Genomic DNA, 43,809 nt, shown 5'->3' on the forward strand with positions numbered 1-43,809 from the left:
GCAAGGAGAAAATGGTCATCCGTATCGCGCTCGCCCGCAAGCTGCTCGTCATTCTCAATGCAAAAGCACGCGACGCGCGCAGCGAGTTCGCAAATGCAACTTGACACCTCAGATAGTCGCTCATCCGTTTCGGCGCTGCGCGCCGATCCACCTTCCCTCACAAGGGGGGAAGGGAAGTCCAGACCTCTGGCAACGCTTCCTTTCTTCGGCTAGCTTCCGAAAATTCCTTGGCGGAGGATGAACCTTTTTGGACCGATCAGCGACAGAGCCACGAGGAGCCAGGCGGCTCGACCGGCCATGAACGCGGCGACGGAAACCGATCGCGCGCTTGTAGACCGGGTCGCGAAGGGCGACCGGGCTGCCGTGCGGCTCCTGTTCATGCGTCACCACGCGCGGATCTACCGCTTCGTGGCGCGCCAGACGGGATCGGAAATGATGGCCGACGATATCGCAAATGAGGTCTTCCTCGAACTGTGGCGGCAGGCGCCGGGCTTCGAAGGCCGCTCCGAAGTCTCGACCTGGCTGCTCGGCATCGCCCGTTTCAAGGCGTTGTCCCTGCTGCGCAAGAAGAAGGAAGACTGGATCGACGATGACGACGCGGCGCAGGTGCCCGACAGCGCCGACACGCCGGAGGTCGTCACTATGAAGGAGGACAAGGCCGCCGCCTTGCGCCGCTTCGTCGATGCCTTGCCGGAAGAACACCGCACGGTGATCGATCTTGCCTATTACCATGGACAGTCGGTGACCGAGATCGGCGAGGTGCTCAGCATCCCGGTCGCGACGGTGAAGACCAGGATGTTCTACGCCCGCAAGAAGCTCGGCGAGGCGCTCAAGGCCGCCGGTTACGACAGGGGGTGGCCATGAGCGCCGCTGAAAAGATGTCGCGCCGCGACGAGATGGAGACGCTGCTGCCGTTCTACCTGAACGGCTCGCTGGAAGGCGCCGAGCTCGAGGCCGTCGAGGAATGGCTTGCGTCCGATCCGGCGGCGATGGCAGCCCTTGGCGAAGCCGAGGCCGAATTTTCCGGCACCGCCGCCGCCAACGAGGCGATCCGCCCGCCGGCCGATGCGCTCTCCCGCTTCGCCAGGGCGCTCGACGCCGAGGCCGGCCCGGCGCGCGCGAGTGCCGGCCAATCGTGGCTGACGAAGATCTTCGGCCGCGTCACGGCAATGCCTGCCGGCGTCGCCTGGGCTGCGGCCGCGGCGCTGCTGGCGCTGGTCGTGGTGCAGTCCTTCGAGCAGCCGGGCGGCAAGGGCAATGACTTCGAGATCGCGGGCGCCGAGGATGACCTGGCGAAGCTCCCCTTCGCCCTGGTGAAGTTCAAGCCGGATGCCAAAATGTCGGACATCGCCGCCTTCCTCGGCCAGAACGGGCTGAAGGTCGCGGGAGGGCCGACCGCCGACGGCGTGTTTCACGTGACGATCCCGGCCAGCACCGCGACCGAATACGACAAGCTTGTCGGCCTTATTGCCGCCCAGCCTTTCGCGGATGCTGTGGTGCAGGGAAGGAAACCGGTCGATGGCGGCTAAGGCGGTCATTCTTCATGCGGCGCTCCTTGCGGCGGCATTTGTCGCCGCGCCCGCCCTTGCGCAGACCAACGACCCGAGCCTTTCGCAAAAACAGGTCGACTGCCTCAACCGCACGACCGCGGCCGGCGCCGATTGCGACAAGAACGGCGGCGACAAGAACGGCGGCGACAAGTCGGGCACAGGCAGCGCCGCCGTGTTCCTGCCGGCGCTGATCGTCGACCTGTTCCCGAACCCGCCGGCCAGCCCTGCACCGGCAAACCCGTCGAACGGAGCAGCGCAGACTGGCGGCCCGACGAACACGCCCCCACCCGCTCCAGCGCCAAGCGGACCTGTCACACCCCCTGCCGGGCTCAATCTCGCAGCGCCGCCGCGTGCGGTCAGCGGCGAGTTCGTGCCCGACGAGGTGCTGGTCACGGTCGCTGGCGATGCCGGCGCCGTGCAGCAGATCGCCAATTTCTTCGGCCTGCAGGTGCGGTCTGAGCGCCAGTCGCGGCTGCTCGGCACCACGCTGGTGCGCTACGGCATTCCCGACGGGCGACCGGTCGGCGTGGTCCTGGCGCAGCTTGCCGCCGACGGCCGCACGCAACGGCGCGAGCCTAACCACATCTATTCGCTGCAGCAGGCCGCCGGCATCGTGAACTATGCCTTCGACCGCATCGCGCTCGATGCCAGGAACGCGAGCGGCGAGAATGTCCGCGTCGCCGTCATCGATACCGGCATCGACGCCACCAATCCGGCGCTGAAGGGCGTGATCGCCAATCAGTTCGACGCCATGCCGAACGTGCCTATCGAGAAGCGCGACCACGGCACCTCGGTCGACGGGCTGATCGCAGGCATCGGCGCGCTGGAAGGCATGGCGCCGGGCGCCAGGATCTATCATGCGCGCGCTTTCGAGGGCGGCAAATCCACAATGGACGTCATCCTTTCGGCGCTCGACTGGGCGGCCGAGCAGGATGTGCGCATCATCAATATGAGTTTCGTCGGCCCCAAGAACGACCTGCTCGGCACCGCCTGCCGCAATGCGCGCGCGCTCGGCATGGTGCTGGTGGCGGCGGCCGGCAACAACGGGCCGAAGGCGCCCTATGGCTATCCCGCCGCCTTCGACGGCGTGATCGCGGTCACCGCCACCGACGCCAAGGACGGGCTGATGCCGCAAGCCAATCGCGGCGCCTACGTCTTCATCTCCGCGCCGGGCGTGGAGATGGTGGCGCCGAGCGGTGCCGGCTCGGATGTGGTGACCGGCACCTCATTCGCCGCCGCGATCGTCAGCGGCGCCATTGCCAATCTGATCCACGCCGCGCCCGACCGCTCGGCCGACGATATCGAGAAGGCGCTCGCCGCCACGGCCAAGGATCTCGGCCCGAAAGGGCGGGACAATGATTTCGGCTATGGGTTGCTGGATATAAAGGCGGCTGGAGCGGCGAAGGAATAATCGCGCCCTACCAGGCTATGCGGGATTCGGGTCAGGCCGCGTCGAAAATGGTGGCTGCCGAGAACCGGAGCGGAGCGTACTAAAGTACGTGAGCACCGGAAGCACAGGCTGCCGCCATTTGGAGGCCGGCCTCACCCGAATAGCGCATAGGCTAAGGCGCCCCGGCAACCGATCCCCTCACCACCAGATCAACCGGCCAGACCTCGCCGCGAGCCCTCTCTTCGAGCCCCGATATGCGCGCGGCCAAACGCTCGGCGACGCGCGCTCCCGCAAGCCGGATCGAGGAGCGCGTCGTCGACAGCGGCACCGGGAAATTTTCCGGCCGCAGCCAGGGGAAGACGTCGTCATGGGCGACCAGCGACAGATCGCCCGGAATGGTGAGGCCGAGATCGCGCACGGCGCGCACGACGCCCAGCGCCATGATGAGACTGGAGCAGACGATCGCCGTCGGCGCCTCGCTCTCTTCGAGCAGGCGGCGGGCGGCGCGGTAGCCGTTTTCCTCGGTCATGGTCGCCGAGCAGATGTGGCGCTCGCCGAGCGCCAGGCCGCTCGCGACAAGCGCCCGGCGCACGCCGCGCTCGCGGTGGATGGCGAAAGTCTCGCGGTCGTCGCCGTTGATCAGCGCCAGCCGCTGGTGGCCGAGCTGGACGAGCAGCCTGGCCGCCTCGTGGAAGGCGCCCTCATTGTCGATGTCGAGATAGGGATAGTCGAACTCGAACCCCTCGCTGCGGCCATGGACGATGAAGGGGATGCCCAGCGTGTTGACCAGCGCCAGGCGTCGGTCGGCGGGGCGGGGCGAGGAGATGTAGACGGCGTCGACCTGCCGGTTGGCGACGATACGGCGATAGGTGGTTTCCTGGTCGTCGGCATCGGCCGGCGAGAGCACGAGGTCGAGCTCGTGCGAGCGGGCATAGTCGCCGAGGCCGGAAAGGAACTCGACGAAATGCGGATCGATGTCGACGGCATTGCCGGTCGGCAGCACATAGCCGATCATGCCCGACTTGCCGGTGGCCAGCCGCCGTGCGCTGGGGTTCGGGCGATAGCCGTGGCGCTTGGCGGCATCCATCACGCGCCGCCGCGTTTCCTCGTTGACCTCCGGGTAGCCGTTGAGCGCCCGGCTCACCGTGGTCTGGGAGAGCGACAGCATATGCGAGAGTTGCTTGAGGTTCATCGGAGGCCTCCAGCCTCAAAGCGCTTTAAATTTGAATCGATCCGATGATTGCTGGCGATGGCGTCAGACATAATGACTTTAGTGACGGCTCAATGCAGTTTGAAGTAAAAATTGCTGCTGCAGCGCCAAAAAAGCATGCTGCAGCGCACTTTCTGGCTGACCAGGAGGAATTTTAAATCGATTAGTACTGCAACCCTCTTGACTTCCGGTTAATTCAATGGCGAGATCGAAAAAGCCAAAGCGCTTTGGAAGGCTCTCCGGAAGGTTGCGGTTGCCTTTTCGCTGAGTCACAGTTCTGCGGGCGTCGGCGGACGAGATGGAGGTTTCGTCCGAACTGTTTGACCACTGGGAGGAATTGCGATGAAGAAAATGCTTCTCTTGGGCGCCGCTTTCGCCGCGCTCGCTTTCAGCCTGCCGGCGCAAGCCGAATTGAAGTTCAAGCCGGGCGAGGACCCGCGCTTCCACTGGGCGAACTACGACGAGCTCAAGAAAGTCGACCTCAAGGGCGAGACGCTGACCATCTTCGGGCCGTGGCGCGGCGAGGACGAGGGCCTGGTGCGCACCGTGCTCGAATATTTCCAGGAAGCCACCGGCGCCGAGATCAAATACTCCTCGTCCGAGAATTACGAACAACAGATCGTCATCGACACCCAGGCCGGCAGCCCGCCCAACATCGCCGTGCTGCCGCAGCCCGGCCTCATCCAGGACCTGGCCTCCAAGGGCCTGCTCACCCCGCTCGGCGACGACACCGCCAAATGGGTGAAGGACAATTACGGCGCCGGCCAGTCATGGGTCGATCTCGGCACCTTCAAGGACAAGGACGGCAAGCCCGGCTTCTTCGCCTTCCCCTACAAGGCCGACGTGAAATCGCTGGTCTGGTATTCGCCGGACAATTTCGAGGAAGCCGGCTACAAGGTGCCGAAGACGCAGGAAGAACTCGCCGACCTCGAGAAGAAGATCATCGCCGATGGCGGCAAGCCCTGGTGCATCGGGCTTGGCTCGGGCGGCGCCACCGGCTGGCCGGCGACCGACTGGGTCGAGGACATCATGCTCAGGACCCAGGCGCCCGACGTCTACGACAAGTGGGTGAAGAACGAGATCCCGTTCAACGACCCGGCCGTGGTCAACGCCATCGACATCTTCGGCAAGATCGCTACCGACGACAAGATGGTCGATGGCGGCGCCAAGGCGGTGGCGGCGACCGACTTCCGCGACAGCCCGAAAGGCCTCTTCTCGGTGCCGCCGAAATGCTACATGCACAAGCAGGCATCGTTCATCCCGACCTTCTTCCCGCAGGGCACCAAGATCGGTCAGGACGCCGACTTCTTCTACTATCCGCCCTATGCTTCCAAGCCGGATCTCGGCACGCCCGTGCTCGGCGCCGGCACGCTGGTGATGATCACCAAGGACTCCAAGGGTGCGCGCGCCTTCATCGACTTCCTCAAGATGCCGCTGGCGCATGAGATCTGGATGGCCCAGGGCGGCTTCGTGACGCCCTACAAGTCGGTGAACAAGGAAGCCTATGCCAGCGAGGCGCTGAAGAAGCAGGGCGACATCCTGGCCAACGCCTCGACCTTCCGCTTCGACGGCTCGGACCTGATGCCCGGCAAGATCGGCGCCGGCTCCTTCTGGACCGGCATGATCGACCTGGTCGGCGGCAAGTCCGCCCAGGACGTCGCCACCGACATTCAGAAGAGCTGGGATGCCATCAAGTAAGCCGCCCATAGCGGCGAAGCATCAGACTTGCTGATCCTCCTACTGGATCCGGGCCATGGCCCGGATCCGACCGGCGGCATCCGCCGGAAGCCTTCGCGTCTCGTTTGTTCCGAATAACCGAAAGTCGGTGCATCCGATCGCCAGCATTTGCCTGGCCGGTCATGCGCAGGGAGAGGGACCCATGGCGGCTCAGATTTTCTCGGCCATATTCGTCATCATCGTCGGCGTCGGCGGCTGTGTCGCCTATTTCTGGGGCGCCAACAAACTGCTCGACGTCATCTTCCCATCGCGCGGCGTCTCCGGCACCGCTGCCGTCGACAATCTGCGCCGGCAAGGGCTGGTGCGGCCGTGGCTGTTCGTCGGACCGGCGATGATCATCCTCACCATCTACCTGATCTATCCGGTCGTCGAGACGCTAAGGCTGTCCTTCCTCGACCGCGGCGGCGCGAGCTTCGTCGGCCTCGCCAACTACGAATGGGCGTTCGGCGATCGCGAGTTCCGCAATTCGATCCTCAACAACATCGTCTGGCTCGCCGTGGTGCCTGCTGCATGCACTTTCCTCGGGCTGATCATCGCCGTGCTCACCGACAAGATCTGGTGGGGCACGATCGCCAAGAGCCTGATCTTCCTGCCGCTGGCGATCTCCTTCGTCGGCGCCAGCGTGATCTGGAAGTTCATCTACGAGTATCGCGGCGAAGGCCAGGTCCAGATCGGCCTGCTCAACGCCATCATCCAGTATTTCGGCGGCCAGCCGCAGGTGTGGATATCACTGCCCTTCTGGAACAACTTCTTCCTGATGGTCATCCTGATCTGGATCCAGACCGGCTTTGCCATGGTGATCCTGTCGTCGGCACTGCGCGGCATTCCGGAAGAGACCCTGGAAGCCGCGGTCATCGACGGCGCCAACCCGTTCCAGATCTTCTGGAAGATCATGGTGCCGCAGATCTGGGGCACCATCGCGGTCGTCTGGACCACCATCACCATCCTGGTGCTGAAGGTGTTCGACATCGTGCTGACGATGACCAACGGCCAATGGAACAGCCAGGTGCTCGCCAATCTGATGTTCGACTGGATGTTCCGCGGCGGCGGCGACTTCGGCCGCGGCGCCACGATCGCCATCATCATCATGATCGCCGTCATTCCGATCATGGTCTGGAACATCCGCCAGGCCAACAAAGAGACGGGAGGGCATTGAGATGACCGCCAAGACCGGAAAGTCCTTTGCCAGCCGCTTCGGCGTCCATATCGCCGTGCTCGTCTTCGTGGCGATCTGGACTGTGCCCACGCTCGGCATCCTCGTCTCGTCGCTGCGCGACAAAGACCAGATCATCGCCTCGGGCTGGTGGAATTCCTTCGCCAGTTCCAGCCAGACCGAAGCCGGACGGCTGCCGGCCGCTTCGGCGCAGGCGCAGAAGGACGGCAAATTTGTCATCGAGGGCAACATCTTCGGCGACGGCGCCAAGCGCAATATCAGCGCCTTCGGCGTCAAGTCGTCGGCGCCGACGCAATATGCGGCCGGCACCGCGGCCGATCTCGGCGACGGCGTCAGCCTGCTGATGAATGCCGACGGCAGCTTCGTTCTCTCCTCGCCGAAGGCTTTCGAGGGCGAGCGCGGCCAGCGAGTCTATTTCGCTTCGTCCGCGCCACCGAAATTCACCACCGACAATTACCAGACGGTGCTGTTCTCCGAAGGCATCGGCCGCTCCTTCATGAACTCGCTGACGGTCACCATCCCCTCGACCGTCATCCCGATCCTGATCGCAGCCTTCGCGGCCTACGCGCTGGCCTGGATGCGCTTTCCCGGGCGGGCGCTGCTGATCGCCGTCATCATCGGCCTGCTGGTCGTGCCGCTGCAGATGTCGCTGATCCCGCTCTTGAAGCTCTACAACGGCGTCGGCTCCTTCTTCGGCGTGCCGTCGAAGACCTATCTCGGCATCTGGCTGGCGCATACCGGGTTCGGCCTGCCCTTCGCTATCTACCTGCTCAGGAGCTACATTGCCGGCCTGCCGCGCGAGATCATGGAGTCTGCCCGCATCGACGGCGCCAGCGACTTCGAGATCTTCGTCAAGATCGTGCTGCCGCTGTCGTTCCCGGTGCTTGCCTCCTTCGCCATCTTCCAGTTCCTGTGGGTATGGAACGATCTTCTGGTGGCGATGGTTTTCCTTGGCACGGAGGCCGACCAGATCGTGCTGACGGCCAAGCTCAACGCGCTGCTCGGCTCGCGCGGCGGCGACTGGGAGATCCTGACGACATCGGCCTTCGTGACCATCATCGTGCCGCTGATCGTGTTCTTCTCGCTGCAGCGCTATTTCGTCCGCGGGCTGCTTGCCGGCTCGGTGAAAGGAGGTTGAGAAAATGCAATCGGCTTTGAAGGCGACTTCGAGACCTGACCCCGCGATCGACCGCGACTGGTGGCGGGGCGCGGTGATCTACCAGATCTATCCGCGTTCCTATCAGGACTCGAACGACGACGGCATCGGCGACCTGAAAGGCATTGTGCGGCGACTGCCCTACATCGCCTCGCTCGGCGTCGACGCCATCTGGATCTCGCCCTTCTTCAAATCGCCGATGAAGGATTTCGGCTACGACGTGTCGGACTATTGCGATGTCGACCCGATGTTCGGTACGCTGGCTGATTTCGACGCGCTGGTGGCGGAGGCGCATCGGCTGGGCCTCAAGGTGATGATCGACGAGGTGCTGTCGCACACGGCCGACATCCATCCCTGGTTCAAGGAAAGCCGCTCCAGCCGGACCAATCCGAAGGCGGACTGGTATGTCTGGGCGGACGCAAGGCCGGACGGCACGCCGCCCAACAACTGGCTGTCGATCTTCGGCGGCTCGGCCTGGCAGTGGGACACCAGCCGCCAGCAATACTACATGCACAATTTCCTGGCCGAGCAGCCGGACCTCAACTTCCACAACAGCGAAGTGCAGGACGCGCTGCTCGAGGTCACGCGCTTCTGGCTGGAGCGCGGCGTCGACGGCTTCCGCCTCGACACCATCAATTTCTACTTCTACAGCCTGGGGCTGGAGGACAACCCGCCGCTGCCGCCGGAAGAGCGCAACGACCAGACCGCGCCCGCGGTCAACCCCTACAATTACCAGGACCACATCTACGACAAGAGCCGGCCGGAAAACCTCGACTTCCTCGAGCGTTTCCGCGCGCTGCTCGACGAATATCCGGCGCAGGCCGCCGTCGGCGAGGTCGGCGACTCGCAGCGCGGGCTGGAAGTGGTGGCCGCCTACACGGCGGGCGCAAAACGCGTCCACATGTGCTATTCCTTCGACTTCCTGGCGCCGGAGAAGATCAGCGCCGCCAAGGTGCGCGCGGTGCTGGAGGCGTTCGGCCGGGTCGCCAGCGACGGCTGGTCGTGCTGGGCCTTCTCCAACCACGACGTGATGCGCCCGGCCTCGCGCTGGGCCGCCGACGAGGCCGACCCGACAGCCTATCTCAAGGTGATCTCGGCGCTGTTGATGTCGCTGCGCGGTTCCGTCTGCATCTATCAGGGCGAGGAGCTCGGTCTCGGCGAGGCTGAGCTCACGTTCGAGGACCTGCAGGATCCCTACGGCATCCGCTTCTGGCCCGAGTTCAAGGGCCGCGACGGCTGCCGCACGCCGATGGTGTGGGAAGCGGCGGCCAAGAACGGCGGCTTTTCGGCCGCCAAGCCCTGGCTGCCGGTGCCGGCCAAGCATCTCCCGCAAGCGGTGAACGTGCAGCAGGGCGATCCGAACTCGCTGCTCGAACATTACCGGCGCTTCCTCGCCTTCCGGCGCCAGCACCCCGCGCTGACCAAGGGCGACATCGACTTCATCGAAAGCGACGGCGACACCGTCGCCTTCACGCGGCGCGAAGGCAATGAGCGCATCGCCTGCGTCTTCAACCTCGGCAGCAAGCCCGCCGAGGTCGATCTCGGCAAAGGCTCGCCGCAGCCCTTGCCGGGACATGGCTTTTCGGGACAAGCTGGCACCGGGCCCATCCGCCTCGGCGGCTATGGCGCCTGGTTCGGGCGGATCGACTGAGTCTTGCGACAGACAATCACTGGGAGGAAGAAAACATGGCCGATGTCACGCTGAACCAGGTGAAGAAATCATACGGCAACCTCAACATTCTCCACGGCATCGACCTCGACATCAAATCGGGCGAGTTCATCGTCTTCGTCGGGCCGTCGGGCTGCGGCAAGTCGACCTTGCTGAGGTCGATCGCCGGCCTGGAGGAGATCACTTCGGGCGTGCTCCAGATCGATGGCGAGGTGGTGAATGACGTGCCGCCGTCGAAGCGCGGCATCGCCATGGTGTTCCAGTCCTATGCGCTCTATCCGCATATGACGGTCTACGACAACATGGCCTTCTCGATGAAGATCGGCAAGGAAAGCAAGGCCGAGATCGACAAGCGCGTGCGCCAGGCGGCCGACATCCTGCAGCTCACCAAATATCTCGACCGCCTGCCCAAGGCGATGTCGGGCGGCCAGCGCCAGCGCGTCGCCATCGGCCGCGCCATCGTGCGCAATCCGAAAGTGTTCCTGTTCGACGAACCGCTGTCGAACCTCGATGCCGCGTTGCGCGTCGCCACCCGCATCGAGATCGCCAAGCTCAAGGAATCGATGCCGAACACCACGATGATCTACGTCACGCACGACCAGGTCGAGGCGATGACGCTGGCGGACCGCATCGTGGTGTTGAAGGAAGGTGTCGTCGAGCAGGTCGGCACGCCGATGGAGCTCTACAAGCGGCCGGGCAATCTGTTCGTCGCCCAGTTCATCGGCTCGCCGGCGATGAACATCCTGCCGGCGAAGATCGAGAAGGCCGGCAACCCGACCGTGGTCAGCCATGTCGGCGACCGCAAGGCGACCGTGCCGATCGCAACGCCGGCCTCGGCGCATGGTGCCGCGGTGAGCTTCGGGGTCAGGCCGGAGGATCTCGCGATCGCCACCGGCGCGGACTACCTGTTCGAAGGCAAGGTGGATTACATCGAGCAGCTCGGCGAGGTGCAGCTCGTCTATGTCGATATCGGCCGCGCCGACCTGCCGCTGGTGGCCAAGCTGCCGGGCAATGTCGAGGTCAAGCGCGGCGAGACCTTGCGGCTCAACGCCAGCGCGGGCGACCTGCACATCTTCGACGCGGACGGCCACTCCTTCACGCTGCATCGCGCCGAGGCGAAGGCGGCCTGAGGACGGCGTCCTTCAGCTCCGGCAAATAAAAAAGGGCGGCGGGCTGAGCCCGCCGCCCTTTTTTCAACTGCCTGCGGCTACGCAATTCCGGACGGAAAACCTGGAATTGCTCTAGCGGCCGAAGAGGTTGCGGTCGCTGCCTTGCGGGGCCGACTTCTGCGCATCATTCGACGAGTTCAGCAGCTTGTAGACCGGCGAGTCGGTGCCGGTCGACGAGGTGCGGGTCGTGTCGACGGCGGGAGCCGGCTGGTTGACGCCGCTGTTGCCATAGTTGTCGCTGCTCGCGAAAGCGGCGCTGGAAAGGGCCAAAACGGCCGCAGTGGCAAGAACAATCTTCTTCATTTCAATTACTCCTGAATTCTTAATCTGATGCATGCCTTTTCCCAAAACCGCTGCACACTTTTGGGCGACATGCATTGGAGACGGCGGGAGGCCCCGCCGTCTGTCTCCTGTCGAACCATGGCCCCTCATTTCCGGATCATGGTCGGGTCCGGCTGTTAGTTGTTGCCGAAGAGGTTGCGGTCGGCGCCCTGGGTGACAGGCTTCTGTGCAGCAGCATCCGACTTGGTCGAAGCCGTGTAGGAGGTATCGACGGCGGCAGCCGGCTGATTGGCACCGTTCGAACCATAGTTGTCGCTACCTGCGAAGGCGCTGCCGGAAATGGCCAGAAGGGCGGCGGCAGTGAGAACAATCTTTTTCATTTTTGGTACTCCAGTATCTTTATTTCCGTCCGTCTAGCGGCGTGTCTTGGGAATGAAAATCGCGTCGTTCGGACCGCCCCGATGTGGGTGAGCCGACTGCCGGATTCCAATCACGAAGTTGTTCCGCCTGGACCATGAATCCACATCTTGAAATTGTGCCAACTGCTCCTACTACCTTAATTTTAATAATGAAAATCAACCTCTTATCTCATTCATGTGTTGGCTCACCAAGTGTGTCCGAGCGCCAATGTTCACCCCATCCTGCACGCACCGTCAACAGAAACGAACCGTTCGGTTCGATTTTAGAATCTTCTAATAGTCACTTTTCGATACTATTTAACCATCTCGAGGCTGATCGCGACCCTGATTCGAGTGCCTTGCCAGCCTCGGGTCCAGGCCGTCGCGGCTATGAGCGCTGCCCTTCCAGCTCGTTCTGGCGACCTTCTTCCAGTCAGGAGAGGTCGCGCGCGTTCACACCCCGTAGCGCTCGGTGCGGATGAGCCCGGCCGGAACGCCGGCCTCGATCAGGGCTTCAGCGGCGGCCGAGACGAACGCGTTCGAGCCGCAGACATAGGCGAGCCGGGGCGCCTTCGGCAGCCGCTCCATGGCCTGCACCATCATCCGGGCGTCGACGCGCCGGGAGGAGTCTGCGGGGCGCCGGGCCTGCTCGCGCGTCAGCGTCAGCACAAATTCGAAGCCGTCGCGGCGGTCGTCGAGGTCGATCAACTCGTCGCGGAAGATCACCTCGTCCCAGACCCGCGCCGAGAATACCAGCGCGACCGGAGCGGCCGATTTTTGCAAGGTGCGATGGCGCACCATCGCCATCAGCGGCACGACGCCGGAGCCGCCGCCGACCAGGAGGATCGGCCCGCCCTCGCTTGCTTCCCAGATGAAATGGCCGCCGAGCGGTCCGCGCAACTCGATCTCGTCGCCGACCTCCGCCACATCGTGGAAGAAGGGCGACACCTCGCCGTCGTCGAGCCGCTCGATCGCCAACTCAATGCCGGCGCCCGCCTCTGGCGCCGAGGCGATAGAATAGGAACGGCGCGCCTGATAGCCGTCCGGAGCCGTCAGCCTGATGTCGACATGCTGCCCCGCCAGATGGGTGAACGGGCGCGACGGCCGGAACCAGAAGCTGGTGACGCGCGGCGTGCGCTTTTCGATGCGGGCGATCGTGGCCGCCTGCCACGGCGACTGCGGCTGCGGTCCGGCGTTCATGGGTCGCCCATCACGGGTCGTCCCTTACGGATCACTTGAATAGCGCTGCTCGCGCCACGGGTCGCCATACATATGGTAGCCGCGCAGCTCCCAGAAGCCCGGCTCGTCGCGCTCGGTGAATTGCAGACCGTTCACCCATTTGGCCGACTTCCAGAAATAGAGATGCGGCACCAGAAGCCGCGCCGGTCCACCATGGTCTGGGGTGATGGGCTTGCCCTCGTAAAGCAGCGCCACCATCGCCTTGCCGGTAACAAGGTCCGCCGTTGGCACATTGGTGGAATAGCCGTCGAAGGAGAGGGCTAGCGTGAAGGCGGTCGGCGGCTCGATGCCGGCATCGGCGAAGATGTCGTCGATCAGCACCCCTTGCCAGGGCGTGTTGAACTTGGTCCATGCCGTCACGCAATGGATGTCGCGGGTCATCTTGCTCTGCGGCAGGGCGTTGAACTCGGCCCAGTTCCATTTCTTGACCGGCTTTGGCCCATGCTTGAGCGTGAAGGACCAGTCCTCGCTGCGCACGCGCGGCGTCGGCCCTGCCGAGAGCACCGGAAAACCCTGCTCCAGATACTGCCCCGGAGGGATGCGCTCGTCCGTGTCCGAAGGAGGACGCCGTCCGGAAAAGAAGCCGCGGGTGACCATAGGGATGCCCTTGCGCTGGGTTTGGCAGATCCCGGCACTGTTCTCGAAGACGTTCCGGCGGGCAACAGAAATCTTGGTGGCGGCCCTGCCGCCTGGAGCGGTTCCGCTTTGACCGGATCGCTGATCCGCTCCAGGCTTCTTTTCTGCGCAATTCCTGACGGAAAACCGCGACGTTCTTTTCCTGGAATTGCTCCTGCCGGCAGGACCTTGTCGGTTTCAGCCGGCGGCGAAAGGCACAGCGACGAATAGCTGCGCGTCGCCGCGATCGACCAGCAAAAGCACCGACTTCCTACCGGACTTTCCGGCCGCGGCGATCGCCTGGTTGGCCTGCCTTGCGCTCTTCACCGGCGTGCGGTCGACGGCGACGATGACATCACCTGGCTCGATGCCGGCGACGGAGGCCGCCTTGTCCGGGTTGACGCGCTCGACCAAGGCGCCGCGCTGGTTGTCGGCGAGGTTGAGCTGGTCACGGACATCTGGCGTCAGATCCGTCAGGCCAAGGCCGAGCGACGGCACGCGCAGGCCCTCACCGGCCGATGGCTTGCCACCCTCGCTGTTAAACGCGGTCTTCTGGTCGTCGGTGTTGCGGCCGACATCGGCCGAGATCTGCATCGTCTTACCGTTGCGCCAGACATCCAGCGTTTCCTTGTTGCCGGGCGATACATCGGCGACTGCGCGCGACAGATCCTTGGGATCCTTGATCTCCTGGCCGGCGAAGCCGGTGATGACGTCGCCGGTCTCGATGCCAGCCTTGGCCGCCGGCGACCCGTCGGTGACCGCGGCGACCAGCGCGCCGCCCGCATGATCGAGGCCGATGGCACTGGCGACGTCCTGCGTCACCGGCTGGATCTGCACGCCGAGGTAGCCGTATTCGATGTTGTCGCCCTTCATCAGCTTGGCGACGACCTTCTCGGCCTGATTCGACGGGATGGCGAAGCCGACGCCGACGCTGCCGCCGTTGGGCGAATAGATCGCGGTGTCGATGCCCACGACATTGCCGTTGACGTCGACCAGCGGGCCGCCGGAATTGCCGTGGTTGATCGGCGCGTCGATCTGGATGAAGTCGTCGAACGGCCCGCTGTGCAGGTCGCGGCCGCGCGCCGAGACGATGCCGGCGGTGACCGTGGTGCCGATGCCGAACGGATTGCCGATCGCCAGCACCTGGTCGCCGGTCATCAGCCTGTCCGAATCGCCCCATTTGACGGTCGGCAGCGGCTTGCTCGCCTTGATCTTGAGCACCGCCAGATCGTTCTTGGCGTCGTGGCCGACGAGCTTGGCCGGGAGCTCGGTGCCGTCATCGAGCGTCACCTTGATCGAGGTCGCGCCGTCGACGACGTGATTGTTGGTGACGATGGTGCCATCGGAACCGACGATGAAGCCGGAACCCAGAGCTTCCTGCCGCTGCGGCTGCTGCTGCGGCGGCGTCTTCGGCATCGGGATGCCCTGGTCGCCGAAGAACTGCTGGAAATACTGGTCGAAGGGCGAATTGCCGTCGAAGGGCAAGCCATCGCCCGTCGGACCGGTCTGCGCCTTCATGACGGTCGTCACGGTCACGACGGCCGGCTTGGCGGTGGCCACGATCGGCGCGAACGAGCCGTTCGGGGCGGTGATGCCGGCGACCGGTGTCTGCGTCGTGGCGACAACGTTGCTCAGGCCGGCGTTGCCGGAGTTCTGCGCGAAAGACACGACGACGGGGGAGATGATCAGCGCAGCGCCCAGCAGGGCGGCGACGCGATGTCTGCGAAGAATGCCAAATGGTGACATGGTCGTTCTGTCCGGGCGAGCGTTGATCCGGCGCCGCGGGTTGTTGGAGGAACAACTGCGTCGGCGTGTCGACGACCGGATTTGCCTGTCTCGCCGTGCATGGCAGCCGGCCGCATCGACAGGCAAGCATCTAGGGTGTGGATCTGCCCGAATTAGGGTTTTGGGGTAACCTTACGAAGATTTAATTCAGAGGCCGCTCACGAACCGCTCCCTGCGGCGCAGATAGGAAGACGCGATCTCGCGCATCCTCAAGCGGTCGAAACTCGGGCCGTGGCCGCCATGGCCGATGCGGATCGGCAGGGCGAGCAGGCGCTGCATGGTGCGGCAATAGGCGGCGCGGTCCGAATCCGGCAGATCGTCGATCAGCATGCCGTCATAGATGGCGTCGCCGGCGAAGAACAGGCCATCGGCCTCGTCGAAAAGCGCGATCGAATCCGGCGAATGCCCGGGCAGATGCAGCACGCGGAATTTCCGGTCACCGAGATCGACGACGTCGCCTTCGTCGAGCGTTCGCGTCAGCGGCGCCGGCGGAATCCGGTAGTCGGCCGCCCTCCAGCCGGGCGCCGGCAATTTGGACACGGCGCCATCGAGATTGTGGAACATGTAGGCGTAGGTGACGGCATCATCCATTCCGTCGAACCGCGCCGCACTGACCTTCGGCCCCATGCGCAACGGAAACTCGTGCAGCGAGCCGACATGATCGAGATGGATGTGGGTGGCGACGACGATGAGCGGCTTGCCAACCGGCGTGTCGACCTCGGGCGCCAGCGGGCAGATGCCCATGCCGGTATCGACCAGCAGGTCGGCGTCCCGGCCCTTGAGATGCCACATGTTGGCGCGCACGAAATCATGCACGAACGGCTCGGTCAGCATCGTCGTCCGGGCATCGACGACGGCCCTGCCGAACCAGTCGCCCATGACGAGGTCGCCCATCAGACGAACGGTTTCCCGACCTTGTATTTTTCCGGCACCAGCCGCTTCAGATAGGCCATGCCGGCCTCGGACAGCTGGTTGACGTCGGGCTTCATGAAATCGTCCGGCATGTGGCGCGTCTTGCCTGCGACGGCCTTCAGAGGGACCTTCTTCAGGACGGTCTTCGACCCGTCATATTGGATCGCGACCGAGCCGCCGCCTTCCTCGGCAACGGCAACCGCGAAGGCGCCGGCGTCGAAGGCCTCCTTGGCATCCACGGCGCTGATGGCGCCGACATAGCCGCGCGGCATATAGCCCAGCGCGTCGACCCGCGCGCGCTTGCCCGGCAGGCCTTCGGCCAGCGCCCGTTCCAGCGCGGCGGTCAGGTCGCTGCCCGACAATTTGACGTTGCCGTGCTGGTCGCGCTCGAGCTTTTCAGGCGGCACCAGGCTTTCGACCAGCGCCTTGCCGTCGGCTGTGCTGACGCCCTCCGAAACGGCGACGATGCAGCGCTTGTGACGGTCGAGCGCCTTGCGCACGTCGTCGATGAAGCGCTCGGCGGAAAAGGCGCGCTCCGGCACATAAACGAGATGCGGGCCGCTGTCGGGATCGAGCTGCCAGGCCGCGGCGGCGGCCGTGAGGAAGCCGGCGTGCCTGCCCATGACGATGCCGACATAGATGCCGGGCAGGGCACGGAAGTCGAGATCGACGGAAAGGAAGGCGCCAGCGACGAATTCGGCGGCCGAAATGAAGCCCGGCGTGTGGTCGTTCTCCTCGAGATCGTTGTCGATGGTCTTCGGCGCATGCACGAAAGCCATCTTGCCGCCGGCGGCATCGGTCAGGATCTGTTGCGTGCCCGACGTATCGTTGCCGCCGATATAGATGAAGGCATCGGCGCCGGCCTTCTTCAGGCCGCTGAGGATCACCTCGCAATAGGCGGCGTCAGGCTTGTCGCGGGTCGAGCCCAGCGCGGCGCTCGGCGTGCCGGCGATCAGCCGCAGCCGGTCCTCGGGGATGGCGGAGAGGTCGACATAATTGCCGTCGCGGATGCCGCGCACGCCATGGATCGAGCCCAGCACCTTGGCGCCGGGATGGCGCTTGCGGATTTCAAGCGTGGCGCCGACGACCGTCTGATTGATGACGGCGGTCGGGCCGCCGCCCTGCGCGATGACGAAAGTTCCGGCCATGCTTTTTGTCTCCAAGGCGAAGGTTTTCAAAGCACCTTCGCCTGTCTTGCGGCATCGCGCAACGGAAGAAAGCTCTCTGGAGCGGGATCAGACGACGACGACCGGGTTCTTCTTCGATACGCGGTTGTAGAGGTCGATGATGTCCTGGTTGATCAGGCGCACGCAGCCGGACGACATCGCCTGGCCGATGCTCCACCATTCCGGCGAGCCGTGGATGCGGTAGCCGGTGTCCTTGCCGTCCTGGTAGATGTAGAGCGCGCGGGCGCCGAGCGGGTTGGTGAGGCCGCCGGGCTGACCGCCCTGCCATTTCACCAGCTCCGGCTTGCGCTTGATCATTTCCGGCGGCGGCGTCCAGACCGGCCATTCGCGGCCATACTGGATACTGGCGCGGCCCGACCAGCGGAAGCCGTCCTTGCCGATGCCGACGCCGTAGCGGATGGCATCGCCGCCCGGCTGGACCAGATAGAGCATGCGCTCCGCAAGATGGACGACGATGGTGCCGGGCGCCTCGCCCGTCTTGTCGACGACGATCTGGCGGCGGAATTCGGGCTTGACCTTCTGCCATGGCACGGCGGGCACCCGGAAGCCGCCATCGGTGAGGGAAGCATACATCACGTCCGGGCCGGTGATGTTCTTGTCGACGCTGATCGCCGGGCGGATCGGGTGGACGGACCCCGTGACCGTATCGTCGAGCTGCAATTGCGGCAGCTCGAGCGTCTCGATAGTGCTGCAACCGGCCATGCCGAGCAGCGCCATGGCGCCCATGCCGGAAAGCATGGCACGGCGGGAGAGCGGAATTTCGGTTTCGACAGTTTCGCCGTTCGAAGGCGGCGTCATACCTTGCGGCAACTCGCGCATACACCAAACCCTACGCTGTCGGCGGGAAGCACGGTCCGGCCGAATGAAGGGCATTTTCACCAGTCATGGTTGAAAAAGGGTGAAAGGACGCGAACCGGGTTTAACCCTAACAGCCCGTTACTTTGCTGAAGGATGACGCCAGCCGGCGACGAAGATTCACTCGATTGCCCTCTTTACAATCGCGACGACCCGAGGATTTATCCTGTTCTTTGCGCTCAAGGAGTAAGGAAATGTCCTTCGAAAACTGGGCTGCCTTTGCCGCCGCCTCCGCCATCCTTCTCGTCATCCCCGGGCCGACGATCCTCCTGGTCGTCTCCTATGCGCTGGGCCAGGGCTGGCGCACGGCGCTGCCGATGGCGGTCGGCGTCGCGCTCGGCGACTTCACCGCCATGACGCTGTCGATGCTGGGCATCGGCGCGCTGCTCGCCGCCTCGGCCACCGTTTTCACGATTCTCAAGGTGATCGGCGCCGGCTACCTGATCTATCTCGGCATAAAGCTATTCCGCGCCGGCGGCGCGCTGAAAGCCGAGCCGCGCACCGACGTGGTGTCGGCGGCAAGGATGATGGCGCATGCCTGGCTGGTGACGGCGCTCAACCCGAAGAGCATCACCTTCTTCGTCGCCTTCCTGCCGCAGTTCCTCGACCGGCACGCCGATTTCTGGACGCAGATGCTGATCTTCGAAGCGACGTTCCTGGCTTTAGCCTTCAGCAATGCCTTCGGCTATGCGCTGGTCGCATCCAGGACCCGCGCGATCGTGCGCAACCCAAAGGCGATCCGCATCTTCAACCGCACCGGCGGGACATTGCTGGTCGGCGCCGGCATCGCCACGGTGGCGATGCGCTCGGGGAATTGAGGCCAGGTCCAGCCGAGCATCGTGAAAGCCCGGCGCGCGCCGGTTGGCGAGCCGATTGTCGGTGTTCTAGGATTGCGTCCAGTTCGATCGGGACTGTAGCATCGAAGGACACCCAATGGCGCTGAAGGACGCATTCGGCCTGGCTTACTCAGGCGCCACCGACGCGGGGTTTTCGTCCTACGGCCGGGCAGTCCATGAGCTGCAGTGCTTCATCGGCGATCCGGTCGCTTCCATTGACCGCGCCATCGCCGATGATCCCGGCTTCGTGATGGCGCATGTGTTCAAAGGCTATCTGTTCGGCCTCGCCACCGAGCGGGAGGCAATGGCTGTCGCGCAATCATGTCATGCCGCGGCGCTGCCGCTGGCGGGCACCACGCGCGAACAGGCGCATGTCGCAGCACTTGGCCATCTCGCCAATGGACGCTGGCATGACGCCGCCCGCATCCTTGAGGATATCGCGATCGACGATCCGCTCGACGCGCTGGCGCTGCAGGTGGGGCACCAGATCGATTTCTTCACCGGCAATGCCCGCATGCTGCGCGACCGCATCGCCCGGGCGCTGCCGGCCTGGCAGAAGGCCATGCCTGGCTACCACGCCGTGTTGGGCATGCAGGCCTTCGGGCTGGAGGAGATGGGCGACTATGGCCGCGCCGAGAGCTTCGGCCGACAGGCGGTCGCGATCGAGCCGCGAGACGGCTGGGCGCAGCATGCGGTCGCGCATGTCTTGGAAATGCAGGGCCGGCAAAAGGACGGCATCGCCTGGATGCGCGCCAACCCGGAGGCGTGGACCAAGGACAGCTTCCTCAAGATCCACAATTGGTGGCATCTGGCGCTTTTCCACTACGATCTCGGCGAGGTGGACGAGGTGCTCAGGCTCTATGACGGGCCGATCTACGGCGAGCGTTCGACGCTGGCGCTAAACATGGTCGATGCCTCGGCGATCCTGTGGCGCCTCCATCTCGGCGGCCTCGATGTCGGCGAGCGCTGGGCAGCACTTGCCGCGAACTGGATGCCGAAGGCCGCAGCCGGCAATTATGCCTTCAACGACACGCATGCGATGATGGCCTTTGTCGGCGCCGGGCTGGCGGCGCCCGCGCAAACCTTGCTCGAGGCGCAGCGCGAGGCGATGCGCGGCAGCGACGACAACGCCGCGTTCACACGCGACGTCGGCCATCCGCTGACACTTGCCGTCAAGGCGTTCGGCGAGGGCAACTATGACGAAGCGGTGCGCCTGATCCGACCGATCCGCTCGATCGCCCATCGCTTCGGCGGCAGCCATGCGCAACGCGACGTGATCGACCTGACGCTGATCGAGGCCGCGCTGCGCGCCGGCGACGGGGCCCTGGCGCGGGCGTTGGCCGCCGAGCGCCAACTGGCGCGGCCGGAGAGCCCGCTGTCGGCGCTGTTCTCACGGCGCGCGGCCGATTTGTCAGAGAATTGACCCGAGGCGGATCTTGTCATAAGAACTGGCCAAGCCAGATTTTTTCGAGATCCGAAAAAATTAATGGCAGTGGGAGGACATCATGTATCTCGGCCTCGACCTGGGCACATCGGGCGTCAAGGCGCTGCTGATCGATGATCGGCAGAACGTCGTCGGCTCCGGCCATGGTTCGCTCGACGTGTCGCGGCCGCATTCCGGCTGGTCCGAGCAGGATCCCGCGCATTGGATCGAGGCCAGCGAGGCGGCGATTGCCGAGCTCAAGGCCTCCCATCCGAAGGAGCTGGCGGCGGTCAAGGGCATCGGCCTTTCCGGCCAGATGCACGGCGCCACGCTGCTCGATGCCGGTGACCATGTGCTGCGCCCGTGCATCCTGTGGAACGACACGCGCAGCCATGTCGAGGCCGCCGCCCTCGACGCCGATCCGCGCTTCCGCAAGCTCACCGGCAACATCGTCTTCCCGGGCTTCACGGCGCCGAAGCTTGTCTGGGTGAAGAACAACGAGCCAGCGATCTTCGCCAAGGTCGCCAGGGTGCTCTTGCCCAAGGACTATCTGCGGCTCTGGCTGACCGGCGAGCATATTTCGGAGATGTCGGATTCGGCCGGCACATCCTGGCTCGATGTCGGCAAGCGGCAATGGTCCTCCGAACTGCTTGCCGCGACATCGCTCGACGAAAAGCAGATGCCGTCGCTCACCGAAGGCACGGCGAAGGCCGGCGCCTTGCGCGGCGAACTCGCCTCGAAATGGGGCATTGCGGCCGGCATCCCGGTTGCCGGCGGCGCCGGCGACAATGCGGCCTCGGCCTGCGGCATGGGCACGGTCGGCGCCGGCAACGCCTTCGTGTCGCTCGGCACGTCGGGCGTGCTGTTTGCCGCCAACGCTTCCTACCTGCCCAATCCGGAAAGCGCGGTGCACACCTTCTGCCATGCGCTGCCCGCCACCTGGCACCAGATGGGCGTGATCCTGTCGGCCACCGATTCGCTCAACTGGCTGTCGGAGATCACCGGAAAAAGCGCCGGCGACCTGACCGGCGAGCTCGGCGACGCACTCAAGGCGCCGACAGGCGTCTCCTTCCTGCCCTATCTCTCCGGCGAGCGCACGCCGCACAATGATTCCACCATCCGCGGATCCTTCACCGGGCTGGCGCATCAATCGAGCCGGGCCGTGCTGACCCAGGCCGTGCTCGAGGGCGTCGCCTTCGCCTTCCGCGACAGCCTCGAGGCGCTGAAGAAGGCCGGCACGACGCTGACCCGGGTGACTGCGATCGGCGGCGGCTCGCGCTCGCGCTACTGGCTGAAGGCGATCGCCACGGCGCTGCAACTGCCGGTCGACATCCCGGCCGACGGCGATTTCGGCGCCGCCTTCGGCGCGGCCAGGCTCGGCCTGATCGCCGCGACGGGAGCCGATCCGATCGCCGTCTGCACCGCGCCAGCGACCGATGCCACAATCGAACCGGATGCGGCGCTGGGCGGCGCCTTCGCTGACGCCTACGGGCGCTACCGTGCGCTCTACCCGGCGATCCGGAGCGCCACGGCGTGAGCAATCACTCACCCACGCCGCGGCATCGCGGCTCACTGCGCCGGCACCTTGTCGAGGAAGCCGGTGACGCTCTTCAGGCGGCCATTCTCGATGACGCCGATATCGGTGCCTTCGATGACGGACTCCGCGCCCTCCGGCCCCAGGTTCCACGAGAAGCGGATGCGGTCGGCGAAGCCGTCGGGTTCACCCTTCAGCGAGAAGCGGAAGCCGGCAAAGCGCTGCTGCACGCCGTCGATCAGCGCAGCGATGCCTGCATGGCCGTCGCCCTGCATGACCGGGTCGCGATAGCTGACGTCGCTCGTGAAAGCCGCGTCGAGCAGAGCCTTGCGGCGCACCGCGTCGCTCTCGTTCCAGGCGGTGATGTAGTTGCGGGCGATCGTGTTGAGGTCGGTCATTGTCTTCATCCTTCGTTGGATCGTTTCGACATGACCCTTTTCGCGCCAGGGAAGAGCGAAACCAATTACGCCTGAGGTAATCGGGCAGAAGCACTCGGAGAGGAACGAAACCATGAACAGCGGCTTTTTCGGCGACATCAAGAAGATCAAGTATGAAGGGCCGGATTCGACCAATCCGCTGGCCTACCGGTTCTACAATCCGGACGAGGTCGTCGCCGGCAAGCGGCTGGAAGACCATCTGCGCTTTGCCGTCGCCTATTGGCATTCCTTCGCCTGGCAGGGCGGCGATCCGTTCGGCGGCCAGACCTTCGACCGCCCCTGGTTCGCCAAGACCGGCGGCGTCGACACAATGGAGCTGGCCAAGCTCAAGGCCGATGTGGCCTTCGAGATGTTCTCGCTGCTCGGCGCGCCGTATTTCTGCTTCCACGACGCCGACGTCCGCCCCGAAGGCAAGGATTTCTCCGAGAGCGCGGCGCGCCTCGAGGAGATCGCCGATTATTTTTCGGCCAAGATGAAACAGACCGGCGTCAAGCTGCTCTGGGGCACGGCGAACCTGTTCTCCCATCGCCGCTTCATGTCGGGCGCGGCCACCAATCCCGATCCGGACGTCTTCGCCTATGCGGCGGCGACGGTGAAGAGCTGCATCGACGTCACCAAGCGGCTGAAGGGCGAGAATTACGTGCTGTGGGGCGGGCGCGAGGGCTATGAAACTCTGCTCAACACCGACCTTGCGCGCGAGCAGGAGCAGGCCGGCCGCTTCCTCAACCTTGTCGTCGACTACAAGCATAAAATCGGCTTCAAGGGCACGATCCTGATCGAGCCGAAGCCGCAGGAGCCGACCAAGCACCAGTACGACTACGACGTCGCGACCGTCTACGGATTCCTGAAGCGCTTCGGGCTGGAAAAGGAGGTCAAGCTCAACATCGAGCAGGGCCACGCGATCCTTGCCGGCCATTCCTTCGAGCATGAGCTGGCTTTGGCCAACGCGCTCGGCATCTTCGGCTCGATCGACATGAACCGCAACGACTACCAGTCGGGCTGGGACACCGACCAGTTCCCCAACAACGTGCCGGAAATGGCTCTGGCCTATTACCAGGTCCTGCAGGGCGGCGGCTTCAAGACCGGCGGCACCAATTTCGACGCCAAGCTCAGGCGCCAGTCGCTCGACCCGGAGGATCTGCTGATCGGCCACATCGGCGGCATGGATTCTTGCGCGCGCGGCCTGAAGGCAGCAGCTAAGATGATCGAGGACAAGGCGCTGTCCGCCCCGCTCGCCGAGCGCTATGCCGGCTGGAACACGGCCGAGGCCAAGGCGATGCTTTCCGGCAAGCGCACGCTGGAAGAGATCGCCGAGCGCGTGGTGAAGAAGAAGATCGAGCCGCAGCCGCGCTCCGGTCGGCAGGAGCTGCTGGAAAACATCGTCAACCGCTACGTTTGACGACCGGGCCTGAAACGGCTTTTCGCGGGGCTGAAACCGACGACAAGGTTTTGCCCCGCCTCGCCCTTCAATCGCCTCTCTCTTGCCTTCAAACAGCCGTCACGGACTTACTATATTGGGGACATGTGGCGGGAAGGAAAGAAGGAGGCGAAACGTATGCAGCACGAACGCGAAATCGACGCCCTGCTCTCTCCCAGCGAGGCTGGTTCGATCATCGATCGGCTGATGGCGCTGCCGCATTCGAAGGACGGCGCCCGCAAGACAAATGAATGGGATCGCGCGGTCGCCGCGCGGCTGGAAACGGCGCTGGCCAGGAGCATGCGCTCGCGCCTTGTCGGCGAAGGCCGCGACGCTGCCTGATTCTTCCATGGCCTGAATCTTTCTTGGCCTGATTCTTCCCTGGTTTGACGAACGGAGAGTGTTTCTCCATCCTACCCCGATGATACGCGCGGTGCTGCTCGATCTTCTGGGTGTCGTCTATGACGGCGACACCCAGATCGCAGGCGCAGCGACTGCGGTCGAGCGGCTGCGACAGGCTGGCTTGCCGCTGCGTTTCGTCAGCAACACGACGCGTTCGCCGCGCGCAAGAATCATCGCGCAGCTTGCCGCCATGGGCATAAAGGTTGGCGACGAGGAATTGCTGACGCCGGCGCGCGCCGCGGTCGAATGGCTGCGCAGGCATGGCCGCCAGCCGCATCTGCTCGTCCACCCCGACCTCGTGGTCGAGTTTTCCGGACTGGAAGGCGGGAGCGGGCGAGCCGTCGTCGTCGGCGATGCCGGCGAAGCCTTCAACCATGCCAGCCTGAACCGCGCTTTCCGTGAACTTGCGGCCGGCGCCGATTTCGTGGCGCTTGCCGTCAACCGCACCTTCAAGGATGCCGACGGCCTGCCCAGCCTCGATACCGGCGCCTTTGTCGCGGCGCTGGAATTCGCCAGCGGGCGAAGCCCTGTCGTACTCGGCAAGCCGTCGCCGGATTTCTTCCTCTCAGCGCTTGCCGGCTTGAACTGCCCGGCGGCCGACGCGGTCATGATCGGCGACGATGCGGAGAGCGATGTTGCCGGAGCGCTTAGTGCCGGGCTTGGCGCGGCGCTGCTCGTGCGGACGGGCAAGTACCGCCCGAATGACGAGACGAGATTCGATCCGGTCCCGACGGCAGTGGTCGACGACCTCGGCGCTGCGGCCGACTGGACACTCAAAGCGCGCCGCATTGAAGCGGCTTCAGGCGACGCGCTTTAAGCCGTTGTTTGATGCATATCGCAGTCCCAAAACCGCTGCGCACTTTGGGGCGATATGCATTAGCCACGCCGCAGCCTGACCGGCGCCTCGCTGAATGCCCGAGAAAACGCCCTGGAGAATGCCGCGGCCGACGAAAAGCCGGTACGCCCGGCAATGTCGGCCATGGCGATGCGCGTGTCGACCACCAGGCGGCGGGCGGCGCTGAGGCGCAGCCTCAGATAGTAGGCGCCGGGCGTCTCGCCGATCGATTTGCGGAAGATGCTCTCCAGCGTCCTCGCCGTCACGCCGGCGCGCTTGGCGACGGCATCGATGGTGAGCGGCTGGTCGACATGCGCTTCCATCAGCCGGATCGCCTGCGCCAGCCGCGGATCGTAGCCGTCGAGCCGGCCGAGCGAGACCAGCGGCTGCGCGTCGGTCGCGGCACGCGCCTGGTCGTAGATGAAGACGCTTGCCACATCGAGCGCCGCCGCCATGCCTAGCCTGGTGCGGACCAGGTGCAGCATCAGGTCGAAGGTCGGCGAGGCGCCGCCGGAGGTGAAGACCGGCCCGTCGATGACATAGCGGTCCGGCCGCACGTCGACGCCGGGAAAGGCGGCGGAGAAATCCTCCATGTCTTCCCAATGGGTGGTGGCGCTGCGGCCTTCGAGCAGACCGGCGCGCGCCACCAGCCAGGTGCCGGCCTCGACACCGCCGCAGGCGCGGGCCGCACGCGCCGCCCTGCGCAGGCCGGCAAGCAGCGCCGACGTAGCGTAATTCTGCGTGCCGAAACCGGCGACGACAACCAGCATATCCGTCGGCTCGGCGGCATCGAAGCGGCCACTGACGGCAACCGGCAGGCCGCAGGTGGTCACCGGCGCCTCGCCTGTGACCGAGACCAGCTTGAAATCGAACAGCGTCTCGCCGGAAATGCGGTTGGCGGCGCGCAGCGGGTCGACCGCCGAGGCCACGCACATGATCGACGAGCCGGAGAACACCAGGAACGTCACCTTGAGTGGCTCGCGCTCGGACCGAAAGATGGTCGACTTTTCGCTTTTCATCATGAGAACTTCGTAAAACGCAAAACAGTTTCCGGCAAGTGAGTCATTCTTGGGACAGTTTCGGTGCATGTCGTTATCCCAAAACCGGTTCCCACTTTTGGGCGACATGCATGGCTGATCAAATTTGGGAGGAACGACCATGCCGCTCGCGATGAACCGTGAGGTCTTCATTACCTGTGCCGTGACCGGCTCCGGCGGCACGCAGGACCGCAGCCCGCATGTGCCGCGCTCGCCCAAGCAGATCGCCGATTCGGCGATCGACGCCGCGAAGGCGGGCGCCGCGATCGTCCATTGCCACGTGCGCGATCCCGAGACCGGCAAGCCCAGGCGCGACGTGCATCTCTACCGCGAAGTGACCGAGCGCATCCGCGAGGCCAATGTCGACGTGGTGCTGAACCTCACCGCCGGCATGGGCGGCGACATGGTGTTCGGCTCGCCGGAGGCGCCGCTGCCTTTGAACGAAAAGGGCACGGACATGGGCGGCGCCACCAACCGCATGGAACATGTGCGCCAGTGCCTGCCGGAGATCTGCACGCTGGATTGCGGCACGATGAACTTCGCCGAGGCCGACTATGTCATGACCAACACGCCAGGCATGCTGCGCGCCATGGGCGGCATGATGACGGCGCTGGGCGTCAAGCCCGAGATCGAGGCCTTCGACACCGGCCACCTGTGGTTCGCCAAGCAGCTGGTCGAGGAGAAGGTGCTGAACCCCGACGCTCTGGTGCAGCTCTGCATGGGCGTGCCGTGGGGCGCGCCGGACGACCTCAACACCTTCATGGCGATGGTCAACAACGTGCCGTCGACCTGGAACTGGTCGGCCTTCTCGATCGGCCGCAACCAGATGGCCTATGCCGCCGCCGCGGTGCTGGCCGGCGGCAATGTGCGTGTCGGGCTGGAGGACAATCTCTGGCTCGACAAGGGCGTGCTGGCGACCAACGCGCAGCTCGTCGAGCGCGCCGCCAGCATCGTCACCAATCTCGGCGCCAGGATCCTCGGGCCGGAAGAAGTGCGCAAGAAGCTCAACCTCACCAAGCGGGCGCCGATCGCGGCATAGTTTGAGGGGAGTCGCAGATGGCTACCGTCAAATTCACCGCAATGAAGGACGGCGACAGGGAAGACTACGAATTCCTGACCGCCCATGAGATCGACTATGCCGGCAAGACGGGCGAGCGGCTGCTCGATGCGCTGGTGCAACTCGACGAAGGGCTCTCCGGCTACAAGATCACCCGGCTCGGCCATTCGCTGCAGGCCGCCACCCGCGCCTGGCGCGACGGCGCCGACATCGACTGGCTGGTCTCGGCGCTGCTGCACGACATCGGCGACATCTACGCGCCGTACAATCATGACGAATATGCCGCGACGATCCTGAAACCCTTCGTGCGTGAGCAATGCACCTGGGTGGTGGAAAAGCACGGCGATTTCCAGCGCCTTTACTATGCGCATCATCTCGGCGGCAATCGGCATGCCCGCGACCGCTTTGCCGGCCACCTCTATTTCGACGATTGCGACCGGTTCTGCGAGCGCTGGGACCAGTCGAGCTTCGACCCCGACTACGACACGCTGCCGATCGAATTCTTCCGGCCCTTCGTGCTCGAAGTATTCGCGCGCAAGGCCTACGACTCGGCGGTGATCCGCGCCGGCGAGCGAGTGCCGCTTACCGATCCCGAAACAGCCAAGACAAGAACCGGAGCCTGATCCATGAGCATCATAAACAAGGCGGCCGCCATCGGCGGCGGCGTCATCGGCGCCGGCTGGGTGGCGCGGCTGCTCTTGAACGGCATCGACGTGTCGATCTTCGATCCCGATCCCGAAGCGTCGCGCAAGGTGGGCGAGGTGATGAAGGGCGCGCGCCGTGCCTATAAGCAGATGCTGCCCGGCGGCATGCCCAAGGAAGGCAAGCTGACCTTCGCCAAAACCATCGCCGAGGCGGTGGCCGACGCCGACTTCATCCAGGAAAGCGTGCCGGAGCGGCTCGACCTCAAGCACAAGGTGCTGGCCGAGATCGACCTGCATGCGCCGGCCAATGCCATCGTCGGTTCCTCGACCTCCGGCATCAAGCCGACCGACATGCAGGTGGCGATGAAGAAGCATCCGGAGCGGCTGGTGGTCGGCCATCCGTTCAACCCGGTCTATCTGTTGCCGCTGGTCGAGATCGTCGGCGGCCAGCAGACCTTCCCGGAGGCGATCGAGGTCGCCAAGGAGCTTTATGCCTCGATCGGCATGAAGCCGGTGGTGGTGCGCAAGGAGATCGAGGCCTTTGTCGGCGACCGCCTGCTGGAGGCAGCCTGGCGCGAGGCGCTGTGGCTGGTAAAGGACGGCATCTGCACCGTCGAGGAACTCGACGACATCATGCGCTATTCGTTCGGCCTGCGCTGGGCGCAGATGGGCATGTTCCAGGTCTACCGGGTCGCCGGCGGCGAGGCCGGCATGCGCCACTTCATGGCGCAGTTCGGGCCCTGCCTGAAATGGCCGTGGACCAAGCTGATGGATGTGCCGGAATTCAACGACGAACTGGTCGATCTGATCGCCACGCAGTCGGACGAGCAGGCGAATGGGCTGTCGATCCGCGAGCTGGAAAAGATCCGCGACGACAATCTGGTCGCGATCATGGAGGCCCTGTCGAGGCAGAACAAGGGCAAGGGCTGGGGCGCCGGCGCGCTGCACAAGGACTATACAAAACAGCTCGCCAGGCTGGCGGCGAAGAAGCCGACCGCCACCAAGGCCACGGCGACTAAGCCGGCGAAGAAGGCCGCGAAGCCGGCAAAGGCTGACAAGCCCGCCAAGACCAACAAGGCCAAGAAAAGCAAGAAAAAGGGCTGAGGCGATGCATTTCGGTCTCTCGGAAGAACAGAAGCTCATCGTCGAGACGACGCGCGCCTTCGTCGAGAACGAACTTTATCCGCATGAGCGCGAGGTGGAGCGCACCGGCGTGCTGCGCCGCGAGCTGATCGAGGAACTGAAGGCCAAGGCGATCGAAGCCGGCCTTTACGCCGCCAACATGCCGGCCGATGTCGGCGGCGCGGGCCTCGATACGGTGAGCTGGCTGCTTTACGAGAAGGAGCTTGGCCGCGCCAATTATGCGCTGCACTGGACCTGCGTGGCGCGCCCATCCAACATCCTGCTTGCCGGTACGCCGGAGCAGCGCGAGAAATACCTCTTCCCCTGCATCCGCGGCGAGAAGTGGGACTGCCTGGCGATGACCGAGCCCGGCGCCGGCTCCGACCTGCGCGGCATGAAGGCGACCGCCGTTCAGGACGGCTCGGACTGGATGCTCAACGGCACCAAGCACTTTATCTCTCACGCCGACCTTGCCGATTTCGCTATCGTGTTCATGGCTTCGGGAGAAGAGGATTCGCCGCGCGGCAAGCGTAAGAAGATCACCGCCTTCTTCGTCGACAAGGGCACCAAGGGTTTTTCGGTGCGCGACGGCTACCGCAACGTCTCGCATCGCGGCTACACCAATTCAATCCTCGAATTCGACGACTGCCGACTGCCGGCGAGCCAGGTGCTCGGCGAAGTGCACAAGGGCTTCGAGGTCGCCAACTCCTGGCTCGGCGCCACGCGGCTGCAGGTCGGCGCGACCTGCCTCGGCCGCGCCGAGCGGGCGCTTTCGCATGCCATCGAATATGCCGCGCAGCGCCAGCAGTTCGGCCAGCAGATCGGCAAGTTCCAGGGCGTGTCGTTCAAGCTCGCCGACATGGCGACGGAATTGAAGGCGGCCGACCTGATGGTGTTCGAAGCCGGCTGGAAGTACGATCAGGGCACCGTCACCGATCAGGACATGGCGATGGCCAAGCTGAAGGCCACCGAAATGCTCGCCTTCGTCGCCGACGAAGCGATCCAGATCCATGGCGGCATGGGGCTGATGGACGACCTGCCGCTGGAGCGCATCTGGCGCGACGCCCGCGTCGAGCGCATCTGGGAAGGCACTTCGGAGATTCAGCGACATATTATTTCGCGGGCGTTGCTGCGTCCGTTCGGGGCTTAGAGCATGATCGCCTCAAACCGGTACCCGGTTTGGGGAAAAGACCCTGCTCAAACGAAAAGATGACCATGCATAAACTCGAACGTCTGCTGCGCCCGAAATCGATCGCCGTGTTCGGCGGGGCGCAGGCTGCCGCCGTCGTCGCGCAGTCGATCAAGATGGGCTTTGCCGGCGAGATCTGGCCGGTGCACCCGACGAAGGACGAGGTCGCCGGGCGCAAGGCTTATCGCTCGGTTGCCGATCTCCCCGGCGCGCCGGACGCGGCCTTTGTCGGCGTCAACCGGCATCTCACCATCGAGGTTGTCAAGGCGCTGGCCGCGCGTGGCGCCGGCGGCGCCGTCTGCTTCGCGGCCGGCTTCCTCGAAACCGAGGCCTATGACGAGGACGGCGAGAGGCTTCAGGCCGAGCTTGTCGCCGCTGCGGGCGAGATGCCGATCATCGGCCCGAACTGCTATGGCCTGATCAACTATGCCGACGGCGCGCTTTTGTGGCCCGACCAGCATGGCGGCATCAGGCTGGCCGAGGGCGGCAAGGGCGTCGCCATCATCACCCAGTCCTCCAACATCGCCATCAACATGACGATGCAAAAGCGCGGCCTGCCGATCGCCTTCCTGATGACGGCCGGCAACCAGGCCCAGACCGGCCTTTCCGAAATGGCGCTCGGCCTGATCGAGGACGAACGCGTCACCTCGCTCGGCCTGCATATTGAGGCGTTTGATTCCGTAGCCGGCTTCGAGAGGCTGGCCGCTAGGGCGCGCGAGCTGAAGAAGCCGATCATCGCCATGAAGGTCGGCCGCTCGGAACAGGCGCGACAGGCGACCGTGTCGCACACCGCCTCGCTTGCCGGCTCGGACGCCGCCTCCGGCGCCTTCCTGAAGCGGCTCGGCATTGCGCGCGTCGATTCGATCCCCGCCTTCATCGAGGCGCTGAAGCTGCTGCACGTCACCGGGCCATTGCCGGGCTACAAATTGTCGTCGATGAGCTGCTCGGGCGGCGAGGCCTCCGTCATGGCCGACAGCGCCGAAGGGCGCTGGGTGCATTTCCCGACACTGACTTCTGAGCACCGCGCCCATGTCAAATCGACGCTCGGGCCGCTGGTCGCGGTCGCCAATCCGCTCGATTACCACACCTTCATCTGGAACAACGAGCCGGCGATGACCGCCACCTTCACCGTCATGGTGTCGGGAGGCTTCGACCTCAACATGCTGGTGCTCGACTTCCCGCGGCCCGACCGTTGCTCGGACTCCGACTGGTGGGCGACGCTGCGTGCCTTCGAGGCGGCCCTGAAGACCAACAAGGCGCAGGGCGCGATCGTGTCGTCACTGCCGGAGAACCTCCCGGAGGAATACACCGCCGGGCTGATGGCGCGCGGCATGGTGCCCTTGTTCGGCATTTCGGAGGCGATGGACGCCGCGCAGGCCGCCGCCTTCATCGGCTGGGCCTGGCGCGAGCCGCAGGCGCAGCCGGTCGACACCACGGCTGCGGGTGCTGCCGATGGCGGCCACGTCACCCCTGACGAGGCCGAAGCCAAGGACAGGCTGATCAAGGCCGACCTGCCGGTGCCGAAGGGCGAGCGCGCCGCCAACGCGGTCGAGGCGGTGATCTCGTCGATGGCGCTCGGCTTCCCGGTGGCGCTCAAGGCGCTCGGCGTCACGCACAAGTCGGAAGTCGGCGCCGTGCGGCTGAACCTCAAGGATGCCGAATCCGTTAGCAACGCGGCGCATGACCTGCTGCCGCTCGGCACCGGCCTCTATGCCGAGCGTATGGTGCGCGACGGCGTCGCAGAGCTGATCGTCGGCTTCACCCGCGACCCGATGTTCGGCGCGGTGATGACGCTCGGCACCGGCGGCGTGCTGGTCGAGCTGTTGCGCGACAGCGTGACCCTGATGCTGCCGGCGACGCGCGACGACATCGAGGCAGCGCTGCGCGGACTGAAGCTCTATCCGCTGCTCGAAGGCTATCGCGGCCAGCCCAAGGCCGACGTTCAGGCCGCCATCGACGCCATCGCCGGCATTGCCGGTTTCGTGCAGAAGAACGCCGGCGAGATCGAGGAGCTCGACATCAACCCGCTGATCGTTTGCGCGGAAGGCAAGGGCGCCTGGATCGCCGACGCCTTGCTGGTGCTTGGAGAAAAGAAGAATGGCTGACGTCATCACCACCCGCCGCGAAGGCGCAATCCTCGAGGTCACGCTCGACCGGCCGAAGGCCAATGCCATCGACTTGAAGACGTCGCGGCTGATGGGCCAGACCTTCAAGGCGTTCCGCGACGACCCGGAACTGCGCGTCGTCATCGTCAAGACCGCCGGCGACAAGTTCTTCAGCGCCGGCTGGGATCTGAAGGCGGCCGCCGGCGGCGATGCGGTCGATGGCGACTATGGCGTCGGCGGCTTCGCCGGGCTGCAGGAACTGCGCGACCTGAACAAGCCGGTGATCGCCTGCGTCAACGGCATGGCGGTGGGCGGCGGCTTCGAGCTGGCGCTGTCCTGCGACCTCATCTACGCGTCGGACCACTCCTCCTTCGCGCTGCCCGAAATCCGCGCCGGGACGCTTGCCGACGCGGCGACGATCAAGTTGCCGAAGCGCATTCCCTATCACATCGCCATGGACCTTTTGTTCACCGGCCGCTGGATGGATGTGGCGGAAGCGCACCGCTGGGGCCTGGTCAACGAAGTGCTGCCCAAGGAGAAGCTCGAGGAGCGCGTGTGGGAGATCGCGCGGCTCCTGGCCAGCGGCCCGCCGCTGGTCTTCGCGGCGATCAAGGAGACGGCGCGCGTGGCGGAGGCGCTGACCTTCCAGGATGCGATGAACAAGGTGACGCGGCGCCAGTTGCCAACGGTCGATATCCTCTACGGCTCGGAAGACAATATGGAAGGGTTCCGGGCGTTCGCCGAAAAGCGCGACCCGGTGTGGAAGGGGAAGTAGTCTTTCGCGCCCATGACCGACTACAAAACCCTGATCGACGCCGAGACCTGGGCCTTCATCGAGAAGACCAATTCCTATTATCCGCCCGATACGATCGACTACACGATCGCGGAGCAGCGCGCGGTCTACGACCGGATGTGCCGCGAGTTCTTCGCCGGCTATCCGCAGGGCGTGACCGCCGAGACAACCGCCATCGCCACACCCCCCTACAGCGTCCCGATCCGCATCTATCGCAACGCGGCGCCGGACCGCGCCGCGATGGTGCTCTATGTCCATGGCGGCGGCTTCATCCTTGGCGGGCTGGACAGCCATGACGATGTCTGCGCCGAGCTTTGCGCCCGCACCGGCTATGACGTTGTCTCGGTCGACTACCGGCTGGCGCCGGAACATCTGCACCCTGTCGCTTTCGACGATGTCATGGACGCCTACGAGTGGGCGGCAGGGACGTACGATTGCCCGGTCGTGCTTTGCGGCGACAGCGCCGGCGGCAATCTCTGCGCCGCCGTCAGCCATGCCACGCGCGGCCACAAGAAGAAGCCGGTCGGCCAGGTGCTGATCTATCCCGGCCTCGGCGGCGACCACTCGCGCGGCTCCTATGTGACGCATGCCGAGGCGCCGATGCTGACCAAGTGTGACCTCGAATTCTACAAGCATGTCCGTACCGGCGGCGTGGATCGGACCGGCGACATCACGCTGTACCCGCTCGCGGACGCCGATTTCGCCTACCTGCCGCCCACAGTGCTGATCACCGCGCAATGCGATCCCCTGTCCTCCGACGGTGAGGCCTATCGCGACCACGTCATCGCGGCCGGCGGCCGTGCCTGGTGGTTCGAGGAACCGGGGCTGGTGCACGGCTATCTCAGGGCCCGCCATACGGTCGGCCGGGCGCGGTCGAGCTTCACCCGCATCGTCGAGGCGGTGTCGACGCTCGGCAAGGGCGAGTGGATCTGGTGATCTTCCCAGACGGCAAGGACGCCTTTTCCGCCCCCACGATTCTCACGCTTTGAACCTTTCCGCGTCAGCCCGCGACTGACGGCCAGGCACCGCATGGCGCGGGCCGGAAAGGAAAGCCCCAATGACCAGAAACCCAGAGGCTCCACGGTCTCCGGGAGCAACCGGAGTCCAGCGCGGCCACCGTCTCCGGGACGAGGTCGACGCGCTGGGCTTTCGGCTGATTCCGTTGACCCTGCCAGGCAGCCGGCGTATCGTGAGGAGGCGGAAATTAGACAATTCGATCAAGGACGAACGAGCCGGAACGCCGCGCCTTAGCCAGGTCTGCGCGCAGAACACGGATGGTTCTTCCGACGGCTTCGGGGGGAGTTCAATGTCTTGCGACCGCGGCTCGTCCATGACTTCTCGCGCCGGCGGAATGCGCGGCGCGCTAACGACAACCGGCGGAATTCTTGCGCTGGCGCTGTCCGCCGGCCTCTGGCTCGGCGGCGTGGCGAAGGCCCAGGAGACCCGGATCATCTATCCCGGTTCGATGGCCGTGACCGGCTTTCCCGGCACCGTCATCCCCGATTTGGATCAGGGCCTGCCGCCCGGCATCGACCCGGTCGACGAAACCTTCATCGACACCTCGCAGGCCACGTTGCGCATTTTCGACGTCTCGCGGCTCGGTGGCCCGGCCTCCGGCCAGCTCGTCTACACGCCGCCGCCATTCGAGGTGACGGCGGGCCAGATCGGCGAGGTGTTCGGCCTCACCTATGACGACGGCGTGCGCGATGGCGTGCCGTCGGGCATTCCGAACCTTTATGCGGCGGCGACCTCGCTGCACGGCATCGAGATCGTCACGCCGGATGCCGACGACGACGGGCGCCCCGAGCGGCAGCGCCGCGGCACCGCGGGTGCTGTCTTCATGGATGGCCAGTTCGGCACCGAAAACGGCGGCGGACCGGGCACGATCTGGAGGATCGACGGCATTTCGGGCGCGGTATCCAAATTCGCCGACATCGACACCAACAGCGGGCCCGGCATCGGCAATCTCGCCTTCGACCCGACCCATCGTGAATTCTTCGCCTCCGATCTCGACACCGGCCTGATCCATCGCATCGACGTCGAGGGCAATCTGATCGACAGCTTCGACCATGGCGTTGCCGGGCGCCCGGCGCATGGGCTGGCCCCGGTCGCCGACGACGGCGCCGTGATGGACATCCAGGCCGCCGCCTTCGACAGCGAAGACCCGGAGACCTGGGGCTATACGCAGGATGCGCGCCGTGTCTGGGCTGTCGCCTATCATGGCGGCCGGCTCTATTACTCGGTCGGCGAGAAGGCCGAGATCTGGTCGGTCGGCATTGCGAGTGACGGAAGCTTTGCCGGCGATCCGCGCTGGGAGCTGACGGTCAAGGCAGATCAGGACTACGCCGTCACCGATATCGCCTTCGACAATCAGGGTTTCGTGTATCTCGCCCAGCGCGGTCCGGTCGAGAACCTCCACGACTACAGCGGCTTCGCCGATTCCGGCAAAGGCGAGGTGATCCGCTATTGGCGCGAGGATCCGGACGACCCGGCGACGGAATCGATCTGGGTGGAAGTGCCGCAGGAATATGCGATCGGCTTCCCGCCGGGCAACCGCCAATCGGCGGGCGGTGTCGACCTGCAATACCGCTACGATGCCGAGGGCAATCTGGACACCAGCGTTTGCACCGACACCGTCGTCAATACCGGCGACAAGCTGCGCGACAATCCGGAGCTTGCCGAGCGGCTCGCCGCCGGCGGGCCGCTTGCGGTTCATGGCGTGCAGCTGACGCCGAGCGCGCTGGTCAGGCCGGCCAATGTACCGCCCTTCGGCTCATGGTTCGTCGACTTCGACGGCTATTTCGAGGACCCGGACGTCGAAGGTCATGTCGGCGACGTCAGGGTCTGGCGCTCCTGCGAGGGCCGCGCCGGCTACTACGAGGAAATCCCCGGCGGCTTCTTGCCTCCCTTCTATCCGCCGGACTTCCCGCCGCCCGGCAACCTGCCGCCCTGCATCGATGTCGAGGACGTCCAGTATTACTGCACGCCACGCGGGCTCCAGGCCGATCTCTATCTCCATGACCACGCCGGCTTCGGCGGCGATTCGATCAAGGCTCTGTCCAAGACGCCTGGCGTCGGGGTGACCTCGCCCATGTCGCACGCGCCGGGCAAGCCCTACACGATCGACATCACCGGCCATAATCCGGGCGACACCGTCAATGTCGGGCTCTGCTTCTACCGCGAGTCCGACCGGGACAAGGGTGGCTACTACCCTTGCTGCAAGATGACGCTGCCGCTCAGGACGCCGGCCGTCGGCTGCGAAGCGCCGAGGAGGGACAGATGAGCAATCCTGCCCTTTCCCGCTTCGCGCCGTGCAAAACAGTCATGGAGACGATCATGAAACCCCTGTCATACGCCAGGCGCGGCGCGCGCTGGCTGATGGCGGCCGGTATCGCGGTCGCCATGATGCCGGCATTGCCGGCGCTTGCCCAGGACAAGGCTCCGGCCGCGACCGCCAATCCGGGATCTGCTTCTGGACAGCGCGGCATCAATCAGGAACTCGGGCGTATCGTGCCCTTCTTCACCAAGAAGGGCGGCCAGAGAGGCTGCGATTCCGTCGAATATGTCCTGAGCTTCGGCATCAATGGCGACCCGCAGGACTTCGACCGGCCAAGCGTGGCGGCCCTGCTGAAAGCGACTCGGCTCGACTTCAGGGATCAGCTTCCACACGGCTTGCAGATCGTCAGCGTCGATGTCATCGGCGACGGTACGAGCGCTTCCGGCGGACCGCTGCCCGCTGCTTCGATCAGCACATCGGCCGGCCCGAACGATACGGCGACCGTGTCCAATTTCCGGATCAGCGCTTCCAATCTCGACGGCGTCGGCGCCGCGAACGAACGCGTGATCACGTTCCGGATCACGGCCAAGATAGACCATGCCGCCTTCTCCGCGCCGGCGACGGTCGACAACCAGGGCGAGATCAAGGCTGCCCTCAGGGGCGGCCCGGCAACGACCATCCCCTCGCAGGATCCGGACAAGCCCGACGACGGCGACTTTCTCACCGGCGTCAAGACCTCGATCAAGATCGATCTGAGCAAATGCAACCCGCCGCCTCCACCGCCAAGCAAGGAATGTTTCAAGGTCGAGCGCGGCACGGTCGACTGCGTGCCCGGCGGCGGCGCCTTCATCTACCACATGCCGGTCGGCCCGGAGATGGGCGGCAAGTGGGTGCAGGTGTCGACGACGACGCCCGGCATCACCATCTTTCCCGACACCCAGCAGGTGCCTGCCGGCGGCGGCGTGCTCAACTGGAAGATCATCGGCGCATCGCCCGGCGAGACCATCCATCTCGTCGTCACCGGCATCGAGACTTACGCCGGGCCGAAGGAAGGCTGGGGGCTTTGCTGCACGCAGACGATCGACATCGTCATCCCGCGTGACCTCAAGTGCCCGCCCGAGAAGCAGCCCGACCTCAAGGTCGAGAAGCGGCCCGGCGTGCCGCGGTGCACGATGGCCGGCGGCTGCGACTTCATCATCACGGTCACCAATGTCGGCGACGCGCCCTACGACGGCAAAATCGTGCTCGACGAGGTGACGCTGCCGGCAGGCTCGACGCTCTCGTCAGGGCCGAATCCGCCTTGGGTCTGCGCGCCCGGGACGACGCCGATGACCTGCACCCATCCGGTGACCACGCTCAACCCCGGCGCTTCCGTCGACCTCAAGCTCGGCTTCAAGCCGGCCGGAGGCTGGCAGGGCAGCGTGCTGCGCAACTGCGCCGCCTATGACTACCAGGCCAGCGGCAAGCCGCTGTTCGGCAGCCAGCAGAACGACCGCGGCTGCGCCTCGATCCCGATCTGCCGCCGCGGCGATCGCGACCCGCAGTGCCAGCCTCCGGTCGAAAAGAAAGTCGACCTGATCCTGAAGAAGCGCGCCCGCATCCCGGTCTGCACGCCGGACGGCATCTGCTACTTCGTGATCGACATCATCAACAACGGCACCAGCACCTATAACGGGCCGCTGACGGTGATCGACACCTATCCGGGCGGCGCGCCGACGTCCTCGACCTTCGTGCCAAGCCCGCCCTGGACCTGCGGGCCGAACGGCCCCGGCCAGTTCCGCTGCGACACTGCCGGCATCTTGCTGCCTCCGGGCGCCTCGACGCCGATCGTGGTCAAGGCGGTGATGCCGGCAAACTACCGGCCCGACAGCGTCGAGAACTGCGCCGAGGTGAAGGCCATCCCCGGCGAGGCCGACCTCGCCAACAACAAGGCCTGCGCGACCGAGCGCATCCGCCATCCGAACGGCGGCCAGCCCGGCTTGCGCATCACCAAGGTGTGCGACGGATCGCTCGCAGGCGCGGCTTTCGTGTCCTGCCGCATCACCGTCACCAATGCCGGCACCGCCGTCCCCACCGGTCCGGTGCGGGTCAACGATGCCGCGACGCTGGTATCGGGCGGCACGCCGGTGGCCATCCAGACCGTGACGCCCGACGGCGCGGACTGGAGCTGCGGGCCGGTGCCGGCCAATACGCTGTCCTGCCAAATCCCCGGCGCCGTCATGAAGCCCGGAACCAGCCGGCACTTCGACGTTACGGTGAGCGGCAATGGCGCGTTCGAGAACTGCGCGCGCGGCTCTTTTGGGCCGGCGCCGGGCGACGACATCGTCTATCCGATCGGCCAGGCTTGCGCCAAGGGCGGCGGCGCCTCGATCATCCGCGTCGAGAAGACCGGCGACAGCGAATGCCAGCCGGGTCAGCCCTGCTCGTTCGAGATCACCATTACGAATGACGGGCCGAACGCCTTCTCCGGTCCGGTCCGCATCGGCGATGCGATCGGCATCGACGGCGTTGGCCGCCTGGACGGCGTTCCGATCACCTCGATCGACCCGCCCTTCGGCTGCTCGCCGGAGCCTGCGACGCTGCCTGCCTCCTGTATCGCCAACCTGACGCTCGGCGCCGGCGAAAGCCACACCCACCATGTCACCGTGGTCCTTCCCGGCCTTGCCAAACTGCAGGGCGCGGTCAGCGGGCAGAACTGTGTCGGCGTGCTCTCGCCGAACACGCCGGTCCAGGGTGGCGATGTGCTGTCGCGCGCCCCGACCAATGCTCAGGGCGTTCGCGGCAAAGCCTATGCCTGCCACCCCTTCTCCATCAAACGCGAGGTGAAGAACCAGTGCTCGAACGGCATGGTGCTGAACTCGACCGGCCGCTGCGCCTGCCCGGAGGGCACCAGCTTCCGCAATGGCCAGTGCTCCGGCGGCGGCGGTGTGATCATTCTGCCTGAGCCGAAGGAACCGAAGCGCTGCGTCCTGCTCAAGGGCCAGATCCGGACCGAGGACGGACGCTGCGTTTGCCCGCGCGGCACCGAGCTGCAGAACGGCAGGTGCGTGCAGGGCGAAGAGCCGCAGTGCACGCTGCGCCCCGGCCAGTACCGCGACCAGGACGGCAATTGCGTGTGCCGGCGCGGCGAGCTGGTGAACGGCGTCTGCCAGGTCGTTCCGCCGAAATGCACGATCCGCGGCGCTGTGGCGACACAGGACGGCTGCGTCTGCCCCAAGGGCACGCATCTCGACCGTGTGGTCAAGGCCTGCGTGCCCGACAAGCAGCCGCCCAGCCAATGCCGGATCCGCGGCCAGGTCCGCAATGCCGACGGCGATTGCGTCTGCCCGAAGGGCACTGAGGTGAGGGGCAAGGTCTGCGCGCCGATCAGGAAGCCGCAGACGTGCTCCATCCGCGGCCAGGTCCTTAACAAGCGCGGCGCCTGTGTGTGTCCGCGCGGGACGGAAGTCATCGACGGCGCCTGCCGCAGAGTTGACGCCGAGTGCGCCCCGGGCTCGCAGATGATCGACGGCATCTGCCAGCCGATCATCAAGCGGCGCTGCCCGGTCGGCACGACCGGACGGTATCCGGACTGCTTCCCGATCCGCAGACGGCCGGGCCTGGAGATCAATCCGAACCTGCTGCTCAATCCGAATATCCTGCAGCAACTGGTGCCGCAGCGTCAGCCACGGCGCGTGCTGCAGGACCCGGCAGGCGCGAACATTCAGAACTTCAAACCGTAGTCCCGTCGGCTGCAGACAACGGACCCGCCGGAGCGATCCGGCGGGTTTCCTTTTTTCCGAGCCGGAGCTTGCGCTTTGTGCGCCTGCTGACCCATGCGGAAAACAGGCTTCCCCTTGGCCAGACGATGGTCTAGGCAGACGCGCACGGAAGGCGCGCGCACGGCGCGCCGACGCGGATGCCGGGAGAAGGCCTTTCATGAGCAAGAAGACCCTGATCGCGCCGTCGGTGCTGGCGTCGGATTTCTCGAAGCTCGGCGACGAGGTCGAGGCGGTCGCGGCCGCCGGCGCCGACTGGATCCATCTCGACGTCATGGACGGTCATTTCGTGCCCAACATCACCTTCGGCCCGCCGGTGGTGAAGGCGATCCGCAACCGCACCAAGGCCTTCTTCGATTGCCATCTGATGATCGCGCCGGCCGATCCCTATCTGGCGGCCTTCGCCGAGGCCGGCTGTGACGGCATGACCGTGCATGCCGAGGCCGGCCCGCATCTCGACCGCTCGCTGCAGACGATCAAGGGCCTCGGCAAGAAGGCCGGCGTCTCGCTCAACCCGGCGACGCCGGAATCGGCGATCGAATATGTGCTCGACCGGCTGGACCTCATCCTGATCATGACCGTCAATCCCGGCTTCGGCGGCCAGGCGTTCATCCCGGCAATGGTCGAGAAGGTGAAACGCGTGAAGGCGCTGATCGGCAACCGCCCGATCCGCATCGAGATCGACGGCGGTGTCTCGCCCGAAACCGCGCCGCTGGTGACTGCCGCCGGCGCCGACGTGCTGGTGGCGGGCGCGGCCATCTTCAAGGGCGGCACGGTCGAGGCATATCGGAAAAATATAGAGGCAATCCGCTCGGCGGCCGACAAGGCGGCCAATTAAAGAGACGCCACTGCGCTGAAATGCATTAATCACACCGCAGCTGAACTGTCGGTCAATTCATCAAGTTGGCTCGAAAGCTCAGTTTCTTCTGCGTAGTCTTGCTTAATCGACAAATATCCCTCCCCTGTCTTAAAGTCGGATATCGTGATCTTCCGCTTGAGACGGCGATGCCCGGCTGTATGATACATGTACGGCTTTGCTTCGCCGAGGGGCCCTGGCAAACAGGGGCAAGCAATGGGAGTTCGATTGACATACGGAAATGCCGATCCGGGCGATGGCAAGGGTGCCAAGAGCACGCTGGCCAGCTCGGTCTACCATCAGCTTCGCGAGGATCTGCTGCGTGGGGCTCTGGAAGCCGAGGGCAAGCTGCGCGTCGAATGGGTCGTTTCCCGCTATGGCGCCGGCGCATCGCCAGTGCGCGAGGCGCTCAACCGACTTGCCGCCGAGGGTCTGCTCGGCCGCCATGACCAGCGCGGCTTCTTCCTGATGCCGGTGAGCGCGACCGAGCTGGAAGAGCTGACCCGCACGCGCTGCTGGCTGGAGGAGCGCGCCTTGCGCGAATCCATCGCCCATCGCACGGCCGAGTGGGAAGAACAGCTGGTGCTCGCCCTGCACCGCCTGGCGCGCGCCGATCGGCGCCAATCCGACGACCCGGCGACCAACAATCCGGAATGGGAGACGCTGCACCGCGCCTTCCATCGCGCGCTGATCTCGGCATGCCGCTCGCATTGGCTGATCGGATTTTGCGATCAGCTTTCCGACCAGGCCTCCCGCTACCGGCTGATCTCGCAGCGCGGCCCGGGCTACGAACGCGACGAGCTGGGTGAGCACCGGATGATTGCCGAGCGGACGCTGGACGGCGACGCCGACGGCGCGGTCGAAGCCTTGCTCAGCCATTACCGGCTGACGGCGGAGATGTGCATGGCGCGCTTCAACCAGGGCTACGATCCGCGGGCCGGCTCAGCCAAAGCCGCGCGCGGCCGCAAATAGCCGTCCATGTAGCTGCCCATCGCCGGCAAATCTGATATTCGCTCTGGCGAGCACTCGACGCCAGAGGAAGACATGACCAATCACCTCTTCGACGCTTTCCGCGCCCGCATCCCGGCGCCTGACCGCGTGCTGATGGAAACCGATGACGGGCGTTCGATCTCCTATGGCGACATGCTGGCGTGGTCCGGGCAATTTGCGCATGCGCTTGTCGGAGTGGGCGTCCAGCCGGGCGATCGCGTCGCTGCGCAGGTGGAGAAGACGCCGGAGGCGGTGCTGCTCTATCTCGCCTGTCTGCGCGCCGGCGCCGTCTTCCTGCCGCTCAACACGGCCTATACGCTGCCGGAACTCGACTATTTCTTCCGCGACGCGGAACCGCGGCTGGTCGTCTGCGATCCGCAAAAGGCGCCCGCCGTCCAACCGCTTGCCGCGTCGGTGGGTGCCGAGACATTGACGCTCGGCCGCGATGGGCGGGGCACGCTGGCGGATCGGGCGGCACAGCAGCGGACGGATTTTCAGGATGCCGCGCGTGGCCCCGACGATCTTGCCGCCATCCTCTACACCTCCGGCACGACGGGCCGCTCCAAGGGCGCCATGCTCAGTCACGAGAACCTCGCCTCCAACGCGCGCGTGCTCACCGAGCACTGGCGCTTCGGCGCCGACGACGTGCTGATCCACGCGCTACCGATCTTCCACACGCATGGCCTGTTCGTCGCCACCAACGTCGTCCTGATGGCCGGCGCCAGGATGCTGTTCGAGCAGAAGTTCGACCCGGGCCGGGTCATCTCGCTCTTACCCCGCGCGACCGCGCTGATGGGCGTGCCGACCTTCTATGTGCGGCTCCTGCAGCAGGACAGCCTGACAAAGGATGCGACCAGGGCGATGCGGCTGTTCATCTCCGGCTCGGCGCCGCTGCTTGCCGAAACGCACAATGCCTGGCGCGAGCGCACCGGCCACGCCATCCTCGAACGCTACGGCATGACCGAAACCAACATGAATACGTCCAACCCCTATGACGGCGAGCGGCGCGCCGGCACGGTCGGCTTTCCCCTGCCCGGCGTCTCTTTGCGCATCGCCGAGCCCGAGAGCGGCAAACCGCTTGCGCAGGGCGAGATCGGCATGATCGAGGTGAAGGGGCCGAACGTATTTGCCGGCTACTGGCGCATGCCGGAAAAGACCAAGGCCGAGTTCCGGGACGACGGCTTCTTCATCACCGGCGATCTCGGCCTGATCGACGCCGACGGCTATGTCCACATCGTCGGGCGCGGCAAGGACCTGATCATCTCGGGCGGCTACAACGTCTATCCGAATGAGATCGAGAGCGAGATCGACGCGCTTGCGGGCGTTGCCGAAAGCGCGGTGATCGGCGTCGCGCATCCGGATTTCGGCGAAGGCGTCACGGCCATCGTGGTGCGCAAGCCGGGATCGGCGGTGAGCGCGGCCGACATTGCCGGCGCCATTGCCGGGCGGCTGGCGAAATACAAGCACCCGAAGCAGGTTATCTTCGTCGCCGAATTGCCGCGCAACACCATGGGCAAGGTACAGAAGAACGTTTTGCGCGATGCCTACAAGGATATCTATGCGGCGGGAAAAGCTGGCTAATGGTACTGCGCCGTCATCCTAGGGCGAAGCAAGGAGCGAAGCGGACGCGTAGACCACCCGAGGATCCTGTGTGTTGGTTCCGTTGTATGGTTGAAGTGGGAAGGAGGCCGAGAGGATCCTGGTCGTCCTTGCGGACAGGCCGTGGCATGGCTCGGTCCCTTCCCACCAAAGAACCATCAACCTGAACA

At 65.2% G+C, this 43,809-nt stretch carries 38 protein-coding genes and 1 pseudogene; 28 read left to right on the forward strand and 11 right to left on the reverse strand.

Annotation, left to right across the window (positions count from 1 at the left end; genetic code table 11):
• The 4 genes and pseudogenes from EN853_RS35375 to EN853_RS29630 form a co-directional block, all read left to right on the forward strand.
• Positions 1 to 104: pseudogene (locus EN853_RS35375) on the forward strand (IS110 family transposase); the annotation flags it as partial.
• 193 nt (positions 105 to 297) lie between these two features.
• Positions 298 to 864: a sigma-70 family RNA polymerase sigma factor gene (locus EN853_RS29620; protein ID WP_127862620.1), complete on the forward strand. Its 567-nt coding sequence runs from the start codon at positions 298 to 300 to the stop codon at positions 862 to 864.
• Complete coding sequence (locus EN853_RS29625; RefSeq protein ID WP_127862619.1) at positions 861 to 1,529, forward strand: anti-sigma factor; 669 nt, start codon at positions 861 to 863, stop codon at positions 1,527 to 1,529. The genes EN853_RS29620 and EN853_RS29625 overlap by 4 nt, the downstream gene beginning before the upstream one ends.
• A complete protein-coding gene (locus EN853_RS29630) occupies positions 1,519 to 2,961 on the forward strand; it encodes a S8 family serine peptidase (RefSeq protein WP_127862618.1) in 1,443 nt (480 codons plus the stop codon). Before EN853_RS29625 ends, EN853_RS29630 begins: the two co-directional genes overlap by 11 nt.
• Positions 2,962 to 3,112: 151 nt before the next feature.
• Here the strand turns inward: EN853_RS29630 and EN853_RS29635 are convergent, their stop codons facing one another.
• On the reverse strand, positions 3,113 to 4,132 hold the full coding sequence (locus EN853_RS29635; RefSeq protein WP_127862617.1) for a substrate-binding domain-containing protein: 1,020 nt from the start codon (positions 4,130 to 4,132) through the stop codon (positions 3,113 to 3,115).
• A 44-nt stretch (positions 4,133 to 4,176) separates the two neighbouring features.
• Here EN853_RS29635 and EN853_RS35170 point away from each other — a divergent pair, with 44 nt between their 5' ends.
• The 6 genes from EN853_RS35170 (at position 4,177) to ugpC (ending at position 11,016) form a co-directional block, all read left to right on the forward strand.
• Complete coding sequence (locus EN853_RS35170) at positions 4,177 to 4,308, forward strand: hypothetical protein (RefSeq protein WP_281061517.1); 132 nt, start codon at positions 4,177 to 4,179, stop codon at positions 4,306 to 4,308.
• A gap of 184 nt (positions 4,309 to 4,492) precedes the next feature.
• Positions 4,493 to 5,848 carry an ABC transporter substrate-binding protein gene (locus tag EN853_RS29640; RefSeq protein ID WP_127862616.1) on the forward strand — a complete coding sequence of 452 codons (1,356 nt, stop codon included), beginning with the start codon at positions 4,493 to 4,495 and terminating at the stop codon, positions 5,846 to 5,848.
• A gap of 181 nt (positions 5,849 to 6,029) precedes the next feature.
• Positions 6,030 to 7,043 carry a sugar ABC transporter permease gene (locus EN853_RS29645; protein ID WP_127862615.1) on the forward strand — a complete coding sequence of 338 codons (1,014 nt, stop codon included), beginning with the start codon at positions 6,030 to 6,032 and terminating at the stop codon, positions 7,041 to 7,043.
• Position 7,044: 1 nt separating this feature from the next.
• Positions 7,045 to 8,199 carry a carbohydrate ABC transporter permease gene (locus EN853_RS29650; protein ID WP_127862614.1) on the forward strand — a complete coding sequence of 385 codons (1,155 nt, stop codon included), beginning with the start codon at positions 7,045 to 7,047 and terminating at the stop codon, positions 8,197 to 8,199.
• 4 nt (positions 8,200 to 8,203) lie between these two features.
• On the forward strand, positions 8,204 to 9,868 hold the full coding sequence (locus EN853_RS29655; RefSeq protein WP_127862613.1) for an alpha-glucosidase: 1,665 nt from the start codon (positions 8,204 to 8,206) through the stop codon (positions 9,866 to 9,868).
• Between the two features lie 35 nt (positions 9,869 to 9,903).
• On the forward strand, positions 9,904 to 11,016 hold the full coding sequence (gene ugpC, locus EN853_RS29660) for a sn-glycerol-3-phosphate ABC transporter ATP-binding protein UgpC (RefSeq protein WP_127862612.1): 1,113 nt from the start codon (positions 9,904 to 9,906) through the stop codon (positions 11,014 to 11,016).
• A 111-nt stretch (positions 11,017 to 11,127) separates the two neighbouring features.
• On the opposite strand, the gene EN853_RS29665 is transcribed toward ugpC, so the two are convergent.
• The 8 genes from EN853_RS29665 to EN853_RS29700 all read right to left on the reverse strand — a co-directional run bounded on the left by EN853_RS29665 (position 11,128) and on the right by EN853_RS29700 (position 18,271).
• A complete protein-coding gene (locus EN853_RS29665) occupies positions 11,128 to 11,358 on the reverse strand; it encodes a DUF680 domain-containing protein (RefSeq protein ID WP_127862611.1) in 231 nt (76 codons plus the stop codon).
• Positions 11,359 to 11,513: 155 nt separating this feature from the next.
• A complete protein-coding gene (locus tag EN853_RS29670) occupies positions 11,514 to 11,717 on the reverse strand; it encodes a DUF680 domain-containing protein (protein WP_127862610.1) in 204 nt (67 codons plus the stop codon).
• A 471-nt stretch (positions 11,718 to 12,188) separates the two neighbouring features.
• On the reverse strand, positions 12,189 to 12,935 hold the full coding sequence (locus EN853_RS29675; RefSeq protein ID WP_127862609.1) for a ferredoxin reductase: 747 nt from the start codon (positions 12,933 to 12,935) through the stop codon (positions 12,189 to 12,191).
• 24 nt (positions 12,936 to 12,959) lie between these two features.
• Positions 12,960 to 13,571 (reverse strand): molybdopterin-dependent oxidoreductase, encoded by a 612-nt coding sequence (locus tag EN853_RS29680; protein WP_127862608.1) that lies wholly within the window; start codon positions 13,569 to 13,571, stop codon positions 12,960 to 12,962.
• A 216-nt stretch (positions 13,572 to 13,787) separates the two neighbouring features.
• On the reverse strand, positions 13,788 to 15,335 hold the full coding sequence (locus EN853_RS29685) for a DegQ family serine endoprotease (protein ID WP_127862607.1): 1,548 nt from the start codon (positions 15,333 to 15,335) through the stop codon (positions 13,788 to 13,790).
• A 186-nt stretch (positions 15,336 to 15,521) separates the two neighbouring features.
• Positions 15,522 to 16,253 carry an MBL fold metallo-hydrolase gene (locus EN853_RS29690; RefSeq protein WP_127862622.1) on the reverse strand — a complete coding sequence of 244 codons (732 nt, stop codon included), beginning with the start codon at positions 16,251 to 16,253 and terminating at the stop codon, positions 15,522 to 15,524.
• A 14-nt stretch (positions 16,254 to 16,267) separates the two neighbouring features.
• Positions 16,268 to 17,434 carry a diphosphate--fructose-6-phosphate 1-phosphotransferase gene (locus tag EN853_RS29695; RefSeq protein ID WP_127862606.1) on the reverse strand — a complete coding sequence of 389 codons (1,167 nt, stop codon included), beginning with the start codon at positions 17,432 to 17,434 and terminating at the stop codon, positions 16,268 to 16,270.
• Positions 17,435 to 17,521: 87 nt separating this feature from the next.
• Positions 17,522 to 18,271, reverse strand: coding sequence for a L,D-transpeptidase (locus EN853_RS29700; protein ID WP_245517229.1), 750 nt, complete (start codon positions 18,269 to 18,271; stop codon positions 17,522 to 17,524).
• A 251-nt stretch (positions 18,272 to 18,522) separates the two neighbouring features.
• On the opposite strand from EN853_RS29700, the gene EN853_RS29705 reads away from it, so the two are divergent.
• The 3 genes from EN853_RS29705 to xylB all read left to right on the forward strand — a co-directional run bounded on the left by EN853_RS29705 (position 18,523) and on the right by xylB (position 22,124).
• Positions 18,523 to 19,146, forward strand: coding sequence for a LysE family translocator (locus EN853_RS29705; protein ID WP_127862604.1), 624 nt, complete (start codon positions 18,523 to 18,525; stop codon positions 19,144 to 19,146).
• A gap of 115 nt (positions 19,147 to 19,261) precedes the next feature.
• Entirely contained in the window at positions 19,262 to 20,587 is a 1,326-nt protein-coding gene (locus EN853_RS29710) for a tetratricopeptide repeat protein (RefSeq protein WP_127862603.1), read from the forward strand.
• An 82-nt stretch (positions 20,588 to 20,669) separates the two neighbouring features.
• Positions 20,670 to 22,124, forward strand: a complete 1,455-nt coding sequence (xylB, locus tag EN853_RS29715) for a xylulokinase (protein WP_127862602.1) — start codon at positions 20,670 to 20,672, stop codon at positions 22,122 to 22,124.
• A gap of 32 nt (positions 22,125 to 22,156) precedes the next feature.
• Here the strand turns inward: xylB and EN853_RS29720 are convergent, their stop codons facing one another.
• Positions 22,157 to 22,519, reverse strand: coding sequence for a nuclear transport factor 2 family protein (locus EN853_RS29720; RefSeq protein WP_127862601.1), 363 nt, complete (start codon positions 22,517 to 22,519; stop codon positions 22,157 to 22,159).
• 112 nt (positions 22,520 to 22,631) lie between these two features.
• Here EN853_RS29720 and xylA point away from each other — a divergent pair, with 112 nt between their 5' ends.
• From xylA to EN853_RS29735, 3 genes are all read left to right on the forward strand, one after another.
• The gene (gene xylA, locus EN853_RS29725) at positions 22,632 to 23,957 is read left to right on the forward strand and encodes a xylose isomerase (RefSeq protein WP_127862600.1); all 1,326 of its coding nucleotides are present in this window, start codon (positions 22,632 to 22,634) and stop codon (positions 23,955 to 23,957) included.
• Between the two features lie 156 nt (positions 23,958 to 24,113).
• Complete coding sequence (locus EN853_RS29730) at positions 24,114 to 24,317, forward strand: hypothetical protein (protein WP_127862599.1); 204 nt, start codon at positions 24,114 to 24,116, stop codon at positions 24,315 to 24,317.
• Positions 24,318 to 24,375: 58 nt separating this feature from the next.
• Positions 24,376 to 25,194 (forward strand): TIGR01458 family HAD-type hydrolase, encoded by an 819-nt coding sequence (locus EN853_RS29735; RefSeq protein ID WP_348631618.1) that lies wholly within the window; start codon positions 24,376 to 24,378, stop codon positions 25,192 to 25,194.
• 59 nt (positions 25,195 to 25,253) lie between these two features.
• Here EN853_RS29735 and EN853_RS29740 read toward each other — a convergent pair whose 3' ends face one another.
• A complete protein-coding gene (locus EN853_RS29740) occupies positions 25,254 to 26,234 on the reverse strand; it encodes a GlxA family transcriptional regulator (protein ID WP_127862598.1) in 981 nt (326 codons plus the stop codon).
• A 136-nt stretch (positions 26,235 to 26,370) separates the two neighbouring features.
• Between EN853_RS29740 and EN853_RS29745 the strand changes: the two genes are divergently transcribed.
• The 12 genes from EN853_RS29745 to EN853_RS29800 all read left to right on the forward strand — a co-directional run bounded on the left by EN853_RS29745 (position 26,371) and on the right by EN853_RS29800 (position 43,621).
• On the forward strand, positions 26,371 to 27,288 hold the full coding sequence (locus EN853_RS29745; RefSeq protein WP_127862597.1) for a 3-keto-5-aminohexanoate cleavage protein: 918 nt from the start codon (positions 26,371 to 26,373) through the stop codon (positions 27,286 to 27,288).
• A gap of 17 nt (positions 27,289 to 27,305) precedes the next feature.
• A complete protein-coding gene (locus tag EN853_RS29750) occupies positions 27,306 to 27,929 on the forward strand; it encodes an HD domain-containing protein (RefSeq protein WP_127862596.1) in 624 nt (207 codons plus the stop codon).
• A gap of 3 nt (positions 27,930 to 27,932) precedes the next feature.
• Positions 27,933 to 29,054, forward strand: coding sequence for a carnitine 3-dehydrogenase (locus tag EN853_RS29755; RefSeq protein WP_127862595.1), 1,122 nt, complete (start codon positions 27,933 to 27,935; stop codon positions 29,052 to 29,054).
• 4 nt (positions 29,055 to 29,058) lie between these two features.
• Entirely contained in the window at positions 29,059 to 30,222 is a 1,164-nt protein-coding gene (locus EN853_RS29760) for an acyl-CoA dehydrogenase (protein ID WP_127862594.1), read from the forward strand.
• Positions 30,223 to 30,287: 65 nt separating this feature from the next.
• Positions 30,288 to 32,366: an acetate--CoA ligase family protein gene (locus EN853_RS29765; RefSeq protein ID WP_127862593.1), complete on the forward strand. Its 2,079-nt coding sequence runs from the start codon at positions 30,288 to 30,290 to the stop codon at positions 32,364 to 32,366.
• Complete coding sequence (locus EN853_RS29770) at positions 32,359 to 33,141, forward strand: carnitinyl-CoA dehydratase (protein ID WP_127862592.1); 783 nt, start codon at positions 32,359 to 32,361, stop codon at positions 33,139 to 33,141. The genes EN853_RS29765 and EN853_RS29770 overlap by 8 nt, the downstream gene beginning before the upstream one ends.
• 12 nt (positions 33,142 to 33,153) lie before the next feature.
• A complete protein-coding gene (locus tag EN853_RS29775) occupies positions 33,154 to 34,095 on the forward strand; it encodes an alpha/beta hydrolase (protein WP_127862591.1) in 942 nt (313 codons plus the stop codon).
• Between the two features lie 394 nt (positions 34,096 to 34,489).
• Complete coding sequence (locus EN853_RS29780; RefSeq protein WP_245517230.1) at positions 34,490 to 36,442, forward strand: hypothetical protein; 1,953 nt, start codon at positions 34,490 to 34,492, stop codon at positions 36,440 to 36,442.
• A complete protein-coding gene (locus EN853_RS29785) occupies positions 36,439 to 40,158 on the forward strand; it encodes a hypothetical protein (RefSeq protein ID WP_127862589.1) in 3,720 nt (1,239 codons plus the stop codon). The genes EN853_RS29780 and EN853_RS29785 overlap by 4 nt, the downstream gene beginning before the upstream one ends.
• A 196-nt stretch (positions 40,159 to 40,354) precedes the next feature.
• Positions 40,355 to 41,032, forward strand: a complete 678-nt coding sequence (gene rpe, locus EN853_RS29790; RefSeq protein WP_127862588.1) for a ribulose-phosphate 3-epimerase — start codon at positions 40,355 to 40,357, stop codon at positions 41,030 to 41,032.
• A gap of 246 nt (positions 41,033 to 41,278) precedes the next feature.
• Entirely contained in the window at positions 41,279 to 42,022 is a 744-nt protein-coding gene (locus EN853_RS29795) for a GntR family transcriptional regulator (protein WP_127862587.1), read from the forward strand.
• A gap of 72 nt (positions 42,023 to 42,094) precedes the next feature.
• Positions 42,095 to 43,621 (forward strand): malonyl-CoA synthase, encoded by a 1,527-nt coding sequence (locus EN853_RS29800; RefSeq protein WP_127862586.1) that lies wholly within the window; start codon positions 42,095 to 42,097, stop codon positions 43,619 to 43,621.
• Positions 43,622 to 43,809: the final 188 nt, after the last annotated feature.

This window comes from Mesorhizobium sp. M1C.F.Ca.ET.210.01.1.1, from assembly GCF_004791585.1.
Classification (GTDB): domain Bacteria; phylum Pseudomonadota; class Alphaproteobacteria; order Rhizobiales; family Rhizobiaceae; genus Mesorhizobium.

What these genes read in the sequence shown, in the direction of transcription:
- EN853_RS29620 (WP_127862620.1), top strand. Translation starts at nt 298, where the DNA reads ATGAACGCGGCGACGGAAACCGATCGCGCGCTTGTAGACCGGGTCGCG.
- EN853_RS29625 (WP_127862619.1), top strand. Translation starts at nt 861, where the DNA reads ATGAGCGCCGCTGAAAAGATGTCGCGCCGCGACGAGATGGAGACGCTG.
- EN853_RS29630 (WP_127862618.1), top strand. Translation starts at nt 1,519, where the DNA reads ATGGCGGCTAAGGCGGTCATTCTTCATGCGGCGCTCCTTGCGGCGGCA.
- EN853_RS29635 (WP_127862617.1), bottom strand. Translation starts at nt 4,132, where the DNA reads ATGAACCTCAAGCAACTCTCGCATATGCTGTCGCTCTCCCAGACCACG.
- EN853_RS35170 (WP_281061517.1), top strand. Translation starts at nt 4,177, where the DNA reads ATGATTGCTGGCGATGGCGTCAGACATAATGACTTTAGTGACGGCTCA.
- EN853_RS29640 (WP_127862616.1), top strand. Translation starts at nt 4,493, where the DNA reads ATGAAGAAAATGCTTCTCTTGGGCGCCGCTTTCGCCGCGCTCGCTTTC.
- EN853_RS29645 (WP_127862615.1), top strand. Translation starts at nt 6,030, where the DNA reads ATGGCGGCTCAGATTTTCTCGGCCATATTCGTCATCATCGTCGGCGTC.
- EN853_RS29650 (WP_127862614.1), top strand. Translation starts at nt 7,045, where the DNA reads ATGACCGCCAAGACCGGAAAGTCCTTTGCCAGCCGCTTCGGCGTCCAT.
- EN853_RS29655 (WP_127862613.1), top strand. Translation starts at nt 8,204, where the DNA reads ATGCAATCGGCTTTGAAGGCGACTTCGAGACCTGACCCCGCGATCGAC.
- ugpC (WP_127862612.1), top strand. Translation starts at nt 9,904, where the DNA reads ATGGCCGATGTCACGCTGAACCAGGTGAAGAAATCATACGGCAACCTC.
- EN853_RS29665 (WP_127862611.1), bottom strand. Translation starts at nt 11,358, where the DNA reads ATGAAGAAGATTGTTCTTGCCACTGCGGCCGTTTTGGCCCTTTCCAGC.
- EN853_RS29670 (WP_127862610.1), bottom strand. Translation starts at nt 11,717, where the DNA reads ATGAAAAAGATTGTTCTCACTGCCGCCGCCCTTCTGGCCATTTCCGGC.
- EN853_RS29675 (WP_127862609.1), bottom strand. Translation starts at nt 12,935, where the DNA reads ATGAACGCCGGACCGCAGCCGCAGTCGCCGTGGCAGGCGGCCACGATC.
- EN853_RS29680 (WP_127862608.1), bottom strand. Translation starts at nt 13,571, where the DNA reads ATGGTCACCCGCGGCTTCTTTTCCGGACGGCGTCCTCCTTCGGACACG.
- EN853_RS29685 (WP_127862607.1), bottom strand. Translation starts at nt 15,335, where the DNA reads ATGTCACCATTTGGCATTCTTCGCAGACATCGCGTCGCCGCCCTGCTG.
- EN853_RS29690 (WP_127862622.1), bottom strand. Translation starts at nt 16,253, where the DNA reads ATGGGCGACTGGTTCGGCAGGGCCGTCGTCGATGCCCGGACGACGATG.
- EN853_RS29695 (WP_127862606.1), bottom strand. Translation starts at nt 17,434, where the DNA reads ATGGCCGGAACTTTCGTCATCGCGCAGGGCGGCGGCCCGACCGCCGTC.
- EN853_RS29700 (WP_245517229.1), bottom strand. Translation starts at nt 18,271, where the DNA reads ATGACGCCGCCTTCGAACGGCGAAACTGTCGAAACCGAAATTCCGCTC.
- EN853_RS29705 (WP_127862604.1), top strand. Translation starts at nt 18,523, where the DNA reads ATGTCCTTCGAAAACTGGGCTGCCTTTGCCGCCGCCTCCGCCATCCTT.
- EN853_RS29710 (WP_127862603.1), top strand. Translation starts at nt 19,262, where the DNA reads ATGGCGCTGAAGGACGCATTCGGCCTGGCTTACTCAGGCGCCACCGAC.
- xylB (WP_127862602.1), top strand. Translation starts at nt 20,670, where the DNA reads ATGTATCTCGGCCTCGACCTGGGCACATCGGGCGTCAAGGCGCTGCTG.
- EN853_RS29720 (WP_127862601.1), bottom strand. Translation starts at nt 22,519, where the DNA reads ATGACCGACCTCAACACGATCGCCCGCAACTACATCACCGCCTGGAAC.
- xylA (WP_127862600.1), top strand. Translation starts at nt 22,632, where the DNA reads ATGAACAGCGGCTTTTTCGGCGACATCAAGAAGATCAAGTATGAAGGG.
- EN853_RS29730 (WP_127862599.1), top strand. Translation starts at nt 24,114, where the DNA reads ATGCAGCACGAACGCGAAATCGACGCCCTGCTCTCTCCCAGCGAGGCT.
- EN853_RS29740 (WP_127862598.1), bottom strand. Translation starts at nt 26,234, where the DNA reads ATGATGAAAAGCGAAAAGTCGACCATCTTTCGGTCCGAGCGCGAGCCA.
- EN853_RS29745 (WP_127862597.1), top strand. Translation starts at nt 26,371, where the DNA reads ATGCCGCTCGCGATGAACCGTGAGGTCTTCATTACCTGTGCCGTGACC.
- EN853_RS29750 (WP_127862596.1), top strand. Translation starts at nt 27,306, where the DNA reads ATGGCTACCGTCAAATTCACCGCAATGAAGGACGGCGACAGGGAAGAC.
- EN853_RS29755 (WP_127862595.1), top strand. Translation starts at nt 27,933, where the DNA reads ATGAGCATCATAAACAAGGCGGCCGCCATCGGCGGCGGCGTCATCGGC.
- EN853_RS29760 (WP_127862594.1), top strand. Translation starts at nt 29,059, where the DNA reads ATGCATTTCGGTCTCTCGGAAGAACAGAAGCTCATCGTCGAGACGACG.
- EN853_RS29765 (WP_127862593.1), top strand. Translation starts at nt 30,288, where the DNA reads ATGCATAAACTCGAACGTCTGCTGCGCCCGAAATCGATCGCCGTGTTC.
- EN853_RS29770 (WP_127862592.1), top strand. Translation starts at nt 32,359, where the DNA reads ATGGCTGACGTCATCACCACCCGCCGCGAAGGCGCAATCCTCGAGGTC.
- EN853_RS29775 (WP_127862591.1), top strand. Translation starts at nt 33,154, where the DNA reads ATGACCGACTACAAAACCCTGATCGACGCCGAGACCTGGGCCTTCATC.
- EN853_RS29780 (WP_245517230.1), top strand. Translation starts at nt 34,490, where the DNA reads ATGACTTCTCGCGCCGGCGGAATGCGCGGCGCGCTAACGACAACCGGC.
- EN853_RS29785 (WP_127862589.1), top strand. Translation starts at nt 36,439, where the DNA reads ATGAGCAATCCTGCCCTTTCCCGCTTCGCGCCGTGCAAAACAGTCATG.
- rpe (WP_127862588.1), top strand. Translation starts at nt 40,355, where the DNA reads ATGAGCAAGAAGACCCTGATCGCGCCGTCGGTGCTGGCGTCGGATTTC.
- EN853_RS29800 (WP_127862586.1), top strand. Translation starts at nt 42,095, where the DNA reads ATGACCAATCACCTCTTCGACGCTTTCCGCGCCCGCATCCCGGCGCCT.